48 protein-coding genes and 1 tRNA gene (2 of these 49 cut by a window edge) are annotated in these 57,671 nt (G+C 70.4%); 28 read left to right on the top strand and 21 right to left on the bottom strand.

The genetic code is table 11. From position 1 onward, the window contains the following. Positions 1–920: the 5' portion of a LacI family DNA-binding transcriptional regulator gene (locus OG214_RS27305; protein WP_363079512.1), read on the bottom strand. The gene continues 97 nt to the left of window position 1, outside the view; only the first 920 of its 1,017 coding nucleotides appear in the window; its start codon is at positions 918–920; its stop codon lies off the left edge, out of view. Between the two features lie 159 nt (positions 921–1,079). On the opposite strand from OG214_RS27305, the gene OG214_RS27300 reads away from it, so the two are divergent. The 7 genes from OG214_RS27300 to OG214_RS27270 all read left to right on the top strand — a co-directional run bounded on the left by OG214_RS27300 (position 1,080) and on the right by OG214_RS27270 (position 12,127). Further along, positions 1,080–2,423 (top strand): ABC transporter substrate-binding protein, encoded by a 1,344-nt coding sequence (locus OG214_RS27300; RefSeq protein ID WP_405986223.1) that lies wholly within the window; start codon positions 1,080–1,082, stop codon positions 2,421–2,423. Between the two features lie 8 nt (positions 2,424–2,431). Beyond that, positions 2,432–3,418: a carbohydrate ABC transporter permease gene (locus tag OG214_RS27295; RefSeq protein ID WP_405986222.1), complete on the top strand. Its 987-nt coding sequence runs from the start codon at positions 2,432–2,434 to the stop codon at positions 3,416–3,418. Between the two features lie 47 nt (positions 3,419–3,465). After that, complete coding sequence (locus OG214_RS27290) at positions 3,466–4,329, top strand: carbohydrate ABC transporter permease (RefSeq protein ID WP_405987631.1); 864 nt, start codon at positions 3,466–3,468, stop codon at positions 4,327–4,329. Between the two features lie 200 nt (positions 4,330–4,529). Continuing rightward, entirely contained in the window at positions 4,530–6,908 is a 2,379-nt protein-coding gene (locus OG214_RS27285) for a beta-glucosidase (RefSeq protein WP_405987630.1), read from the top strand. A 171-nt stretch (positions 6,909–7,079) separates the two neighbouring features. Continuing rightward, positions 7,080–8,222, top strand: a complete 1,143-nt coding sequence (locus tag OG214_RS27280) for an XdhC family protein (RefSeq protein ID WP_405986221.1) — start codon at positions 7,080–7,082, stop codon at positions 8,220–8,222. 139 nt (positions 8,223–8,361) lie between these two features. Beyond that, positions 8,362–11,145, top strand: coding sequence for a SpoIIE family protein phosphatase (locus OG214_RS27275; RefSeq protein ID WP_405986220.1), 2,784 nt, complete (start codon positions 8,362–8,364; stop codon positions 11,143–11,145). Positions 11,146–11,290: 145 nt separating this feature from the next. Next, positions 11,291–12,127 carry a nuclease-related domain-containing protein gene (locus OG214_RS27270; RefSeq protein WP_405986219.1) on the top strand — a complete coding sequence of 279 codons (837 nt, stop codon included), beginning with the start codon at positions 11,291–11,293 and terminating at the stop codon, positions 12,125–12,127. An 18-nt stretch (positions 12,128–12,145) separates the two neighbouring features. On the opposite strand, the gene OG214_RS27265 is transcribed toward OG214_RS27270, so the two are convergent. Both OG214_RS27265 and OG214_RS27260 read right to left on the bottom strand, forming a co-directional pair. Continuing rightward, positions 12,146–13,135: a phosphotransferase family protein gene (locus OG214_RS27265; protein ID WP_405986218.1), complete on the bottom strand. Its 990-nt coding sequence runs from the start codon at positions 13,133–13,135 to the stop codon at positions 12,146–12,148. A gap of 15 nt (positions 13,136–13,150) precedes the next feature. Next, a tRNA-Val gene (locus OG214_RS27260) sits at positions 13,151–13,222 on the bottom strand. A 213-nt stretch (positions 13,223–13,435) separates the two neighbouring features. Here OG214_RS27260 and OG214_RS27255 point away from each other — a divergent pair. The 4 genes from OG214_RS27255 to OG214_RS27240 all read left to right on the top strand — a co-directional run bounded on the left by OG214_RS27255 (position 13,436) and on the right by OG214_RS27240 (position 16,805). Next, positions 13,436–14,209 (top strand): DUF4097 family beta strand repeat-containing protein, encoded by a 774-nt coding sequence (locus OG214_RS27255; RefSeq protein WP_363079519.1) that lies wholly within the window; start codon positions 13,436–13,438, stop codon positions 14,207–14,209. A gap of 137 nt (positions 14,210–14,346) precedes the next feature. Then, positions 14,347–15,729 (top strand): hypothetical protein, encoded by a 1,383-nt coding sequence (locus tag OG214_RS27250; protein WP_405986217.1) that lies wholly within the window; start codon positions 14,347–14,349, stop codon positions 15,727–15,729. A gap of 65 nt (positions 15,730–15,794) precedes the next feature. Then, on the top strand, positions 15,795–16,469 hold the full coding sequence (locus OG214_RS27245) for a DUF4383 domain-containing protein (protein ID WP_363079521.1): 675 nt from the start codon (positions 15,795–15,797) through the stop codon (positions 16,467–16,469). A gap of 99 nt (positions 16,470–16,568) precedes the next feature. Continuing rightward, on the top strand, positions 16,569–16,805 hold the full coding sequence (locus tag OG214_RS27240) for a zinc ribbon domain-containing protein (RefSeq protein ID WP_363079522.1): 237 nt from the start codon (positions 16,569–16,571) through the stop codon (positions 16,803–16,805). A 55-nt stretch (positions 16,806–16,860) separates the two neighbouring features. Here the strand turns inward: OG214_RS27240 and OG214_RS27235 are convergent, their stop codons facing one another. The 3 genes from OG214_RS27235 to OG214_RS27225 form a co-directional block, all read right to left on the bottom strand. Next, a complete protein-coding gene (locus OG214_RS27235) occupies positions 16,861–17,670 on the bottom strand; it encodes an HAD family hydrolase (RefSeq protein WP_405987629.1) in 810 nt (269 codons plus the stop codon). 107 nt (positions 17,671–17,777) lie between these two features. After that, positions 17,778–20,297, bottom strand: coding sequence for a phosphoribosyltransferase (locus OG214_RS27230; protein WP_405987628.1), 2,520 nt, complete (start codon positions 20,295–20,297; stop codon positions 17,778–17,780). A 125-nt stretch (positions 20,298–20,422) separates the two neighbouring features. Next, on the bottom strand, positions 20,423–21,586 hold the full coding sequence (locus OG214_RS27225) for an HpcH/HpaI aldolase/citrate lyase family protein (RefSeq protein WP_363079523.1): 1,164 nt from the start codon (positions 21,584–21,586) through the stop codon (positions 20,423–20,425). Between the two features lie 196 nt (positions 21,587–21,782). On the opposite strand from OG214_RS27225, the gene OG214_RS27220 reads away from it, so the two are divergent. Then, positions 21,783–22,649, top strand: coding sequence for a TerD family protein (locus OG214_RS27220; protein WP_405986216.1), 867 nt, complete (start codon positions 21,783–21,785; stop codon positions 22,647–22,649). 40 nt (positions 22,650–22,689) lie between these two features. Here the strand turns inward: OG214_RS27220 and OG214_RS27215 are convergent, their stop codons facing one another. From OG214_RS27215 to OG214_RS27190, 6 genes are all read right to left on the bottom strand, one after another. Then, the gene (locus OG214_RS27215) at positions 22,690–23,427 is read right to left on the bottom strand and encodes a Tellurium resistance (protein ID WP_363079525.1); all 738 of its coding nucleotides are present in this window, start codon (positions 23,425–23,427) and stop codon (positions 22,690–22,692) included. 178 nt (positions 23,428–23,605) lie between these two features. Then, complete coding sequence (locus OG214_RS27210; RefSeq protein WP_363079526.1) at positions 23,606–24,745, bottom strand: DUF475 domain-containing protein; 1,140 nt, start codon at positions 24,743–24,745, stop codon at positions 23,606–23,608. A gap of 51 nt (positions 24,746–24,796) precedes the next feature. Further along, positions 24,797–25,372: a TerD family protein gene (locus OG214_RS27205; RefSeq protein ID WP_363079527.1), complete on the bottom strand. Its 576-nt coding sequence runs from the start codon at positions 25,370–25,372 to the stop codon at positions 24,797–24,799. A gap of 188 nt (positions 25,373–25,560) precedes the next feature. Further along, on the bottom strand, positions 25,561–26,136 hold the full coding sequence (locus OG214_RS27200) for a TerD family protein (protein ID WP_066944470.1): 576 nt from the start codon (positions 26,134–26,136) through the stop codon (positions 25,561–25,563). 262 nt (positions 26,137–26,398) lie between these two features. Further along, complete coding sequence (locus OG214_RS27195; protein WP_363079528.1) at positions 26,399–26,890, bottom strand: peroxiredoxin; 492 nt, start codon at positions 26,888–26,890, stop codon at positions 26,399–26,401. 247 nt (positions 26,891–27,137) lie between these two features. Next, positions 27,138–27,575, bottom strand: a complete 438-nt coding sequence (locus OG214_RS27190; protein WP_066944466.1) for a DUF3052 domain-containing protein — start codon at positions 27,573–27,575, stop codon at positions 27,138–27,140. Between the two features lie 528 nt (positions 27,576–28,103). On the opposite strand from OG214_RS27190, the gene aceE reads away from it, so the two are divergent. After that, positions 28,104–30,848, top strand: a complete 2,745-nt coding sequence (aceE, locus tag OG214_RS27185; RefSeq protein ID WP_363079529.1) for a pyruvate dehydrogenase (acetyl-transferring), homodimeric type — start codon at positions 28,104–28,106, stop codon at positions 30,846–30,848. A gap of 178 nt (positions 30,849–31,026) precedes the next feature. Here aceE and OG214_RS27180 read toward each other — a convergent pair whose 3' ends face one another. Further along, positions 31,027–31,380 carry a peptidase inhibitor family I36 protein gene (locus tag OG214_RS27180; protein ID WP_363085533.1) on the bottom strand — a complete coding sequence of 118 codons (354 nt, stop codon included), beginning with the start codon at positions 31,378–31,380 and terminating at the stop codon, positions 31,027–31,029. A gap of 193 nt (positions 31,381–31,573) precedes the next feature. Next, entirely contained in the window at positions 31,574–33,181 is a 1,608-nt protein-coding gene (locus tag OG214_RS27175) for an MFS transporter (protein ID WP_405986215.1), read from the bottom strand. A gap of 147 nt (positions 33,182–33,328) precedes the next feature. On the opposite strand from OG214_RS27175, the gene OG214_RS27170 reads away from it, so the two are divergent. The 3 genes from OG214_RS27170 to OG214_RS27160 all read left to right on the top strand — a co-directional run bounded on the left by OG214_RS27170 (position 33,329) and on the right by OG214_RS27160 (position 36,668). After that, complete coding sequence (locus OG214_RS27170; protein WP_405986214.1) at positions 33,329–34,060, top strand: TetR/AcrR family transcriptional regulator; 732 nt, start codon at positions 33,329–33,331, stop codon at positions 34,058–34,060. Positions 34,061–34,355: 295 nt separating this feature from the next. Then, complete coding sequence (locus OG214_RS27165; RefSeq protein WP_383033235.1) at positions 34,356–35,582, top strand: alpha/beta hydrolase; 1,227 nt, start codon at positions 34,356–34,358, stop codon at positions 35,580–35,582. Between the two features lie 189 nt (positions 35,583–35,771). Further along, positions 35,772–36,668 (top strand): DUF4429 domain-containing protein, encoded by an 897-nt coding sequence (locus OG214_RS27160; RefSeq protein WP_363085530.1) that lies wholly within the window; start codon positions 35,772–35,774, stop codon positions 36,666–36,668. 155 nt (positions 36,669–36,823) lie between these two features. Here the strand turns inward: OG214_RS27160 and OG214_RS27155 are convergent, their stop codons facing one another. Both OG214_RS27155 and OG214_RS27150 read right to left on the bottom strand, forming a co-directional pair. Continuing rightward, positions 36,824–37,840 carry an aldo/keto reductase gene (locus tag OG214_RS27155; RefSeq protein ID WP_405986213.1) on the bottom strand — a complete coding sequence of 339 codons (1,017 nt, stop codon included), beginning with the start codon at positions 37,838–37,840 and terminating at the stop codon, positions 36,824–36,826. A 6-nt stretch (positions 37,841–37,846) separates the two neighbouring features. Further along, positions 37,847–38,311, bottom strand: coding sequence for a MerR family transcriptional regulator (locus OG214_RS27150; RefSeq protein ID WP_405986212.1), 465 nt, complete (start codon positions 38,309–38,311; stop codon positions 37,847–37,849). An 87-nt stretch (positions 38,312–38,398) separates the two neighbouring features. Between OG214_RS27150 and OG214_RS27145 the strand changes: the two genes are divergently transcribed. Together OG214_RS27145 and OG214_RS27140 are read left to right on the top strand one after the other, a co-directional pair. Further along, positions 38,399–38,869: a GNAT family N-acetyltransferase gene (locus OG214_RS27145; RefSeq protein ID WP_405986211.1), complete on the top strand. Its 471-nt coding sequence runs from the start codon at positions 38,399–38,401 to the stop codon at positions 38,867–38,869. Positions 38,870–38,887: 18 nt separating this feature from the next. Further along, positions 38,888–39,706, top strand: a complete 819-nt coding sequence (locus OG214_RS27140) for a serine hydrolase domain-containing protein (RefSeq protein WP_405986210.1) — start codon at positions 38,888–38,890, stop codon at positions 39,704–39,706. 5 nt (positions 39,707–39,711) lie between these two features. Here the strand turns inward: OG214_RS27140 and OG214_RS27135 are convergent, their stop codons facing one another. Beyond that, positions 39,712–40,401, bottom strand: a complete 690-nt coding sequence (locus OG214_RS27135; RefSeq protein WP_363082102.1) for a pirin family protein — start codon at positions 40,399–40,401, stop codon at positions 39,712–39,714. A 141-nt stretch (positions 40,402–40,542) separates the two neighbouring features. On the opposite strand from OG214_RS27135, the gene OG214_RS27130 reads away from it, so the two are divergent. The 5 genes from OG214_RS27130 (at position 40,543) to fabF (ending at position 45,455) form a co-directional block, all read left to right on the top strand. Further along, positions 40,543–41,742 (top strand): helix-turn-helix domain-containing protein, encoded by a 1,200-nt coding sequence (locus tag OG214_RS27130; RefSeq protein WP_363082103.1) that lies wholly within the window; start codon positions 40,543–40,545, stop codon positions 41,740–41,742. An 89-nt stretch (positions 41,743–41,831) separates the two neighbouring features. Beyond that, positions 41,832–42,773: an ACP S-malonyltransferase gene (locus tag OG214_RS27125; RefSeq protein WP_363082104.1), complete on the top strand. Its 942-nt coding sequence runs from the start codon at positions 41,832–41,834 to the stop codon at positions 42,771–42,773. A 13-nt stretch (positions 42,774–42,786) separates the two neighbouring features. Then, positions 42,787–43,788: a ketoacyl-ACP synthase III gene (locus OG214_RS27120; protein ID WP_363082105.1), complete on the top strand. Its 1,002-nt coding sequence runs from the start codon at positions 42,787–42,789 to the stop codon at positions 43,786–43,788. A gap of 66 nt (positions 43,789–43,854) precedes the next feature. Continuing rightward, positions 43,855–44,106: an acyl carrier protein gene (locus OG214_RS27115; RefSeq protein ID WP_046502803.1), complete on the top strand. Its 252-nt coding sequence runs from the start codon at positions 43,855–43,857 to the stop codon at positions 44,104–44,106. An 86-nt stretch (positions 44,107–44,192) separates the two neighbouring features. Further along, positions 44,193–45,455: a beta-ketoacyl-ACP synthase II gene (gene fabF, locus OG214_RS27110; protein ID WP_363082106.1), complete on the top strand. Its 1,263-nt coding sequence runs from the start codon at positions 44,193–44,195 to the stop codon at positions 45,453–45,455. A 132-nt stretch (positions 45,456–45,587) separates the two neighbouring features. Here the strand turns inward: fabF and OG214_RS27105 are convergent, their stop codons facing one another. Both OG214_RS27105 and OG214_RS27100 read right to left on the bottom strand, forming a co-directional pair. Then, the gene (locus OG214_RS27105; protein WP_363082107.1) at positions 45,588–46,463 is read right to left on the bottom strand and encodes an NAD(P)-dependent oxidoreductase; all 876 of its coding nucleotides are present in this window, start codon (positions 46,461–46,463) and stop codon (positions 45,588–45,590) included. 33 nt (positions 46,464–46,496) lie between these two features. Beyond that, positions 46,497–46,991 (bottom strand): DUF3145 domain-containing protein, encoded by a 495-nt coding sequence (locus OG214_RS27100; RefSeq protein WP_363082108.1) that lies wholly within the window; start codon positions 46,989–46,991, stop codon positions 46,497–46,499. 280 nt (positions 46,992–47,271) lie between these two features. Here OG214_RS27100 and OG214_RS27095 point away from each other — a divergent pair, with 280 nt between their 5' ends. Both OG214_RS27095 and OG214_RS27090 read left to right on the top strand, forming a co-directional pair. Next, positions 47,272–48,210: an SGNH/GDSL hydrolase family protein gene (locus OG214_RS27095; RefSeq protein WP_363082109.1), complete on the top strand. Its 939-nt coding sequence runs from the start codon at positions 47,272–47,274 to the stop codon at positions 48,208–48,210. 77 nt (positions 48,211–48,287) lie between these two features. After that, positions 48,288–49,259 carry an aldose epimerase family protein gene (locus OG214_RS27090; RefSeq protein ID WP_405986209.1) on the top strand — a complete coding sequence of 324 codons (972 nt, stop codon included), beginning with the start codon at positions 48,288–48,290 and terminating at the stop codon, positions 49,257–49,259. Positions 49,260–49,380: 121 nt separating this feature from the next. On the opposite strand, the gene OG214_RS27085 is transcribed toward OG214_RS27090, so the two are convergent. Continuing rightward, entirely contained in the window at positions 49,381–51,924 is a 2,544-nt protein-coding gene (locus OG214_RS27085) for a beta-glucosidase (protein ID WP_405986208.1), read from the bottom strand. 99 nt (positions 51,925–52,023) lie between these two features. Here OG214_RS27085 and OG214_RS27080 point away from each other — a divergent pair, with 99 nt between their 5' ends. Both OG214_RS27080 and OG214_RS27075 read left to right on the top strand, forming a co-directional pair. After that, entirely contained in the window at positions 52,024–52,608 is a 585-nt protein-coding gene (locus tag OG214_RS27080; protein WP_382860412.1) for a TetR/AcrR family transcriptional regulator, read from the top strand. Positions 52,609–52,804: 196 nt separating this feature from the next. Continuing rightward, positions 52,805–54,184: a pyroglutamyl peptidase gene (locus tag OG214_RS27075; protein ID WP_405986207.1), complete on the top strand. Its 1,380-nt coding sequence runs from the start codon at positions 52,805–52,807 to the stop codon at positions 54,182–54,184. Between the two features lie 173 nt (positions 54,185–54,357). Here the strand turns inward: OG214_RS27075 and OG214_RS27070 are convergent, their stop codons facing one another. Beyond that, complete coding sequence (locus OG214_RS27070) at positions 54,358–55,170, bottom strand: EI24 domain-containing protein (RefSeq protein WP_405986206.1); 813 nt, start codon at positions 55,168–55,170, stop codon at positions 54,358–54,360. Between the two features lie 144 nt (positions 55,171–55,314). Here OG214_RS27070 and OG214_RS27065 point away from each other — a divergent pair, with 144 nt between their 5' ends. Next, on the top strand, positions 55,315–57,671 hold the 5' portion of the coding sequence (locus OG214_RS27065) for a M14 family zinc carboxypeptidase (protein WP_405986205.1). 244 nt of this gene lie beyond the right edge of the window; only the first 2,357 of its 2,601 coding nucleotides appear in the window; the start codon lies at positions 55,315–55,317; the stop codon falls past the right edge of the window.

Genomic DNA, 57,671 nt, shown 5'->3' with positions numbered 1-57,671 from the left:
ATCCGTGAGGCCTCCTCGGCCATCGCCACGAGCGGCTGGTGCACGGTGGTGAGCGCGGGGCTCGACCACTGGGCGAGCGGGATGTCGTCGTATCCGACCACCGACAGATCCGCCGGGACGCGCAGTCCCAGCACCCGCGCCGCCTCCAGCACCCCCAGCGCCTGGAGGTCGCTGCCCGCGAAGACCGCGGTCGGCCGGTCGGCGGTCCCGAGCAGGTCCATCGCGTGCGTACGTCCCGACTCGACATGGAAGTCGCCGAAGCGCACCAGGGCCGGATCGACATCGAGACCGGCCATGCTCATCGCCGAACGGAAGCCGTCCAGACGGGCGAGCGAGCACATCATGTCCTCGGGCCCGGTGATGACGGCGATCCTGCGATGGCCCAGTTCGGTGAGATGACGGGTGGCGGCGAGCCCGCCCGCCCAGTTGGCCGATCCCACGGAGGGCACATCGGGCTCCGGGTCACCGGCCGGGTCGATGATGACGAACGGGATGGCCCGGGACCAGAGCTTCTTCTTGAGGTCGTCAGGAAGCGTGGAGAAGACCAGGACCACCCCGAGCGGGCGCCGTCGCAGGACGCCCTCGACCCAGTCGGCGCCCGGGGAGTGGCGGGTGCCGGTCTCGGTGAGCACGACGCTCACCCCGGTCTCCTTGGCGACGTTCTGGACCCCTCTGATCAGCTCCATCGACCAGGTGCTGTCCAGCTCGTGGAAGACGATCTCGATGAGCGGCGCCTCGGGGACGCCGGGCGCGGAGCGCCGGTAGCCGTGCTCCTCCAGCAGCTCCTCGACCTTCACCCGGGTCGGAGCCGCGACATCGGGACGCCCGTTGAGGACCTTCGAAACTGTCGAAAGCGAAACCCCGGCTTGCGAAGCCACCTGGGCCAGGGTGACCCGGCCTGCACTCCTGTCATCACGCATGGACCGAAGGATAAGGCACCGGCGGGTACCGACGTCCGGTAACGGTTTGGTCGCGCCGTGACCGCACTGTTGACCGCCTCGGGGTGGGGTCCTACGGTCACTCGGCAGAATAGTTTCGGCAATGTGGCCGATACTTTCGAGAGATCGAGAGGTCTATCGATGAAGACAAGCGCAGGGACGTCACGCGTGAGATTCTCGAAAGCAGTCGCCGGTGGTGCGGCGCTCGTCCTGAGCCTGAGCCTGGCCGCCTGCGGCGGTAGCGGCGGCTCGGCGGGCGGCGCCGGGGAGTTCCACGTCCTGGTGTACGGGGACGCCGCGAACAAGGTGGAGAAGCAGATCGTCGCGGAGTTCAACAAGACATCCAAGGTGAAGGCGGTCCTGGACACCGTCCCCGGGGCCGACTACCAGCAGAAGCTCCAGACCATCATCAACACCCCGCAGGCCCCGGACGTCTTCTTCAACTGGGGCGGCGGCAGCATCCAGCCCTTCGTCAAGGCGGATCTCCTGCTGCCCGTCGACGATCTGATCGCCAAGAGTCCGGGCACGGGCCCCGAGGGTCTGGACGGGCTCAGGTCGAACTTCCTGCCGTCGGTGTACGACACCGCCAAGGTGGACGGCAAGGCGTACGGCATCCCCATGCGCGGCACCCAGCCCGTACTGCTCTTCCACAACCGCAAGGTGCTCGCGGACGCCGGTGTCGCACAGCCGCCGCAGACCTGGGACGAGCTGCTCGACGCGGTGAAGAAGCTGAAGGCCGCGGACGTCACACCGATCGCGCTCGGCGGCGGCGACCGGTGGCCCACGCTGATGTGGTTCGAGTATCTCTACGACCGTATCGCCGGTCCCGGACTGCTCCAGAAGGCCCTCTCCGGAGACAAGGCCGTCTGGGAGAGCGCCGACAGCAGGAAGGCGCTGAGCATGCTCAAGGAGCTGGTCGACACGGGCGCGTTCGGCACCAACTACGACTCGGTGAAGTTCACCGACGGCGGCTCGCCCGCGCTGCTGGCGAGCGGCAAGGCGGGCTTCGAGCTGATGGGTTCCTGGGAGTTCTCCACCCATCAGGACTCCAATCCCGACTTCGCGAAGAACGATCTGGGCTACAGCGCCTTCCCCTCCGTCGCGGGCGGCAAGGGTGACCCGGCCGCCGTCGTCGGCAACACCAACAACTTCTACTCGGTGCTGAAGCGGACCGAACACGCCGACGACATAGCCAAGTTCCTGAAGCTGATGTACTCCGACGACTTCGTCGAGGCGCAGTTGGCCATCGGCAACCTGCCCACCACCACGAACACCGCGAAGTTCCTGGACTCGGCGGAGAACTCGGCGTATCTGAAGTACCAGTTCGATCTGGTCGACAAGGCGCCCACGTTCCAGCTCTCGTGGGACCAGGCGTATCTCCAGACCAACGCCACGCCCCTGCTGCAAGCCGTCCAGCAGTTCTTCAACGGGCAGCTCGACGCCGACGGATTCATCAAGGCCATGCAGGCCCTGACCACCGTCTGACGTCCGAGATGACACCCCAGATGACCGCCGCTGTCACCGGACCCGGTTCCGGCCCCCGCCCCGGTTCCGGCCGCGCGGACAAGGAGAAGGACAGGGACAGCGACACGAAGACCTCACCCGGTCGCTCGGTCGCCCGTCCCGGTCTGGGCTGGACCCTGCCCGCCGTCCTGTTCTTCGGGCTGTTCGCGATCGTGCCGCTGGTGCTGGTCGCCGTACTCTCCTTCACGAGCTGGAGCGGGCTGGGTCCGCCGGAGTTCGCCGGTCTCGACAACTGGACCGCGCTGCTCGACGACCCGGTGATGATCAAGAGCCTCTGGCTGAGTGTGCTGCTCACCGGGCTCGGCGTACTGGTCCAGACCCCGCTGAGCATCCTGCTCGGAGTCTGGGCCGCCGGGCCGCAGCGCAACAGGGCCGTGCTGTCCGCGGTCTTCTTCGTACCGCTGCTGCTGTCCGCCACGGCGGTCTCCGTGCTCTGGCGGGCGCTGCTCGATCCCAACTTCGGGGTGCCGGCGCAGGCGCGCTGGCTCTTCGGGGACGGCAATCTCCTGGGCTCGCGCACCGGGGCCATCGGTGTGCTGGTACTGGTGAGCGCCTGGCAGTTCACTCCGCTGCACGCGCTGATCTACCAGGGCGCGACCCGGGCGATCCCCGAGGTGCTCTACCAGGCGGCGGCGATCGACGGGGCCGGGACCGTACGGCAGTTCTTCCACATCACGCTGCCGCAGCTGCGCAACTCCATCATCACGTCGGTGATCCTCATGGTGGTCGGCGGGCTCACCACCTTCGACACCGTGCTGATCCTGACCCAGGGCGGGCCGGGCACCGACACCGCCATCACCGCCTACTACATGTACCAGAAGGCCTTCAAGGGCTTCGACTTCGGAGCGGGCGCGGCCATCGCGCTGCTGCTCGTCGTCGTCGCCACGCTCATCTCGCTGGCCGTGGTGCGGATCTCGGGCTACGACAAGATGGCCGGCACGAAGGACGGTCTGTGATGAGCCGACAGTCCGGAACGAGCCGTACCACGACCACGCGGCCCGCCATGACCGCGCGGCGTAACGCCTCCGCGCGGCGTACCACCTCCGCGCGGCGCCACCGTCCCAACTACGCGGCGGGGCTGGGTGTGCTGCTGTGGCTGTGTCTGGTGGCACTGCCGCTGTATGTGATGCTCGGCGCGAGCGTGCAGTCCCGCGCGCAGTACGGCGCGGGCGGTCCGCTCTCCTTCCCCGAGTCCTTCTCCCTCACCAACTATGTGGAGGACTTCTCCAACGGCTTCGGGCGCTACTTCCTCAACACCATGGTCGTCACGGCGAGCGTCGTGGGGATCGTGCTGCTCCTCGTACCGCCGCTGGCCTTCGCGATCGTACGCAACCGGGGCCGGGCCACCTCGCGGGTCTTCCGGCTCTTCCTGCTGGGTCTCGCGATCCCGGCGCAGGCCGTGATCGTCCCCATGTTCTATGTCATCAGCAATGTGGGTCTGTACGACAACCTCATCGGTGTCATCCTGCCCACCGCCGCGTTCTCGCTGCCGGTCTGCGCGCTCATCCTCACCGGCACGATGCGCGACATCACCGACGATCTCTTCGAGGCCATGGCCCTCGACGGGGCGAGCACCCGGCGGGTCTTCTTCCAGCTCGTCGTCCCGCTGTCCAGGAGCGGCCTCGCGACCATCGTCGTGTTCTCCGCGCTCCAGGCCTGGAACGGCTTCCTCTTCCCGCTCGTACTGACCCAGTCGGAGGAGACCAAGGTGCTCACCCTCGGGCTCTACAACTTCCAGACCCAGTACGGCATCGACATCCCGAGCCTGCTCGCGGCCGTGGTCCTGTCCACGCTGCCTGTTCTGCTCGTCTACCTGTTCGCCCGTCGTGCCCTGGTACAGGGGCTGATGGGCGTGGGAGGAAAGTGACCGACCACACCGCGATCGGCCGCACAGCGGCCGGTCCCCACGCGACCGCCCCCACCGCAACCGACCCCGACACCGCCGGCCCCCACGCGGTCGCCCCCGACGCCGTGGACCCCCATGCCGCCGGCCCCGAGACGACCTCTTCCGCGGCCGCCGTCCTTGAGCGGCGCCGCGCGGAGCGGGTCGCGTATCTGATCTCCGCGATGACGACGGAGGAGAAACTCGCCCAGCTCTACGGCCTGTGGGCGGGGGCCTCCGCCGACGGCGCCGAGGTCGCCCCGCACCAGCACGACATGGACCGGCCGCCCTCGCTCGACGAACTCCTTCCGCACGGTCTCGGCCAGTTGACCAGACCCTTCGGCACGGTCCCCGTCGACCCCGCGCTGGGCGCGCTGTCGCTGATGCGCACCCAGGAACGGATCGTCGCCGCCAACCGCTTCTCCATCCCGGCGATGGCCCATGACGAGTGTCTGGCCGGCTTCGCGGCCTGGGGCGCCACCACCTATCCCGTCCCGCTCTCCTGGGGCGCGTCCTTCGACCCGGAACTGGTACGGGAGATGGCGGGCGCGATCGGCGGCGACATGCGGTCGGTCGGACTGCACCAGGGGCTGGCCCCCGTACTCGACGTGGTGCGCGACGCCCGCTGGGGCCGGGTCGAGGAGACCATCGGCGAGGACCCGTATCTGGTCGGTACGGTCGCCACCGCCTATATCCAGGGCCTGGAGTCCGCCGGGATCGTGGCGACCCTCAAACACTTCGCGGGCTACTCCGCCTCGCGAGGCGGACGCAATCTCGCCCCGGTGAGCATGGGCGCCAGGGAACGCGCCGATGTGATCCTGCCGCCGTTCGAGATGGCGGTACGGGAGAGCGGCGTACGGTCCGTCATGCACGCGTACACCGACACCGACGGGGTGCCGGGCGCGGCCGACGAGGAACTGCTGACCGGACTGCTCAGGGACACCTGGGGCTTCGAGGGCACGGTGGTGGCCGACTACTTCGGTATCGCCTTCCTCAAGACCCTGCACGGGGTGGCCGCCGACTGGGGCGGCGCCGCGGCGGCGGCCCTCACGGCGGGCGTGGACGTCGAACTGCCCACCGTGAAGACGTTCGGCCGGCCGCTGCGGGACGCGATCGCGGCCGGGGAGGTGCCGCGGGAGCTGATCGACCGCGCGCTGCGGCGCGTACTGACCCAGAAGGCGGAGCTGGGACTGCTGGACCCGGAGTGGAGCCCGGTGCCCCCGGCCCTGGTTGGCCGCGCGCCGTACGACGACACGGCTCCGCTGCGCGGCACGGTGGACCTCGACTCCCCGGCGCGGCGGGAGATCTCGCGCCGCCTCGCGGAGCGGTCGGTCATCCTGCTGCGCAACGACGGCACGCTTCCGCTGACGGCCGGGCCGGCCGCGGGACCGCCGGAGTCCGGTGCGGCGGGCTCCGGTTCGTCCGGCTCCGGTTCGTCCGGCTCCGGGGGCCTCCGTATCGCGCTGATCGGGCCTCAGGGCGAGAGTCCCACCGCCGTGCTGGGCTGCTACTCCTTCCCCGTCCATGTCGGCGCCCAGCACCCGGACACCCCCGTCGGTATCGAACTGCCCACCCTCCGGGAGGCCCTCGCCGCCGAGTTCCCCGGGAGCGAGATCGTCGCCGTGCCCGGCGCGGGTGTCGACTCGCCCGACACCTCCGGTTTCCCGGCGGCCGTACAGGCGGCCCGCGACGCGGACGTGGTCGTCGTGGCCCTCGGCGACCGGGCCGGACTCTTCGGGCGGGGTACGAGCGGGGAGGGCTGTGACGCCGAGAACCTCGGGCTGCCCGGCGTACAGGGGCAGCTCCTCGAAGCCCTGCTCGACGCGCTCGACGGCACCGGGACACCGCTGGTGGTGACCCTGCTGGCGGGACGGCCGTACGCCCTGGGCCGGGCGGCCGGCGAGGCCGCCGCCGTCGTGCAGGCCTTCTTCCCCGGACAGGAGGGCACATCCGCCGTCGCGGGGGTGCTCAGCGGACGGATCAGCCCGTCGGGGCGGCTCCCCGTGAGCGTTCCCCGGCTCCCGGGCGCCCAGCCGTCCACCTATCTGGCGGCGCCGCTGGCCCGGGTCAGCGAGGTCTCCAGCATCGATCCCACCCCGGCGTTCGCGTTCGGACATGGTCTGACGTACACGTCCTTCGACTGGTCCGGCCTGGTGGCGACCGGCTCGGCCGGTACGGACGGCTCCCTGGAGCTGTCCTTCACCGTCCGCAACACCGGCGGCCGGGCGGGCACCGAGGTGGTCCAGCTCTATCTGCGCGACCCCGTCGCCTCGGTCGTGCAGCCGGTCCAACGGCTGATCGGCTATGTCCGGGTTCCGCTGGAGCCTGACGAGCGGGCCTCGGTCGCGGTGACCGTACCGGCCGATCTCGCCTCCTTCACCGGCCGCGACGGGCGCCGGATCGTCGAACCGGGCGAGCTGGAGCTGCGGCTGGGGGCGTCCAGCGCCGATGTCCGGCTCACCGCCACCGCCAGGCTGACGGGTCCGGTACGGAGGGTCGACCACACCCGTGAGCTGCACGCGCGGTTCACCGTCACCCGGGGAGGTGCCACCGGACCGGCCTGACATCTCCTGCTGTGCGACGGCGGCTCCCTCCGTCCCTCCGCTCCTCTCCCCCGGCGTCTCTCCGGAGTATCTCTCCGGAGTGCGGAACGCCGACAGCGACCTAGGGTGGCGCTTAGGTCCTGTCCGGTCGCCGGCGCGGGCCGACGGCCGGGGTGGGCGAAGGGAGCGCACGTGCGGGACATCGCCGAATCGATCGCCGTCTGGCAGGCCGCCGGAGTCCGCTTCGCGGTGGCCACCGTCGTACAGACCTGGCGGTCGGCCCCGCGCCGGCCGGGCGCGGCCATGGCCGTCGCCGAGAACGGCGAGGTGTACGGGAGCGTGTCCGGCGGCTGTGTCGAGGGGGCGGTGTACGAGGTCGCGCTGGAGGTGCTCGACTCCGGCGAGGCGGCGCTCAGGACCTATGGCGTGAGCGACGACGAGGCGCTGGAGGCGGGGCTGACCTGCGGCGGGACCGTCGAGATCCTGGTACGGCCGGCCGATGACGCGCACTTCCCCGAGCTGCCGTACGTCCTCGGCCGCATCGCCGCGGAACGCCCGGTGGCGGTCGCCTCGATCCTGTCGGGCGACCTGCCACCGGGCGGCAATCTCGTCGTCGCGCCGGACACCCCCGACGGCTCTCCCGACGACTCTCCCGGCGGCTCTTCCGGCATCACGGTGAGGGGCACGCTCGGCGACGGAAGGCTGGACGGCGCGATCACCGAGCAGGCGCGCGGCATGCTCGCGCAGGGCCGTACCGGGGTCGTACGGGTCGGACGCCACGGCGAGCGGCGTATGGACCGGCTCGCCGTCTTCGTCCAGTCCTTCGCGCCGCCGCCCAGGATGCTGGTGTTCGGCGCGATCGACTTCGCGGGCGCGGTCGCCAGGATGGGAAAGTTCCTCGGATACCACGTCACGGTCTGCGACGCCCGGCCGGTCTTCGCCACCCGCAAACGGTTCCCGGACGTGGACGAGCTGGTCGTCCAGTGGCCGCACCGCTATCTCGAGGAGCACCCGGTGGACGGGTCCACGGTGATCTGTGTGCTCACCCACGACCCGAAGTTCGACATCCCGCTCCTGGCCCGCGCCCTGCGCACCCCGGCCCGCTACATCGGCGCGATGGGCAGCCGCCGCACCCACGAGGACCGGCTGGCCCGGCTGCGCGAGGACGGCGTCCCGGAGAGCGCCCTCGCCCGGCTCTCCGCCCCGATCGGCCTCGACCTGGGCGGCCGTACCCCGGAGGAGACGGCGGTGTCGATCATGGCCGAGATCATCGCCCTGCGCTGGGGCGGCACGGGCGAACGTCTGACACGTACGGAACTCCCGATCCACCACTGACCCGACCCGCCGCTGACTTGATCCACCGCCGAGCCGATCCACCACTGACCCGACCCGCCGCCGAGCCGGGGGCCGGGCGCGCCGGAGTGGGCCCCTTGCCCGCTCGCCTAGTGGAGACAGGCGGTGTAGATGTATGTACATGACCCGACATACGGGTCGATCCTGGGCTCGGGTCCTGACTGCCCGCTCCGACCGGCGCCCACGGAGTCGGCGGCCGGAGGACCCGCGCGGAACAGGCGGGTGGCGAGGAAAGTTCGAACGCCGGTCCCCGCGGACGCCGTCGGGGCGGCGTGGTCAGGCGTGGCTGAGCATGCGCACCGTCGCCGGGCAGGTGTTCATCCTGCAACTGGTGATCGTGCTGCTGCTCGTCGGCGCCTCCGTCGTCTCGCTCCTTCTGGTGTCCCGGCACGACACCACCGAAGAGGCGCGCAACCGTTGTCTCGCCGTCGCCACCTCGTTCGCGAACTCACCGGGAATCGCGCCCGCCCTGGACGCGCGCGATCCGACCGCGATCCTCCAGCCACGGGCCGAGGCGGTCCGCGAAGCCACCGACGTCGACTTCGTCGTCGTCATAAACACCAAGGGGATCCGGCTCACCCACCCGAATCCCGAGCGGATCGGCGAGCACTTCATCGGCACCATCGGGCCGTCCCTGAAGGGGCAGACGATCACCGAGACCGTCCCGGGGACCCTCGGCCCCTCGGTGCGGGCGGTGACCCCCGTCAAGGACTCCATCGGCAGAGTGGTCGGCCTGGTGTCGGCCGGGATCACCATCGAGAAGGTGAACAGCCTCGCCACCCGTGAGGTCCCGATCCTCCTGTCGGCCGCCGCCGCCTCGCTCGTCCTGGCCACGGGCGGAACGGCGCTGGTGAGCGGCCGGCTGCGGCGTCAGACCCATGGGCTGGACCCCATCGAGATGACGCGTATGTACGACCACCACGACGCGGTGCTGCACGTCGTGAAGGAGGGGGTGCTGATCGTCGACGGCGAGCGCCGGCTCGTACTCGCCAACGACGAGGCGATCCGGCTGCTCGGCCTGCCCCCGCAGCCGGAGGGCCGCGCCGTCACGGAGCTCGGTCTGGACCCGGTCATGGCCGGCATGCTGGCCTCCGGACGTGTCGCGAGCGACGAGGTGCTGGCCACCGGGGAACGGCTGCTCGTGGTGAACAACCGCCCCACCGACCGTAACGGCGGGCCGCCGGGATGTGTCGCGACGCTGCGCGACTCCACCGAACTGCGCGTGCTCACGGGCCGGGCGGAGGTGGCGCAGAAGCAGCTCAAGCTGCTGTACGACGCGAGCACGGAGATCGGCACCACGCTCGATGTGACCAGGACCGCCGAGGAACTCGCCCGGGTGGCGGTCCCGCGCTTCGCCGACTTCGCCACCGTGGATCTGGCGGAGGCCGTACTGCGCGGCGAGGAACCGGCGGGGCTGACCAGCGTCTCCGAGGTGCACCGTACGGCCGTCGTCGGTATCCGCGACGACCACCCCTTCTACGAACTGGGCAGGGACATCGCGTTCCGTTCGAGCACACCGCAGGCCTGGACCCTGGAGAGCGGACGGGGAACGGCGGTGCCCGACCTCCGGCTGGACACCGGATGGCGGGCCCAGGACCCGGAGGCGACCGGCCGGGTCCTCGCGTACGGCGTCCACTCCCTCGTCACCGCGCCGCTGCGGGCCCGGGGAGTGCTCCTGGGGATGGTCAATTTCTGGCGCGCCGAGAAGCCCGAGCCCTTCGAGGACGAGGATGTGTCGCTCGCGGAGGAACTGGCCAACCACGCGGCGGTCTGTATCGACAACGCGCGGCGCTACACCCGCGAGCACACCATGGCCGAGACGCTCCAGCGCAGTCTGCTCCCCCAGGTGCTGCCGGACCAGAACGCGCTCGATGTCGCCTACCGCTATCTGCCGGCGGAGGCGGGGGTCGGCGGCGACTGGTTCGATGTCATCCCGCTGCCCGGCGCGCGCGTGGCGCTGGTGGTGGGGGATGTCGTCGGCCATGGTCTGCTCGCGGCGGCGACGATGGGCCGGCTGCGTACGGCGGTCCACAACTTCTCCTCGCTCGATCTGCCGCCCGACGAGATCCTCTCCCTGCTGGACGATCTGGTCACCCGTATCGACCATGACGAGGGGATCGCGGGCGGCGGTGCGATGATCACGGGCGCGACCTGTCTCTACGCGATCTACGATCCGGTGACCCGGCTCTGTTCGATGGCGCGGGCGGGCCATCCGCCGCCCGCGCTGGTGCACACGGACGGGAGCGTGGAGTTCCTCGACCTGCCGGCCAGCACTCCGCTGGGCCTCGGCGGGCTGCCGTTCGAGACGGCGGAGCTGCGGCTGCCCGAGGCCAGCCATCTCGTGCTGTACACCGACGGGCTCATCGAGGACCGCAACCGGGAGATCGACGCCGGGCTCGATCTGCTGCGGGAGGCTCTGTCGCACCCGGACAGAGACCCGGAGGAGACCTGTTCCGCGGTGCTCGAAGCGCTGCTGCCGGACCGTCCGAGCGATGACATCGCGCTCATCGTGGCCCGTACGCGCGTGCTCCACCCCGACCGGATCGCCGAGTGGGAGGTGCCCGCGCACCCCTCGGAGGTCTCCCATGTACGGGCCGACGTGGCCCGGCAGCTCGTGGACTGGAGCCTGGAGGAGATGGCGTACACCACGGAGCTGATCCTCAGCGAACTGATCACCAACGCCATCCGCTACGCGCTCGGCCCGATCCGCGTCCGTCTGCTCCGCGACCGCACACTGATCTGCGAGGTCTCCGACTTCAGCAGCACCTCACCCCATCTGCGCTACGCGGCGGCCACGGACGAGGGAGGCCGGGGCCTGTTCCTGGTGGCCCAGTTCACCGAACGCTGGGGCACCCGCTACACGGCCGACGGCAAGGTCATCTGGGCAGAACAGTCACTGCCCTGACCCATCCGCCCGCGGATGCCGCACCGCGTCCCGCACCGACGGGGCGTGTGACCTCCAACAGCCCTTCCCCGACGCCTTCTTGTCGCTCGGCGCGGAAGCTGGTCCCATCACGGGGGGGATGTGACGTCGTCACCGGGGGGCGGGGATGGGCGAGTTGGTGGTCAGGCCGTGGAAGCGGTACGGGCACGACCGGCTCTATGTCGGGGTCGTCGGGGGTGAGAGCGTCGCGTGGTACGACCGCAGGGCCGGGCATCTCGAAGTGCTCGATGTCTCCTACCGGGATCAGGTCCTGGATGTGCTGGCCCCCTATCTCGCCGCCTCCGTCTCCCTCGCGTCCCACGCACCGGAGCCGCCCGCGCCGCCGTCCCCTCCCGCCCCGGCCGACGATCTGGCCCTGAACCGTCCGGGTACGCAGTTACTCGGACGGTTGGCGGACTCCCCGTCCTGGTTCGGCCGGCTGCTGTTGCGGCTGTCGGGCCAGGAGGACGTGAGTGCCCCCTGGCGGAAGGGGCTCGCCGGGGAGCGGATCGTCGGTGCCGAGCTGGACCGGCTCAAGGCCCGGGGGTGGCTGGCACTGCACTCCGTCCCGCTGCCGAGTGGCGCGGACATCGATCACCTCCTGATCGGGCCCGGGGGCGTCTACTGCCTCAACACCAAGCACTTCCGGGACGCCCGGGTCTGGGTGGGCGACGACGTGGTCAAGGTCAACGGCGGTCCCGGGCACCCTTACGTACGCAACAGCCGGCATGAGGGCCGCAGGGCGTCCAGGGTGCTGACCAGGGCATGCGGCTTCCCGGTCGCGGTGAGTCCGGTGCTGGTGTTCGTCGCTCCGGCCAAGGTCGAGGTCGTCTCCTCGTTACAGGACGTGGAGGCGATCCAGCACCGCGAGATCACGGCCTTCCGACGCCGCAAGGGCGCCCTCGGACCGGCCGAGATCGCATCCGTCCACGCCGTCGCGCGCAGCCGCGGAACCTGGCTCTAGCTCTGGCGCCGGCTGGCTCTAGCTCTGGCCCTTGGTCCGTCCACGGATGGACAGCCAGCGCAGGGAGGCCCGGCCCAGTTCCGTCATCATGCGCACCAGCCGCGGATCCGCGGTCGAATCCACCGAGCAGGCGATGGACAGCAGGAACCCCGCCTGCGCCGAGATGAGAACGTCGACCGCCTCGGGATCGACGCCGGTCAGCAGCGGATGCCGTACGGCGTAGGGCTCCGGGTCGATCCCGCTCAGCGCCACGCTGCTGAGAAGCATCACCAGGTCGGCGTAGGCGGGCCCGATCCAGGCGTGCGGCCAGTCCACGACGACGACACGGTCCGCCGTGAGCAGGACGTTGAACGGATACAGGTCCCCGTGCGTCAGCGTCTCCCCGGTGGTCGCCTCGGCAAGACGCGTCTCCAGGGCCAGATGCAGATCCAGCTCCTCGGCTGCCGCGGGCGCGACCTCGGGCAGCCTCGCCAGCGCCCGGGGATCGTCCGCCAGCCGGGCCCAGCCGCCCAACCGCGGCGCCGCGAGGGTCGGTTCGAGCGAGGGCGCGGGCGTGAGCCGTTCCGCCAGGCCGGTGAGGGCGTCGAGCACCCGTTCCAGTTCGGTCTCGCGCCATGGCTGCGCGGGCAGCGCGCCGTCGATGTCCTCGAAGACCAGCGCCACCCACTCACCGTCGTCGAAGGACCCCAGCAGCCGGGACGCGGGCACTCCGGAGGGCAGTCCGCCCGCCACCCCGATCTCCCGGCGGTGGAAGGCCCCCACCCCCGGTGCGGCCACCGCGTCGACGGCCTTGGCGAAGGCCCTGCGGCCGTCGGACAGCTCCAGCCGGACCGCGAGACCGTCGGAGAAACCGCCCTGCTGGCTGTGGGCCGCGGTCACCGTGCCCTGGAGTACGTCCTCGATCCTGGCCGACACGGACCGGGGCAGACCGCTCCAGGGGATACGCCTGCTGCCCGTGTGCGACGGGAAGGACTCAGGCGTATCCGCTGCGACTGCCACATCTGCCATTTCTGGTCAGCACGGTGGGCGCGGACGGTTTCGAACCGCCGACATCTACTTTGTAAGAGTAGCGCTCTACCCCTGAGCTACGCACCCGTGGATGAGGGAACAGCGTACATGGCGGAGGGGGCACGGCCGCAAACGGGCCAGGAGCGCTACAGGGCGCCGGAAGCGGTACGGGGGGTATCCCCACCACCGAGACGGTGGGCGGCCGGATCGGTCCGCGCGTCGTTCGTCCCTACGGTGAGGGCACAGCCAAGACGCGCACTGGACGCGTACTGGACACGCACTCCCTGGGGGACGATCACCGTGGCCGCACGCCGTAACCGCACCCGTACGCTTCTCGCCCCCGGCGGGGCCCTTCTCGCCGTGCTCGCCGTCGCCGGATGCGGTGGTACGGACGCGTCGGACGCCCCCGCCGAGACGAAGTCCTTCGCGCTGAGCGGGAAGACGCTGACGATCGAGGCCGGGGACTCCGGTGTCGAGCTGGTCTCCGCCGATGTGAAGAGGGTCGAGGTGACCCGGCGGGTCGCCGGCTGGGTGTTCGCCGGGAGCGGGCCCGACGCGAGCTGGAAGATGACCGACGACAGGCTCTCGCTCCAGGTGAGATGCCGGGCGATCGCCAGCGACTGCGAGGCGCTGCACGAGGTGAGGGTGCCGCGCGGGGTGGCGGTGACGGTGAACGGGGACAACGGGGAGATCGTCGCCACCGGCTTCGACACCGGACTGAAGCTGACGTCGGACAACGGATCGGTGACCGTCCGGGACTCCAGCGGGCCCGTCGATCTGGAGAGCGACAACGGGAAGATCACGGCGGAGGGCCTCTCCGCCAGGACCGTCGCCGCGAAGTCCGACAACGGATCCGTGCGCCTCGGGCTGAGCGCCGTACCCGACACCGTGGACACCGTCAGCGACAACGGCCGGATCGTGATCGATCTGCCCAGGTCGAGGACGGCGTACGCGGTGACGGCGACGAGCGACAACAGCGATGTCGACGTGGACGTACGGACCGACAGGAACAGCGCCCATGTGGTGAAGGCCCGCAGCGACAACGGGAAGATCACCGTGCGGACCGCGGACTGAGGCACCGACCCGGACCGGAGCCCGGACCCGCCGACCCCGAAACGCGCGCGGGAAGCGCGAACTAACAGGCCCGTGTGTTCGTCCTTACCTGGTGGGAGAATGGACCAGGCAGGGCGGATTCGGCACGGGAGAGGGATGTGACGGCGACACACGCACAGCCGCACGCAAGAGCCCAAGCTAAGGCGAGTGCCGTCCGTGATGTCCTCACGCTGATGCTGCTGCCGGTGCCGTTGATCGCCGCCGCGCTGCCGGTCACCTTCGCCGGCGGCGGTACGCGGCGCTGGTTCGGCGGTCGCGGCGAGAGCCAGCGCGCCGACGCCCAGGCCGCGAAGGACGCAGCCGCGGCCTCCTTCTACGAGCTGGACACGGCCCAGCGCGATCTGCGGATCTCGATAGAGACGATCACGGCGGTGGACAGTTCGCCGGGAGCCCGTAAGGCCGTCGCGGACTTCGCGGCGCTGGGGGAGCGTATCGACGAGGTGAGCCACACCTATATCACCGCCGTCGACGCGCACGACCTGGACCGCGACGATCTGGAGCCCTCCGTCGCGTCCAGGGCCCGGGGCGAGCTGACCAAGGCCAAGGAGGACCTGGACCGGGTCAAGGGCGAGCTGGACCGCTTCGAGCGGGGGCTCGGACCGCTGCTCGACAAGGCCGAGACCCAGCTCGCGCGGCTGGCGCCCGCCGTGGAGCGGGCGCGGCAGGCGCTTCTCGCCGCGAGCAACGCTCTCGACGCGGTACGCGCCTCCGGACTGCGCGCGGACGATCTCGCCGCCCGGCTCGCCGCGCTCGGCCCCGAGCTGACCAAGCTCAACCAGGGGGCGGGACAGCACGGTGTGGCGGAGACGCTCCAGCGCGCCGACCGGGTGCTGCGCGACGCCGAGGCCGTACGGGTCGAGGCGGAGCGGCTGCCCGAGCGCGCCCAGGAGATAGACCGCCGGCTGGTCTCGCTGCGCACCCGCGCCCAGGCCCTGACGACCCGCGCCGGCTCCGTGGAGCCCGTCCTCAGCGAGCTGCGCCGCCGTTTCACCGCCGCGTGCTGGCAGGACCTCCAGCATGTGCCCGACCATGCCGCGACCAGCGTCCACCAGGCCGAGGAGAAGCTGAAGGAAGCGGTCAAGGCGCGCGAGGAGCAGCGGTGGGCGGACGCGACCTCGCTGCTCAGTACGGCACGGGCCCTGCTGAACGGCACGGACGAGGCGGTCTCCGCCGCCGGTGACCGGCTGCGGCGGCTGAACGCCGTGTCGAAGGACCCCCAGCAGGAGATCGACCGTACGCGCTTCGCGATCCGGGACGCCCAGCGCCTGGCCATGACCGGACGCCATACGCCCGAGCCCCGGCACGCCCGTCCGCTGGACGACTCGGTGGCCCGACTGGAGCGCGCGGTGGAGGCGCTGGAGGGGCGCCATCCCGACTACTGGCACTTCCTGACCGAGACCGAGGCCGTACGGAACACCGTGGCGCGGGTGGTCTCGGACATCCGCGAGCAGCGCGGCGCGGCGGCCGGGCACGGCGCCTGATTTGTCCCCTGCCCGGGGTGGGCGGATGCTGGTGGGTACTACGCGAACGCCAAAGGAGGCCACTGATGGCCACCCAAGCGCTCCGCCGCCCCCCTCGGCGGCGTGTCAGGCTCGATGAACAGCTCCCCGTCGACCACCGGCTGAACCAGATCTACCGGATCGGCGCCGGAGTGATGGGTCTGATCCTGATCGTCTTCGGCATTCTCGGACTGATCAACAAGATCGGCTTCTTCGACACCGGCGGCGACAGGGTCGCGGGTCTGAACACCAATGGCGCGCTGAGCGTGCTGTCCATCTGTGTCGGGCTGCTGCTCCTGGCCGGAATGGTGGTCGGCGGGAATCTCGCCTCGACCCTGAACATGGTCCTCGGGGTCCTCTTCATCGCCAGCGGCTTCGTCAATCTCGCGCTGCTGGACACCAGTTACAACTTCCTCGCCTTCCATATGCCGAACGTGCTGTTCAGCTTTGTGGTGGGGCTGTTGCTGATGTTCTTCGGCATGTACGGAAGAGTCAGCGGCAGCCTGCCGCACGACAATCCCTACTGGCGGGCCCGACATCCCGAGCAGGCGGAGCACGAGCGGCGCCTGCGCGCCAAGATCGAACACGTACGGAGCCATGGCCATGGCTACGGGCATCTGCACGGTCACGACTATCAGTACGAGCATGAGCAGGCACCCGAGCCGTACCGGGGCCCGGAGTCGTACCAGGGCGGCGACCAGGGCTCAGGGCCCGGTCGCTGAGCCGCCACGAGCCGCCACGCCACGAGCCGCCACCCCGAACAACAGCTCCACCGCCGGCGGACCTCGCCGTCCGCCGCCCCCGCCGGATAGCCTGAGGCCATGCCTCGCTACGAGTACCGCTGCCGCTCCTGTGGTGACACCTTCGAGCTCTCCCGCCCGATGTCCGAGTCCGCCGCCCCGGCGGCATGCCCCTCGGGCCACGACGACACCGTGAAGCTCCTCTCCACCGTCGCGGTCGGCGGAACCGCCAGGGCCGGATCCGCCGGCTCCCCCGGTCCGGCCCCCGCGACCGGCGGTGGCGGCGGAGGATGCTGCGGCGGTGGCTGCTGCGGTTGAGCGGTTGACCGTACGTGCGGGGCGTGGAGCGTAGGCGTACGGCGCGGCGCGACGGTCAGGCCGCGTCCCGCGAACTGTCCTCCGCACCGTCCCGCGCGCCGTCCCGCGCCAGGCCCCTGGCCTCGCCGCTCCGGGCCACCGCGGCACCGAAGCGGCGCAGGATCTCCTCGCCCGCCGCGACGCCCGTCTCCTCCAGTACGTCCACGTGCGGAGCGCTCCAGCCCGTGTCGGCCAGTTCGCCGTGCCCCGGGCGCCAGGCCCGGTCCGCGGCCAGCAGCAGATCGGCGTCGAGCAGTGAGTCCCCGGCGGCGAGGGTGAGTCCGGCTCCCGTCCTGCGGGCGACCTCGCGCATCGCGGCGCTCTTGGTGAGCGGCCGCGGTACGGCGTAGATCTTGCGGCCCTGAAGAGAGACCGTCCAGCCGCGCCCCTCCGCCCACTCGGACAGTTCCTTCACCCAACCCTGGGGCAGCAGAGCGCGGTCGACGACCAGATAGGCGAAGAGGTCTTCCGCGATCCGCTCCTTGAGGAGCCACGCCGGGTCGGCGGCGGCGAGCAGATGGGCCCGGACCTCGGCGAGGGGGGCGCACTCGCCGGCGAGCCGGCCGGCCACCCGGTCCTGCCAGTCCGGGTCGGACACACCGTCGACCAGGAGACGCCCGCCGTTGGCGCAGATCGCGAACCGCGGCGCGGGACCCGGCAGACGGACACGCCCGTACTGCTCCGGGGTGCGGGTGGTGGTCGGCACGAAGAGGGCCGTACGGGCGAGCCGTTCGAGCAGCCCGGCCGCCGTCTCCGTCATGTACGACAGCGGCTTGCTCCCGTACACCTCGACACAGAGCAGCCGTGGTGCCTCGGCGTCCGGCATCGGGAGCTGGAGCGCGGCGGCCGAGTAGATGAGCGTACGGTCCAGATCGCTCGCGACCAGGACCGGGGCTTCGTCCGGCGTACGGGCGCCCACGACCGGATGAGCGTTCACGGCGCGGTCACCGCCTTGCCGTCCGCTCCGGTCGCGCCACGGGTGTACTTCGGGTGGATCAGCCCGACGCAGGTGTACGGAAGACCGTCGACCTCCTCCACCGGCACGCCCCGCTGCCGCGCCAGCAGCCGGACATGGTCGAGGTCCTGGCCCGCGCCGCGCTGGGCGAGGATCTTCCAGGGCACCCGGCGCAGCAGGACCCGGGTCGTCTCGCCGACGCCCGGCTTGACGAGGTTCACATCGTGGATGCCGTACTCCTCGCTGATCCGCTCGACCGCCGCCCAGCCCTCCCAGGTGGGCGCCCGGTCCGCCGCGAGCAGTTCCTTGACCTCCGCGTCCACGGCGTCCACGACCTCCCCGAAGTGGGCCGCGACGGTGTCCAGGAAGTGGATCGAGACATCGGCGCCGGCGAGTTCGCGGTAGTGCTTGGCGCCGTGGAAGTCGTACGGTCCGACCAGGTCGGCCCGCAGGACGGTACGGGAGATCAGCCCGGAGACCGTCGAGTTGAGGCAGGCGGAGGGGATGAGGAAGTCCTCGCGGGTGCCGTAGGTCCGTACACAGCCGCCCGGGTCGGCGAGGACGGCGATCTCGGGGCTGAAGCCGGTGAACCGGGGGTGGGAGCGCTCGAACTCGGCCAGGGCGTCGGCCAGTTCGCGGGTGATCGCGCCCTTGCCCGTCCAGCCGTCGACGAAGACGACATCGGCGGGGTCGTGGTGGGTGGCGAGCCAGCGCAGGGCGTTGGTGTCGATGCCCCGGCCGCGCACGATGGAGACGGCGTAGTGCGGCAGATCCAGGCCGTGCCGCCGCTGGGCCCAGCGGCGCATCAGTACGCCGACGGGGGTGCCGGCGCGGGCCAGGGAGACCAGGACGGGACGGGACGTCCGCTCGGCGAGCACGGTCTCGGTGACGGTGCCGACGGCGTGCGCGATCCGGGCCGCCGAGGACTCCAGGGCGGAGAGGAACAGCTCCTGGTACTCGGCGCTCGGCTGGTACTCGACCGGGAGGGACTCGGCGTAGTGCGCGCCACCGCTCTGGATCGCCTCCTCGCGCTCCTCCGTCGGGGCCTCCAGCTCCACGTCGGAGAGGTCCTGGAGGAGCCAGCCCACGTCCTCGGGCGCGTAGGAGGAGAAGGCGGGCCCGCGAAGGGGTTCGGGCAGCATGGGGGATTCCTGCCGTTCGGCGTCGTGCGAAGAGGAGGCGTACGGAGAGGGGGCGTGCGGAGAAGCGTCGCGGGCCGAGGCGTCGCGGGCGGAGGCGTCGCTGGCGGGTCCCGGGAGGTACGCGGGCACGACCGCCAGGACCACGCGCGGTATGTGGACGGCCAGTTGAGCCAGCAGTCCGTCCGGGCCGTGCAACTCCGGTGAGTCCGCGAGGGAGTCGACCACCGCGACCACGGCGTCGAAGCCACCGCCAGCGACGTTGTAGGCGTACCGGTCGCCGGTGCCGTCGCCGTCCGGGAAGGCGGCGGTGTCGTGGGCGGGGAAGACGAGACGGCTGCGTATGGCGTATCCGGGGTCGTCCACGGCCAGCACCGGGGACCGGGTGGTGGTGGAGTACCGCACCTCCGCGTCGCAGACGCGCTCCAGCGCCTCGGCCAGCCGCAGCGGGGCGTACATCAGCTCCTCGAAGCCGAGGACGAGGACCCGCCCGGCGCCCGCGAGCCGGTCGGCCAGGGCGGCGGCCAGGGCGGGCAGCGCGGACTCCAGCCGGGCCCGGTGGGCCGGGGTGAAGCCATGACGTCCGCCGTCCGGTACCCCGGCCGGCCAGTCCAGCTCCACCCGTACCGCCCCGGCCGCCGGCGCGCTCGCCGCCGGCGCCGCGCTCTCGTGTTCCGCGACCAGCGCGCGGCCCTTCTCCAGCACACCGTCCGGCAGGAGCACCGTCCCCGAGGCGAGCGTGATCAGATCCACGCGCGCGCCGATCCGTTCGGCGAAGTCCGCCAGCCGGCCCTGGTCGGCCGCCGAGCGCATGTCGACCAGGGCGACGATCACATACCAGCCGCGCGGATAGCGCTCATGGAGCGCGAGGATGGTGTTGAGGACGGTGTTCCCCGTGGAGAACTCGTCGTCGACGAGGACCAGCGGGCCGTCCGAGGCGAGCAGCGCGGGGTCCTCGGGCAGCAGCAGATGCGAGGTGGCGTGCGAGTGCGACTCCTCGAAACCGCCCGCCCGCGCCACTCCCGGCACCGGCCGGCGCGTGGAGTGGAGATACGGCGCGTGCCGCACGCCGTCCGCGACCGCGTGGCCGAGGCCGGTCGCGGTCTCCGCGTAGCCGAGGACGACCGCGCGCGCCACCTCCGCGCCGAGCAGTTCCCGTACCCGCTCGCCCAGTTCGACGCCTGTCCCGTATACGACACGCGGCCGTTGCGGTACATGTTTGCCCAGCACATTCGAGACAAGGAGATGGGCCCGCTTGGGGTTGCGGCGCAGAGCCAGTCCCAGCAGATCCCTCAGTTCCTCGCCGCCCGCGAGCTGGACTCCGAGCCGCTCGGCGACCCAGGTGCCCGACCAGACCATCCCGGTGTTCTCTTCCTTCCCCGCGGACGTCCCCACCGGATCCTTCCCCGGGGACATCACCACCGGACCCACGGACTCCACCACGGCCGTCTCCAGGGCCGTCTCCACGGACCGTTCCAGCCCGCTCATTCGCCCAGACCGGCGGTGAGCAGCTCCACGAACCCGACGTCCTCGCGCGCGACCCCGAAGACCTCGGCCCGCTGAAGCGTGCGCTCGGCCCAGGCGCGGTGGGGCTTCACCTCGTTCATCTTGTTCGTGTACGCCGAGCGCAGCACCCCGCCCCCGTCCCGTTCCGGCCGCAGGATGTCCCGTGCGTCGCTGAACTCCTCATGGCTGACCACCGACAGCGCGTGGACGGGCGGCACATGGGAGGGGTGGATACAGGTCTTGCCCAGCAGCCCGTTGGCCCGGTCGAGTTCGATCTCGCGCAGCAGCCCGTCGATGTCGTGCTCGATCAGGGCCGTACGCAGCTCCTCCGCGCGGCCTTCGAGGAAGGGGCTGCGCCGCAGCTGGGGCTTGAACATACGTTCCTGCAGTCGGAAGTACTCCCACACCGGGCCGGTGATCGTGAAGCCCGAGCCGTCCGCGCGGCCCAGCACATTGACCACGTCCGCGATGACACCCGCCACGATACGCACGTCGTACGCGGTCATATCGGGCGATCTGCGCAGCCCGTACGCGGAACAGAAGTCGGTGACACCGAGTCGCAGCGCGAGCACACGGTCGCGGTACTTGTCGACGGCGTTGGCGATCCCGGTGAGGGTCTTGGTCCTGGTCTCCAGATGCAGCAGCTCGGGCGATTCCAGCACCGGCATCGCGTAGAGCTGATGGCCGGTGGCACTCTCCGCCTCCGCGAGCGCCTCCAGAAAGGGCGTCCCGCGCTCCTCGGTGAACTTCGGCAGTACAAATCCGGACAGCAGCCGGATCGAGGAGCCCATCCGCCGGGCAAGATCGGAAATCTGTCCCGGTTCGCGGACCCGGATGAAGAGCAGCGGTGTGGCGACGCCCCGCCCGTCGAGATCGGCGAACTGCCGGACCAGATTGGCCTCGGCCGACTCGACCTCGGAGTCATGGATGGAATCCTCCAGGCAGAGCACCATGGAGACGACTCCGCGCCCGGTCTGCTTCACCACGTCGTCGGCGAGCCGCGGCCGGGTGGCCGGGCAGTAGAGCGTGGCCCCGAGAGCTGCAGCCAGGAGAGGGGCCGGAGACCCCGCGGTGAACTCGCACGGCTCCTGATGGAACAGACCCTCCCGGGCAGCGGGCGGGATATGCCCGAAATGACGCATGTGAATCCCCCGTACTGCCGATGTGGCCGGTTGGGCATGTGGCCGGTAATAGTACGTACGGACTGGTGTCAAGAGTTCCCACGGCTCATGAAATCCAGGTAACTCGTCCGCTTCGCGCCCATGTCCTTGGTGTAGTGGATGGATCGGGCCGCCCCCGCGTTGTCCGTACGGGTGACGGGAAGGCAGGATGACTGGCATGACGCACGCGATGCTGAAGGGCTCGAACGTCCCCCTCGACGCCATGGCCGTACGAGCCGTGCTGCGGTGGTCCCCGGGTGCCGGGGTCCCGGATGTGGATGCCTCCGCCCTGCTGCTCGGGCCCGGCGGCCGGGTGCGTTCCGACGAGGACTTCGTCTTCTACAACCAGCCCCGGCATCCGTCGGGGGTGGTCCGGCGGCTGCCCAAGAAGCAGGTCGGCGAGGCGCTGACCGATACCGTCGAGGCCGATCTCGCGGCTCTCGACGCCTCCGTCGACCAGGTGGTGCTCGCGGCCTCCTCCGACGGCGCGAGCTTCCAGCATGTCAGTGATCTGCGGATCCTGCTCTACGACGCGGCCTCGGCCGACGGCGAGCCGCTGGCGGTCTTCGACGTACGGCCGGAGACCGGCGAGGAGACCGCGATCATCTGCGGTGAGCTGTACCGGCGCGGGGAAGGCTGGAAATTCCGCGCGGTGGGCCAGGGGTATCCGACCGGTCTGGTCGGTCTGGCCACCGCGTTCGGCATCTCGGTGGACGAGACGGAGGAGTCCACGGACGAGCGGTCGCCCGCCCGCGCCCCCTCTCCCGATCCCGGCGCCACGCTGGTCGCCGAGCCGCCTGTACAGATCCCGCCGCAGGTGCCGCCGCCCCCGGCCCAGCCGCCCACCCAGCCGATGGCGCCCGCGTACGGCTACCCGCAGCCCGCACTGCCCTCGGCACCGCCCACCTACGGCTATCCGCAGCCGGTGGCGGCGCCCCGGCCGCAGCCCGCCTACGGCTATCCGGGGCCCGCCGCCGCGGCGGCTCCCGCGCCCGATCCGAACTTCCGGCTGCCCCCGATGGGACCGCAGTTCATCCGCCAGTGACGCCGGGGCCTCGTCCGCCAGTAGCACCGGGGCCGCCGGGTCAGGTCTTCGTCTTGTAGCCGCGCCCCCACTGGAGGCCCCAGCCGTACAGCCGGTCCAGCTCCGCCTGGAAGCCGTAGACGAACTTCACCTCGCGGCGCACGATCAGCTCCCCCTTGACGTTCTCCACCGAGAACACCGCGCAGGAGCGGGCCTGCGGCGCGTCCTCGTCGAGTGCGATCTCGATCCGGGGACCGCTGCTCGGGTAGAGGGTCACATGGGCGTGCGTACGGTCGAAGGCCGGCGTCTGGTCGTAGATGTAGACGAAGACCAGCAGCCGCTTGATCTCCTCCCAGTGATCGAGATTGACATAGATCGTCTCGCCGGAGCCGGAGCCGAACCTGTCGTCGCCGCTGAGCTTGACGTACGGCGCGTCGTTGAGATCCCCGAGGAAGTCGCCCAGTGGCTGCACCACACCCTTGCTGCCATTGGTCAGCTCGTACATACAGCCCAGATCGAGGTCCACATTGACCATGCCCTGGGTATGGGCCTGCACCACATCGGGCTTGAAGAGCTTGAACGGGTGCCGCAGCAGCGAACTGCCCTGCCGGGACCGGTCCTCGATGTCGGACGTACGCATCCGCCAGGAGAGATTGACCCGCAGATTGCCCGTGGCCGCGCCCTGCTTGGAGAGCGAGACCGAAGGACGTCGCCTGGTCAGCTCGATGGAGTTGGACCCGGCGCTCCCCGAATCGAAATTCGACGCCCTTCCCTGCCACAGATTGTCCCAGAAGGCCATGCCCGCCCACCCCTGTCGTCAACTCGCCACCAGCACACGGAACAACGGGGCGGCCGTCAGGCTTCCGCCTCACGGCCGCCCCGTCCAGAGCGTTCCCGAAATCCCCTCCGGGTCACACCTCGGAGGACCGGCTCACCAGAGGGCTCACCGGCGCACGGCTCAGCCGTACGACGCCACCTCAGACGCTCAGCGCCGCCTTGTCGTCGTCGGGGTCCTTGTCGCCGCCCGCCGCTTCCAGCGCTCGGTTCCTGCGCACCGATGACCAGAAAGAGGCCGCAATCAGGACAACACCGATCAGACCGGTGATGACTTCATTGATCGAGTGCTCAATGGTGACCAGCAGGATCACGGCCAGCGCACCGATCGCGTAGTGCGCGCCGTGCTCCAGATACACATAGTCGTCCAGGGTGCCCTGGCGGACGAGGTAGACAGTGAGGGACCGGACGTACATCGCGCCGATACCGAGGCCCAGCGCCATCCAGAAGATGTGGTTGGTGATGGCGAAGGCGCCGATGACCCCGTCGAAGGAGAAGGACGCGTCCAGCACTTCCAGATAGAGGAAGAGGAAGAACGCCGCCTTGCCGGCCAGCCCGACCGCCGAGACGCTCTTGCCCTCGGCCTTGGCCTTCTCCTCCTCCTCTTGTTCGTGCTCCTCCTGCTCCTCCAGCCGGTTCTCGAAGTAGCCCGAGAGACCGCCGACGACGAGATAGGTGATCAGTCCCGCGACACCGGCGAGCAGCACGGTGGAGGACTTGTCCTGATACCCGGTGCTGGTGTGGGCGTGGGTGGCGAAGGTCAGAGCCGTGGCCAGAAGCACGATCAGCGCGATGCAGACCGACAGCATGTCGACCTTGCCGAGCTTGGCCAGCGGACGCTCCAGCCAGCCCAGCCACTTGATGTCCCGCTCCTCGAAGATGAAGTCGAGGAAGATCATCAACAGGAACATACCGCCGAAGGCGGCGATGGCCGGATGGGCGTCGGTGACAAGGGACTTGTACCGGTCCGGATCGTCGAGCGCGAGCTGTACGGCGTCGATCGGCCCGACCTTGGCGCTGATGGCCACGATCACGACGGGGAACACCAGTCGCATACCGAACACCGCGATGAGGATGCCGACCGTAAGGAAGATCTTCTGCCAGAAGGCATTCATCTTCTTCAGGACTCCGGCGTTGACAACCGCGTTGTCGAACGACAGCGAGATCTCAAGGATCGACAGGATCAGTACGATCCCGAACGCCTCCCACCCCCACTGCCAGGCCGCGAAGGCGAGGCCGACCGCCGTGATGGCGAACGACCAGCCGAAGGTTTTCAGGATCACTGGCTACCTCATCTGGTGATTAACGGGTTTTCCCCCGTGCAGACTACTGCTTTACGAAACGTTGACCCCGAAGTCTAGAGCGATGCCCCTCAGCCCCGACGCGTACCCCTGTCCCACGGCCCGGAACTTCCACTCGCCGCCATAGCGGTACAGCTCGCCGAAGATCATCGCCGTTTCCGTGGAGGCGTCCTCACTCAGGTCGTACCGCGCCAGTTCCTGACCGTCGGCCTGATTGGCCACCCGGATGAAGGCATTGCTGACCTGCCCGAATGTCTGGCCGCGATTGTCGGCCTCATGGATCGAGACCGGAAAGACGATCTTGTCGCAGCTGGCCGGCACCTTGGAGAGGTCGACAATCAGGGACTCGTCGTCGCCGTCGCCCTCACCCGTCAGATTGTCACCGGTGTGCTCGACGGATCCGTCGGGGCTCGTCAGATTGTTGTAGAAGATGAACCACTCGTCGCCGAGCACCCGCCCCGACTGGCACAGCAGGGCGCTGGCGTCGAGGTCGAAGGGCGCTCCGGTGGTGGATCGCGCATCCCAGCCGAGCCCGACCAGCACCTGGGTGAGATTGGGTGCGGCCTTGGAGAGGGAGACATTGCCTCCCTTGGCGAGTGTGACGCCCATGATGGTGAGTCCTCCCCGAGGTGATGTGGTGCGGTGCAGCGAGGTCAAGACGCGCCTGACGTCCTGCCCCTTCAAACCTTGTTCATGCCGCTCCCGTCGTACCGATGCGCGTACGAATCCGGAGCGAATCCGAGACGCGTACGGCGCCGCACGGAAAGTGCGGCGCCGGACACGGAAAGACGAGCGGTTCAGACGTTGACGCCGAAGTCCTGCGCGATACCGCGCAGCCCCGAGGCGTACCCCTGGCCGATGGCGCGGAACTTCCACTCCGCGCCGTTGCGGTACAGCTCGCCGAAGACCATCGCGGTCTCCGTCGAGGCGTCCTCGCTCAGGTCGTACCGCGCCAGCTCGTTGTTGTCGGCCTGGTTGACGACGCGGATGAACGCGTTGCGCACCTGGCCGAAGGACTGCTGGCGGCTCTCCGCCTCGTAGATCGAGACGGGGAACACGATCTTGTCGACATCGGCGGGGACCGCGGCCAGATTGACCTTGATCGCCTCGTCGTCGCCCTCGCCCTCACCGGTGAGGTTGTCGCCGGTGTGCTCGACGGAGCCGTCGGGGCTCTTGAGGTTGTTGAAGAAGACGAAGTTGCCGTCGACGGCGACCTTGCCCTCGGCGTTGGTCAGCAGGGCGCTGGCGTCGAGGTCGAAGTCACTGCCGGTGGTCGTACGGACGTCCCAGCCCAGACCCACGGTGACCGCGGTCAGGTTGGGCGCGGCCTTGGTCAGCGAGACGTTTCCGCCCTTGCTGAGGCTGACTCCCACGAGTCCTCCTTTTGGTTTCTCGGGGCCGGCGACCGTGGACCGGCGGTGCCGCCGCCGGCCGGCGGCTCACGCCGCGGTCGCACGCCCCTGAAGCGTTGGCATCGGATCAACGACTGGATCCTAGTGACCGGTTCCCCACCACTGTGCGATTTCGCCGGGCCGGACCCGGATTCCGGCCTGGCCGGCCCGCCCGGTACAGCGCGTGTCCGGTGGCCGCCCGTACCGGTTTCCCGGCGGCCGGCCGTACCGGTTCGGAGAGCGCTCAGAGAGCGGCGAGCGCCTTGATGTAGTCGCCGAGATCCCTGGCGTCCGGCAGACCGTTGAGGACACTCCAGCGCACGACGCCCTCCTTGTCCAGGATGAACGTCCCGCGCAGCGCGCATCCCTTCTCCTCGTCGAAGACGCCGTACGCGCGCGAGACCTCGCCGTGCGGCCAGAAGTCCGACAGCAGCGGGTACTCCAGACCCTCCTGTTCGGCGAAGACGCGCAGGGTGTGGATGGAGTCGTTCGATACGGCGAGGAGCTGGGTGTCCTCGTTGACGAAGGAGGGCAGCTCGTCCCGGAGCGCGCACAGCTCGCCCGTGCAGACCCCGGTGAAGGCGAAGGGATAGAAGAGCAGCACCACGTTCTTGCCGCCGTCGGCCGGACCGCCCTCCCCGCCCCCGGCCGCGCGGAAGTCCGACAGGCGCACGGTCCGCCCGTGGTTGTCCTTGAGTTCGAAGTCCGGGGCGGGAGCGCCGACCTCGATCGCCATGGGAGTACGTCCTTTCACGTGGCTGAGCCTGTGCCGTCCGTAGGCGACCAGCCTAGGCCGTGGTCCCGCGGAAGGGGCCGGATCATCCCAGGTGCTCCGAAATCGGTCCCCGTTCCCCATGGAGCGCACGGCGGCGGCCTCGCGTGGCCCGGACGCGCGAGGCCCCCGCCGACTGAGGTCGGCGGGGGCCGTCAAGGCTGCTTGGCAGGTGCTGCCGCGTCTCGCGCCCGCACAGGGGCGCCCGGGGTCAGCGCTTCGACTTCGCCGCCTTGGGAGTGACGAGCCGGCTGCCGGTCCAGTCCTTGCCGGCGTTGATGCTCTTGGTCTGGGACAGGCCCGCGGTCTGGGCGGCCTCGTTGATGTCGCTCGGTTCGACGTAGCCATCACGGCCGGTCTTGGGCGTCAGCAGCCAGACCGCTCCGCCCTCCTCGATCAGACCGATGGCGTCCACCAGCGCGTCCGTAAGGTCGCCGTCCTCGTCACGGAACCACAGCAGGACGGCGTCGGCCACGTCCTCGTAGTCCTCGTCGACGAGCTCCTGGCCAATAACAGCCTCGATGGACTCGCGGAGCTCCTGCTCGACGTCGTCGTCGTAGCCGATCTCCTGGACCACCTGTCCGGGTTCGAACCCCAGCCGTGCGGCAAGGTTGGTCCGTTCCTCCGCGTGGTCCGCGGTCGCGCTCACGGATTGCCTCCTGATCATGTTTCGGAAAATGCTTCAGACCCGCGCGTACGCGGGGCATTGGCCGTAGTCCACACGGGCGGGGCGGATCGCGCAAGTACCCGGCCGCCGAGACCGCCGAAACGGTGACGTTCCCGGCCTCTTCGCCGCATCTCCTGTCACTTCGCCACCGTCTCCTGTAACGCGGGCCATACGTTTCCTCCTCCTTCGCCATGTTATGCCGGTTCGGTACGCCAATCAGGTCCGAACGGCCGAACGAAACACATAGACGGGTTGGGCGTAAGGTTGCGATTTGACCGAGGCGGAATCCGGGAACGGGGCGGAATTCTCCGGATACACCTGGTTACCCCGCGGTAGAGATGACGTTTCCTCCACAGCGGTACACGATGGAGGCGGCGTGCGTGCCCACTCCCGGGGGGCTCCGGTGAGACACCCCCGGATCCCCGGGCTCGCGTGGCACCAGTATTCCGACGGCGTGCACCGCATCGACCGTGTGCAGGGCACGACACGACCGAACAGCGAAGGACAAGCGTGGCTTCCGGATCCGATCGCACCCCGATCATCATTGGCGGCCTGCCCAGCCAGGTCCCGGACTTCGATCCCGAAGAGACCCAGGAGTGGCTCGACTCGCTCGACGCCGCTGTCGACGAGCGGGGCCGTGAGCGCGCCCGCTATCTGATGCTCCGGCTGATCGAGCGCGCCCGTGAGAAGCGCGTGGCCGTGCCCGAGATGCGCAGCACGGACTACGTCAACACGATCGCCACCAAGGACGAGCCGTTCTTCCCCGGCAACGAGGAGATCGAGCGCAAGATCCTCAACGCGACCCGCTGGAACGCCGCCGTGATGGTCTCGCGCGCACAGCGTCCGGGGATCGGCGTCGGCGGGCACATCGCCACCTTCGCCTCCTCCGCCTCGCTCTACGACGTGGGCTTCAACCACTTCTTCCGGGGCAAGGACCGTGGCGACGGCGGCGACCAGATCTTCTTCCAGGGCCATGCCTCTCCCGGCATCTACGCCCGTGCCTTTCTGCTGGACCGGCTGAGCGAGACACAGCTCGACGCGTTCCGCCAGGAGAAGTCGAAGGCGCCGTACGGACTGTCCAGCTATCCGCATCCGCGGCTGATGCCGGACTTCTGGGAGTTCCCGACCGTCTCGATGGGCCTCGGCCCGCTCGGCGCGATCTACCAGGCCAGGATGAACCGCTATATGGAGGCGCGCGGCATCGCCGACACCTCCGCCTCGCATGTCTGGGCGTATCTCGGCGACGGCGAGATGGACGAGCCCGAGTCGCTGGGCCAGCTCTCCATCGCCGCCCGTGAGGGCCTGGACAATCTGACCTTCGTCGTGAACTGCAACCTCCAGCGGCTCGACGGCCCGGTACGCGGCAACGGCAAGATCATCCAGGAGCTGGAGTCCCAGTTCCGCGGCGCGGGCTGGAATGTCATCAAGCTGGTCTGGGACCGCTCCTGGGACCCGCTGCTGGCGCAGGACAGGGACGGCGTCCTGGTCAACCGGCTGAACACCACACCGGACGGGCAGTTCCAGACGTACGCCACCGAGACCGGCTCGTACATCCGTGAACACTTCTTCGGGGACGACCAGCGGCTGCGCGCCATGGTCGAGCACATGTCGGACGACCAGATCCTGCATCTCGGCCGCGGCGGTCACGACCACAGGAAGGTCTACGCGGCGTACGCGGCGGCCAAGGCCCACCAGGGCCAGCCGACGGTGATCCTGGCGCAGACGGTCAAGGGCTGGACCCTCGGGCCGAACTTCGAGGGCCGCAACGCGACCCACCAGATGAAGAAGCTGACGGTCTCCGACCTCAAGGGCTTCCGCGACCGGCTGCACCTCCCGATCACGGACAGGGAGCTGGAGGACGGCCTGCCGCCGTACTACCACCCCGGCCGGGACTCCGAGGAGATCCAGTACATGCACGACCGGCGCAAGTCGCTGGGCGGGTACGTACCGACCCGGGTCGTACGGGCGAAGCCGCTGAACCTGCCCGAGGACAAGACCTACGCGGCGGTCAGGAAGGGCTCGGGGCAGCAGTCGATCGCCACCACCATGGCGTTCGTCCGGCTGCTCAAGGACCTGATGCGGGACAAGGAGATCGGCAAGCGCTTCGTGCTGATCGCCCCCGACGAGTACCGCACGTTCGGTATGGACTCGTTCTTCCCGAGCGCCAAGATCTACAACCCGCTGGGCCAGCAGTACGAGGCCGTGGACCGCGAGCTGCTCCTCGCGTACAAGGAGTCGCCGACCGGGCAGATGCTGCACGACGGCATCTCCGAGGCGGGCTGTACGGCCTCGCTGATCGCGGCGGGCTCGGCGTACGCCACCCATGGCGAGCCGCTGATCCCGGTCTATGTCTTCTACTCGATGTTCGGTTTCCAGCGGACCGGCGACCAGTTCTGGCAGATGTCGGACCAGCTCGCCCGGGGCTTCGTCCTGGGCGCGACCGCGGGACGTACGACGCTGACCGGCGAGGGTCTCCAGCACGCGGACGGCCATTCGCATCTGCTGGCCTCGACCAACCCGGCCTGTGTCGCCTACGACCCGGCGTACGGCTTCGAGATCGCGCATATCGTCAAGGACGGTCTGCGCCGGATGTACGGACAGGCCGCCCCCGGGGAGAGCCAGGACGTCTTCTACTACCTCACCGTCTACAACGAGCCGATCCAGCACCCCGCCGAACCGGCCGATGTCGACGTGGAAGGCATCCTCAAGGGGATCCATCTCTTCAGGCGTGGCGAGCAGGGCGCGATCCCGGCGCAGATCCTGGCGTCCGGGGTGGCCGTGCCATGGGCGCTGGAGGCTCAGCGGCTGCTCGCCGAGGAATGGAACGTCAGGGCCGACGTCTGGTCCGCGACCTCCTGGAACGAGCTGCGCCGTGAGGCCGTCGAGGTGGAGCGGCACAATCTGCTCCACCCGGAGGAGGAGCAGCTCGTCCCGTATGTGACCCGGAAGCTGTCCGGCGCGGAGGGGCCGTTCGTGGCGGTCTCCGACTGGATGCGTTCCGTGCCCGACCAGATCGCGCGCTGGGTTCCCGGCGCGTACCAGTCGCTGGGCGCGGACGGTTTCGGCTTCGCGGACACCCGCGGCGCGGCCCGTCGCTTCTTCCACATCGACGCGCAGTCGGTCGTCCTCGGGGTGCTGACCGAGCTGGCGAAGGAGGGCAAGGTCGACCGTTCGGTGCTGAAGCAGGCGGTGGACCGCTACCGGCTGCTGGACGCGTCGGCCGCCGACCCGGGCACGGCGGGCGGAGACGCCTGACAGCTGTTCACGGACGAGCGCCCGAGGGCGGTGGGACCGGTCGGTCCCGCCGCCCTCGGCCCGTTTCACGGCCGCGGCTCCGGCGGGCGGTCTTCAACGGCTGACGACCGGCGTGCGGTGTGCGGTCTCCGGCGCCCAACCGTCGGCGTCCGACGGTCAGCGTCCGGCGTCGCGGCGGTCAGCGTTCCCACAGCTTGAACGCCCGTACCCGGTGCGGCGAGCCCGGTACCCAGGTGCCCTTGCCCGGATAGGTCTCAAACTCCCCCGTCTCCTCGCACTCCGCGGACTGATAGGTGGTCACATTCCGGCCGGTGCGGTTGGCCAGCGACTCGGCCGTCGTACCCCGCGCGAGCGGCACACAGCTCCCGGTCTCCGTACCGGACAGTTCACGCGTCTGCCGCGCGCCCTGGAAGTCCGTCTTCTCCCAGAGACACAACTCACCCGTGGCGCACGCGCCGAGCCGTGGCGGCGGGGCCGCCCCGGCGACGGCCGACGGTGTGATGAGCATGGCGCCGAGCAGAGTGCTGAGCATGAGCATGATCTTGCGCATTCGGATCGGTCCCCGTGTGTGTGACGAAATCGGTCAACACCACTCTGACCTGCGGCGCTTGGCCTCGGGAAGGGGGTACGGCACCCTCCACCCGGATAGGCGACAGCCCTGCCGGAACCTTCCGGCAGGGCTGTCTCAGGCGCTGAGTTGACGTCGTGTCACCAGGTGGCTGACGTCAGATGTGCACCCCTCCGCCCGCCGCGTCCGCGTTGTCTCCACGCTTCGTCAGCAGCGCGACGAAGATCGCCACGGTCGCGACACCGGCCGCGACCAGACAGGCCAGCCCCATGCCGGACATGAAGGTGTCGTGGGCGACGCCCGTGATCTTCTCGGCGATCTCGGCCGGGGTGCCGGGTGCCACCGGGGGCACACCGACCTGGACCGCCTCGGCCGCCGCTTCCGCCTGCGCGGAGGTCAGCGGCGGCAGACCGGCGCCGGTCCAGTTGCCCGGCAGGTCGTTGGAGACCTTCGAGGCCATGACGGCACCGAGAACGGCCGTACCGAGGCTGCCGCCGATCTGCATGGCGGACTGCTGGAGCCCGCCCGCCACTCCGGACAGCTCCATCGGTGCGTTGCCCACGATGACCTCGGTCGCGCCCACCATGACGGGGGCCAGACCGAGACCGAGCAGCGCGAACCAGACCGACATGGCGAGGCTGCCGGTGCCGGTGTCCAGGGTGGACATACCGAACATGGCGGCCGCCGTGAGCGCCATACCGCCGGCCAGCGGGATACGCGGGCCGACCTTGGTGATCAGCAGACCCGCCAGCGGCGAGCCGACGATCATCATGCCGGTGAGCGGCAGCAGATGGAGACCGCTGTCGACGGCGCTCATGCCGTGCACGTTCTGGAGATAGAAGGTGACGAAGAAGAGGCCGCCCAGGAAGGCGACGGCCATCAGGACCATCAGGACCACACCGGCGGAGAGCGGTACGGACTTGAAGAGCCCCAGCGGTACGAGCGGCTCCTTGACCTTGCTCTCCCAGAAGCCGAAGAGGACGAAGCAGGCCACCGAGACACCCATGAAGAGCCAGGTCGTGGCGGAGCCCCAGCCCCAGACGGGCGCCTTGATGATCGCCCAGACCAGACAGAACATCGCGGAGGAGAGCAGCAGGATGCCGAGGATGTCGAAGGACTTCGGGGCGTTCTCCGCCCGGTGGTCGCGGAGGATCACCGTGCCGATCACCAGGGCGATCACACCCACCGGCACATTGATGAAGAAGACGGACTGCCAGCTCACATGCTCGACCAGCACACCGCCGAGGATCGGGCCGCCCGCGGTGGAGGCACCGATGACCATGCCCCAGATACCGATGGCCATATTGAGCTTCTCGGCGGGGAACGTGGCGCGCAGCAGACCGAGCGCGGCCGGCATCAGCAGCGCGCCGAAGAGGCCCTGGAGCACGCGGAAGACGATGACGAGAGCGATGCTGTCGGAGAGGCCGATGGCTCCGGAGGCCGCGGCGAACCCGGTGACACCTATGAGGAAGGTCTGCCGGTGGCCGAAGCGGTCACCGAGCTTGCCGGCGGTGATCAGCGCCACCGCGAGGGCCAGGAAGTAGCCGTTGGTGATCCACTGCACATCGGCGAAAGTGGCGCCGAGGTCCTTCTGGATGGCAGGGTTCGCGATCGCGACAATGGTGCCGTCGAGGGCCACCATCATGACGCCGATCGCCACGGAGAAGAGGGTCAGCCAGGGATGGCCACGCAGTCCCTTGGTTGGCGCGGGTGCCGGGTATTCCGGGCTCTGCGGCGCCTTGTCGACGGTGGTCCGACTAGTCATACCGGGTATGATAATGTCAGCCGCTGACAGTTGACAAACCATTTCACAAGTTGGTAACTGTCACGTAGCTCACACTTCGCTGAGCAGGTCAAATGTCGACCGATCCGGTCGAATGAAGAACGAAAGCGGTGGAATGGGGACCCTTCGGTGACCCTCGGGCAGGACACAGCCGCCGGGCAGGACCGGACAGCCGCGGCTGAACAGCCGAGCGGACTGCGCGCCCGCAAGAAGCAGCGCACCCGCGACGCCCTGCTGCGCGAGGCACTCGAACGGTTTACCGCCCAGGGGTACGAGCAGACCACGATCGACGAGATCACGGACGCCGTCGAGGTCTCGCAGCGCACCTTCTTCCGCTACTACGCCAGCAAGGAGGAAGTCGCCTTCGCCGTCGTGGAGATGGTGGAGAGCAAGTTCGTCGAGGCGCTGCGTGTCCGGCCCGCCTCGGAGGGGCCGATGGAGGCGATGCGCAACGCCGTCACCTCCGCCTGGACCTCGGTCGGCGAGACGATCCAGTCGGTCATACCGGTCGAGCTGTATATGCGGACGTACCGGATGATCGAGTCGACCCCGGCCCTGCTCGCCATTCATCTGCGCCGCTCCGCCGGTCTGGAGGAGGGGCTGTCCCAACTGCTCGCCGACCGCGAGGGGCTGGACGTGGACACCGATCCCCGGCCCCGGGTGGCCGTCGCCGCGTTCACCGGCGTGATGCGGGTGACGGGGCAGCTCTGGGGCAAGGGGCAGGACTCCAGCCTGGAGACGCTGCGCGAGCTGTCCGAGAGGTATCTCGACCATCTCGGTCCCGCGCTCGCCGAGGACTGGCGGACGGCCGGACCGTGCGCCGGGCCGGCGTCCTGCCCGGTCCGCCGTACGCGCGGCTGATCCCCCGTTCTTCGTATACGGGCTCGCCTTCTCCGTATGCGCGTTCTTCGTATGCGCGTTCTCCGTATCCGCGCTCGTCCTATACGGCGAGCCGCTCCCGTCCCAGCCCTCCCGCTCCGCCGGTCTCCGCCGTTCCTCCGTACACCCGTCTGGCCGGTCGCACACCCACACGCGCCGGAGCATGCACGCCGCCTGAACGGCCGGTGAGGTTACCTTCGGTTCAACCCTCCCCGGCCCGTGATCCGAATCACCCCTGTCGCGAGGACTCCCGCGCCCGTCCTAGTCTGGTTGAACAGTGACCTCTTTCGACTCCTCCCCCACTCTCAACGCCTGGCGCGCCCTGCTCGCCCTCGCCGTCGTGTTCGTGATGCTGTCGACCACCGGCTGGACCGCCGTCCAGCGTCAACGCGGCCCCGGTGAGCCCCTGAAAGCCGCGCTCGACGCGTGGGAGCGGGGCCGGATAGGCGTTCGGCAGCTGCCGAACCCCGCTTCGCCCCCGAGGCGCATCGCCGCGTTCTTCGACTCCCTCACCCCGGAGGAGCAGGAACGGCTCGCCGCCGCCTATCCGCTGGTCGTCGGCAATCTCAACGGCGCGCCCGTCGAACTGCGCTACCGCGCCAACCGGCTTGCCCTGATGCGGGCGCGCGTGGTGGAGGAGCGCCGTATGCACGACACCAGACTGTCCGACGACGGCCGCCGGCAGGCGGGCCGCCGTATGCACCGCTACGAGTCGATGCTCGGCGGGGACCGGCAGATCCTCGCGTTCGACCCGTCGGGGAAGGGCCGGGCCGCAGAGGTGCTCGGCGATCTCGAACGCGCCCAGCGTGTCTCGGTCGTGGTGCCCGGCGTCGACACGAATGTGCTGACGTTCGAGCGCACGGACCGCTGGTACACGGCGCCGGTGGGCATGGCCGAGTCGCTGTACTCCGCCGAGCGGTCCGCCGATCCCGGTACGCGTACGGCCGTCATCGCCTGGGCCGACTACACCTCGCCCGCCGGGCTCGGCATGGACGCGGCGATCGGCAAGCTCGCCGAGGAGGGCGCTGTACGGCTCACCGCGCTGACCCGCGCGCTGCCCGGGACGGCCCGGGTGTCGCTCTTCTGCCACAGCTACGGCTCCGTGGTGTGCGGAGTGGCCGCGCGCGGTCTGCCCGCCCGGGTCATCGATGTGGCGGTCGCGGGCAGCCCCGGCATGCGCGTGCGGAACGCGCGACAGCTCCGTACGGACGCCCGTGTGTGGGCCATGCGGGACCGTGACGACTGGATCGAGGACGTGCCGTACATGGCGGTCGGCGGACTCGGCCATGGCGCGGACCCGATGGAGCGGGCCTTCGGGGCCCGGGTGCTCTCGGCGGCCGGCGCCGCCGGGCACAGCGGCTACTTCGAACCGGGTACCGAGAGCCTCGACAACTTCGCGGACATCGGGGTCGGTTCGTACACCGCGGTGAGCTGCGCGGACGGCGACGGCGGCTGCGTGAACGGAATCCCGGACGACGGCGGAAGCGGAACGGACCAGGTCTGAGGTACGGGCCGCCGTACCGGCCGCGAGGCGCGGCGCGCACGCGCCGCGCACATGGCCCGCGCACCGGCCGCGCACCGGCGGGGCAGGGCGTACGTACCGTGCGCGGAGCGTCCGAAGAGGGCCCACGCGCGTAGAATTGGTGCGCTGGGGCAGGCGACTCACGGGCGCACGCCGCCTACGATGAAGCACATGGGTGATGTGCTCGCGGGGATTCATGCCACCTGGGAGTTCGAAAGCGACTCCGTGCTCATCCGCTTCGAACGGGGGATCAGAACGCCGAAGCTGTTCCAGGCGCTCGGCGAACGCCGGATTCCCCATGAGGCGTTGTCATCGGTGACGCTCACTCCCGGGAAGCGGGGGACGGTGGTGCTGCACGCCGTGCCGAGAGCCGGGGCCGACCCCCTCGTGGAGGCGGCGGCCGGACAGCTCAGAGAGAGCGGCGATCCCTACCGGCTGGTGCTGCCCGCCGAGCGCGACACCCTCGCGGAGTACTACGCCGACGAACTGCGGGCCGCGCTGGCCCGGTCCACCCGGGACGCGCGGGAGCCCGCCGAGCGCTATCTGGTGACCGCGCCCGCCGCTCCCCTGCACTTCAAGGCCTTCGACGGCAAGGCCTTCTTCGACGGGGACCGGGTGTCCTTCCGCTGGTTCTGGACGGGCGCCTCCACCACCAAGTGGAAGGCGGGCGACCAGAATCTCCCGGTCGGGGAACTGCACGGGGTCGAGTGGCGCTCCCCCGAGCTGTTCGACGGCTATCTGCGGCTGCTGCGCCGTGACGCGGCGGCCGGTACGGGTACGGGACCGGCGCAACCTGCCCAGGCGGACCACGATCCGGCGGCGGTCGTCTTCGGGCTGGGCTACGGCCCGGTGCACGAGTCGCTCCCCTTCGCCGCGGCGGTCCTGGCGGCGGTCCAGGAAGCGGCGTCGAGCCGTGCCCCGGTGACGGTCCCCGCGGTGGCGTCGATACGCCGCGATCCGGCGGATGTCGCCGACCGTATCCGCCATCTCGGCGAGCTGCACCAGGCGGGACTGGTGACGGACGAGGAGTTCTCCGCGAAGAAGGCGGAGCTCCTGGCGGAACTGTGACCGGCACGCGCGGCTTCGAGCGGCAGTGTCGGACCCTGCCGCGACGGACCCTGCCGCGCGGCGGCGCGCGTGAGGCGAAGCCCGCCGCGCGGCAGCGGGGCTGCCGGCGGCGGGCTTGTCATGAACCGCACCCCGGTCGGGCGCGGGCGTGTCCCTTACTCGCGGCCCGCCGAGGAGAACGCCGGGTCGGCGTACCGGCCGCCGGCCACCTGGCCCGCGATCGGCTCCAGCAGTTGCAGCTCGCTCTCGGTGAGGATGAGATGTGTGGCGGCGGTGTTCTCCTCGACGCGGGTGCGCTTGCGGGTGCCGGGGATCGGGACGACGGGCAGCCCGTGGATCGCCGCGCGCTGCTGCACCCAGGCGAGCGCGACCTGCCCGAGCGTGGCGTTCCGTCCCTCGGCGATCTTGCGCACCGGGTCGAGCAGCGCGGCGTTCGCCGCGGCGTTCTCGCCGGTGAAGCGGGGCTGCTGGCGGCGGAAGTCGTCGTCGCCCAGCTCCCGGTCGGCGTGGACGAACGCACCGGTCAGAAAGCCGCGGCCGAGCGGGGAGTACGGCACGAGCGTCACCCCGAGTTCGACCGCGGCCGGTACGACCTTCGCCTCGATGTCCCGGCTGAAGAGCGACCACTCGGACTGCACGGCCGCGATCGGGTGCACGGCCTGGGCCGCGCGCAGCTCACCGCTGGTGACCTCGCTGAGCCCCAGGTGCTTGACCTTGCCCTCGCTCACCAGCTCGGCCATCACTCCGACCGTCTCCTCGATGGGGACGTTCACATCGCGCCGGTGCATGTAGTAGAGATCGATCTCGTCCACGCCGAGGCGTTCGAGGCTTCCCTCGACGCACTGGCGGATATACGGCGGATCGTTGCGGATGACACGCTTCGTACGGTCGGCCGGGTCGATGCCGAGGCCGAACTTCGTCGCCACGACGATCTCGTCGCGGTGCGCCCGGACGAACGGCGCGATGAACCTCTCGTTCTCCCCGGCCGCGTAGGCGTCCGCCGTGTCGTACAGAGTCACACCCAGTTCCAGGGCGCGCTCCAGGGTGGCACGCGCCTCGTCCAGGTCCGTCGGCCCGTACGCGAAGCTCATGCCCATGCAGCCGAGCCCCTGGGACCCGATCTCCGGACCACCGGTCCCGAGCCGTACCTTTTCGATCTTGCTCTCGCTCATCGGGGTTCAGGCCCTCTCCGACACCCAGCGGGCGTCCGCGTAAAAGCTGATCTTGTGATCGAGAACGGCCACCGTGTCCTGAAGCTCCGCGATCCGGTTCTGCACATCGCGCCGGGTCCGCTCCAGCAGTTCCTGCCGCTCCTCCAAGGTCTCCTCGCCCACCCGGATCAGCTCGGCGTACCGGACCATGTCCGCGACGGGCATCCCGGTCAGTCTCAGCTTCCCGACGAAGGCCAGCCAGTCGAGATCCTGGTTGCTGAACCGCCGCTGCCCGGTGTGCGACCGGTCGACATGCGGCATCAGACCGATCCGCTCGTACCAGCGCAGGGTGTGCGCGGTCAGTCCGGTGAAGACGACGACCTCGCTGATCGTGTAGCGGTCCTCACCGTCGGGACGCGGATGTCTGCGGGGCGGCGCCGCGCACACGTCCACGCCGTCGGTCGATACCGGACTGCTCTGGGTCAGCGTCATAGCTTCAACGCTAGATCCTTGGAGTGCACTCGAAGCAAGCGGAAAATGACAAGAGTTTCCCGGGCTCCGTGGCCGAGACTCGGCCCCATGAACGACGCACGCCGGGCAGTGCCCGAGGACGCCGAGGAACTGGTCCGGCTCCGCCAGGTCATGTTCGACTCCCTTCGCCCGACCGGTCCCGACACCGGCTGGCAGCCGGCCGCGGCCGGGACGCTGCGCGCGAGGCTCGCGGATCCCGACGGCACCCTGGCCGTCTTCGTCGTGGACCGTCCCGGCCGGCCGGGACGCCTGGCGGCCTGCGCGGCCGGGACGGTCGAGTACCGGCTGGGCGGGCCCGGCAACCCCTCGGGCGTCAGTGGCCATGTCTTCAATGTCGTCACCGACCCGGAGCTGCGCCGGCGCGGCCACTCCCGGGCGTGCGTGGAGGCGCTGCTCGACTGGTACCGGGCCCGCGGCGTACGGAAGATCGATCTGCACGCGTCCCGTGAGGGCGAGCCGCTGTACGCCTCCCTGGGGTTCGTCCGTACCCCCGATCCCTCCATGAGGCTCATTTTCTGAGTCCTCTACGCTCTAGCCATGCAGAGCCTGGCGCTGATCGAGAACTGGCCGGTGACGACCGCGGCGACCGCCGTCGTACGGGCGGACGGCACCGTCCTCGGGTCGCACGGACCGATATCGCACCGCTTTCCGCTCGCCTCCGTGACCAAGCCGCTCGCGGCGTACGCGGTCCTGGTGGCGTACGAGGAGGGCGCGGTCGAGCTGGACGAACCGGCCGGACCCGACGGCTCCACGGTGCGCCATCTTCTCGCGCACACCAGCGGTCTCGCCTTCGACCAGCACCGTGTGACCAGCGCGCCGGGCACCCGCCGGCTCTACTCCAACGCGGGCTTCGAGGTGCTCGGCGAGCATGTCGCCAAGGCGACCGGCATACCCTTCGCCGCCTATCTGCGCGAGGCGGTGCTCGAACCGCTCGGTATGGCCTCGACCTCCTTCGAGGGGTCACCGGCCAGGGACGCCGTCTCCACGGTCGACGATCTGGCGCGGTTCGCCGCGGAGGTCCAGACGCCCCGGCTGCTCGATCCGCGCACGGTGCTGGAGGCGATGACCGTCGTCCACCCGGGGCTGTCCGGTGTCCTGCCGGGCTACGGCCATCAGAAGAACAACGACTGGGGTCTCGGCTTCGAGATCCGGGACGCCAAGTCCCCGCACTGGACGGGCGCTTCGTCGTCGCCGCGTACGTTCGGGCACTTCGGCCAGTCCGGTACGTTCCTGTGGATCGACCCGGACGCGGGCGCGGCCTGTGTGGCGCTCACCGACCGGCCCTTCGGGCCCTGGGCGGTCGAGGCCTGGCCGCCCTTCACCGACGCGGTTCTGGCGGAACTGCGCGCGGCCTGATCCGCTCAGCCCGACATCTCCCAGAGCAGCACCTCCGCCGCCGGGCCCGCGGTCAGTTCCAGTCCCTCGGCGTCCGTGACGCGCGCGGAGTCGCCGGGGCCCAGCCCCGCCGCCCCCGTCCCGTCGCGACCGCCGGCGCCACCGCCGGCCAGCCGTACCCCGCCGCGCACCACATGGACATAGACGAAGCGCGCGTCCGGCACGGCGGAGCGCTCGCCGTCCTGAAGACGCCGTACATGCAGCATCGCCCCGGCCTGCGGAACGGCGTACGGCGTGGAGTCCGCGATGCCCCGGACGATCTCGTACGCGGGCTCACCGCCCGGCTCCAGCGGCGCGAGCCACATCTGTACGAAGACCAGCGGGCGCTCACCGTCGTTGCGCTCCACATGCCGTACCCCGCCGCCCGAGCTGAGCCGCTGCACGTCCCCCGCCCCGACGACCGTGTCGTGCCCGGCCGAGTCCCGGTGCGTCAGCTCGCCCTCCACGACCCAGGTGACGATCTCCGTATGGCTGTGCGGATGTTCACCGAATCCGGCGCCCGGCGCGAGCCGCTCCTCGTTGCAGGCGAGCACCGCGCCGAAGCGGAGATTGTCCGGATCGTAGAAGCGCCCGAAGGAGAAGGCGTGCAGGGACTCGATGCCCGCGCCGGGGTCACCGCCGATATGACGCTGCGCTGCGTGCCTCACGAGAATCACAGCTCAACGGTAGGGGGTTTCCGGTGGATCGGACCGGTCCGGGACCGGCCAGGAACAGGTCCGGGCGCCGTCCCTCGGCCGGCGGGCCGGGTGCGGTCCCCGGGGCACCCTCCGACCCCGGGCCGCCGGGCCGCCGCGCTGATGAGGCACTCTTGTCCCGTGCCTGAACCCTCGAACGAACCCCATCCGCATCCCGCGACACTGCGCAGGCTGGAGCAGTCCTCGGGACGGCTCGCCGCGAACGCCATCGCCCGTATGGACGAGACGCTGCCGTGGTACCGCGCGATGCCGCCGGAGAACCGTTCCTGGATCGGGCTGGTCGCCCAGGCCGGTATCGCCGCGTTCACCGAGTGGTTCCGGCACCCGGAGACCCCTCAGGCCATCTCCACCGATGTCTTCGGCACCGCCCCCCGCGAGCTGACCCGGGCGATCACCCTGCGCCAGACCGTCGAGATGGTACGGACCACGATCGAGGTCATGGAGACGGCGATCGAGGAGGTCGCGGCGCCCGGCGACGAGTCCGCGCTGCGCGAGGCGCTCCTCGTCTACGCCCGCGAGATCGCCTTCGCCACCGCCCAGGTGTACGCCCAGGCCGCGGAGGCACGCGGGGCGTGGGACGCCCGGCTGGAGTCGCTCGTGGTGAACGCCGTGCTCTCCGGCGAGGCCGACGAGGGCGCCGTCTCCCGGGCCGCCGCCCTCGGCTGGAACTCGCCCGAACATGTCTGTGTGCTGCTCGGCACCGCCCCCGACGGGGACAGCGAGCTGACCGTCGAGGCGATCAGACGGGCCGCCCGGCACGCCAAGCTCCAGGTGCTCACCGGGGTGCTGGGCGACCGGCTCGTGGTGATCGCGGGCGGCAGCGACAATCCGCTCCAGGTCGCCAAGGCGCTGATCGGTCCGTATGCCGCGGGCCCGGTCGTCGCGGGTCCCGTGGTGCCCGATCTGCTGGCCGCCACCAAGTCGGCGCAGGCCGCGGCGGCCGGGCTCAAGGCGTGCTTCGCCTGGCAGGACGCGCCGCGTCCGGTGCTCGCCGACGATCTTCTGCCCGAGCGTGCCATCGCCTCGGATCCCGCCGCACGGGACCAGTTGGTGGAGGAGATCTACAGACCGCTGGAAGAAGCGGGGTCGGCGCTGCTGGAGACTCTGAGTGTCTATCTGGAGCAGGCGAGCAGTCTCGAAGGCGCCGCCCGGATGCTCTTCGTACACCCCAACACCGTGCGCTACCGGCTCCGACGTGTGACTGACGTCACCGGATGGTCACCATCCGATGTCAGATCGGCGTTCACGCTGCGGATCGCACTCATCCTGGGGCGTCTGGCCGACGGGGACCCCCAGACCTAGACTTTTGTCGTACTCCAACAATTCCCCTGACGGTTCTTCGTCCTTGTCCTCACGGGCGATATGCCCCGTCCACAAGAGAGAGTGTGAGAGTGCTCGTACTCGTCGCTCCCGGCCAAGGCGCTCAGACGCCCGGCTTCCTGACTCCCTGGCTCGAACTGCCCGGTGCCGAAGACCGGCTGCGGGTGTGGTCGGCCGCCATCGACCTGGATCTGGTCCACTACGGCACGGACGCCGACGCGGACGAGATCCGTGACACCGCCGTCGCCCAGCCGCTGCTGGTCGCGGCCGCGCTGCTGTCGGCCCGTCAGCTCTTCCCCGAAACCGTGGACATGGCACGCGAGGTCGACGCCACGGCCGGCCACAGCGTCGGTGAACTGGCCGCCACGGCGCTGGCGGGCGTGCTCTCCGACGAAGCGGCCCTGGAACTCGTACGGGCCCGTGGTCTGGCCATGGCCGAGGCCGCGGGCATCACCGCGACCGGGATGTCGGCGCTCCTCGGCGGCGACCCCGACACCACCATCGCCCATCTGGAGAAGCTCGGTCTGACGCCGGCGAACGTGAACGGCGCGGGCCAGATCGTGGCCGCGGGCACGCTCGAACAACTCGCCGCGCTGGAGGCCGACAAGCCCGAGGGCGTACGCCGTGTGGTGGCGCTCAAGGTCGCCGGGGCGTTCCACACGCACCATATGGCGCCCGCGGTCGAGAAGCTCGAAGTGGCCACCGGATCGCTCGTCGTCGCCGATCCGGCCGTGCCGTACATCTCGAACCGCGACGGACAGGCCGTCTCCACCGGAGCCGAAATCGTGACGCGCCTGGTCGGTCAGGTCGCCAATCCGGTCCGCTGGGACCTGTGCATGGAGACTTTCCAGGAGCGCGGTGTCACCGCACTCATCGAGCTGTGCCCCGGTGGCACCCTGACGGGTCTCGCCAAGCGGGCCCTGCCCGGAGTCAAGACCCTCGCGCTGAAGACCCCCGACGACCTCGACGCGGCCCGCACGCTGATCGCCGAGCACTCCTCCACGGCTGAATAGGAGCCAGAGAGCAATGTCGAAGATCAAGCCCAGCAAGGGCGCCCCGTACGCGCGCATCATGGGCGTGGGAGGCTACCGCCCGACCCGGATCGTGCCCAACGAGGTGATCCTCGAGACGATCGACTCGTCCGACGAGTGGATCCGCTCCCGCTCCGGAATCGCCACCCGCCACTGGGCCTCGCCCGAGGAGACCGTCGCCGCGATGTCCGTCGAGGCGTCCGGCAAGGCGATCGCGGACGCCGGGATCACCCCCCAGCAGATCGACGCCGTGGTGGTCTCCACCGTCTCGCACTTCAAGCAGACCCCCGCCGTCGCGACCGAGATCGCGGACAAGATCGGCGCGGGCAAGCCGGCCGCGTTCGACATCTCCGCCGGCTGCGCGGGCTTCGGTTACGGACTGACCCTGGCCAAGGGCATGGTCGTCGAGGGCTCGGCCGAGCACGTCCTGGTGATCGGGGTGGAGCGGCTCTCCGATCTGACCGATCTGGAGGACCGCGCGACGGCGTTCCTGTTCGGCGACGGCGCGGGCGCCGTCGTGGTCGGCCCCGCCAAGGAGCCCATGATCGGACCGACGATCTGGGGCTCGGAGGGCGACAAGTCCGACACCATCAAGCAGACCGTGCCGTGGGACGATTACCGCCACGGCACGGTGGAGAAGTTCCCGGCCATCACGCAGGAGGGCCAGGCCGTCTTCCGCTGGGCCGTCTTCGAGATGGCGAAGGTCGCCCAGCAGGCGCTGGACGCGGCCGGAATCAGCTCGGAAGACCTGGATGTCTTCATTCCGCACCAGGCCAATATGCGGATCATCGACTCGATGGTGAAGACTCTGAAGCTGCCGGACAGCGTCACGGTCGCGCGTGACGTCGAGACCACCGGCAACACCTCGGCCGCCTCGATCCCGCTCGCGATGGAGCGGCTTCTGGCGACCGGGCAGGCGAAGAGCGGCGACACCGCGCTCGTCATTGGCTTCGGGGCGGGTCTCGTCTATGCCGCGACGGTCGTTACCCTCCCCTAGGCACACCGGATCTTTCCGGAGCGTGTTCCGATATATCCCTCTGCGTACAATCGAAGGAGCGCCCACATGGCCGCCACCCTGGAAGAGATCGTCGACGGTCTCGCCGAGATCGTGAACGAGATCGCCGGTATCCCGGTCGAGGACGTCCAGTTGGACAAGTCCTTCACCGACGACCTGGACGTCGACTCGCTGTCCATGGTCGAGGTCGTCGTCGCCGCCGAAGAGCGCTTCGACGTCAAGATCCCGGACGACGACGTCAAGAACCTGAAGACCGTCGGTGACGCCGCCGACTACATCGCCAAGCACCAGGCCGCCTGACCCGCCTGACCCGGATCGCGGCATACGCCACCCGGTGGTGGCGCCGTAAAAATTCAGCACCCTCTACACGTGGAGAAAGAATTCCAGTGAGCTCGACCAATCGCACCGTGGTCGTCACCGGTATCGGCGCAACCACACCACTGGGTGGCGACAGCGCCTCGACCTGGGAAGGTCTGCTCGCGGGCCGCTCCGGAGTCCGCCCTCTCGAGGGCGAGCGCTATGCCGGCCTGCCGGTCCGTATCGCCGCCGTGGCGGCCGTCGACCCGGGCGATGTACTGCCCCGTCCGCTCGCCCGCAGACTGGACCGCTCGGCGCAGTTCGCGCTGATCGCGGCCAGGGAGGCCTGGGCGGACGCGGGTTACACCGCCAAGGCCGGCGAGGACCCCGCCGTGGACCCCGACCGCCTCGGCACCGTGATCGCCTCCGGCATCGGTGGCGTCACCACCCTGCTCGACCAGTACGACGTGCTGAAGGAGCGCGGCGAGCGCCGTGTCTCCCCGCACACCGTGCCGATGCTGATGCCGAACAGCCCCTCCGCCAACGTGAGTCTGGAGGTGGGCGCCCGCGCGGGCGTGCACACCCCGGTCTCCGCCTGCGCGTCGGGCGCCGAAGCCATCGGTTACGCCGTGGAGATGATCCGTACGGGCCGCGCCGATGTCGTCGTCGCCGGTGGTACGGAGGCGGCCATCCACCCGCTGCCCATCGCCGCGTTCGCCAACATGATGGCGATGTCGAAGAACAACGACGAACCCACCAAGGCCTCCCGCCCCTACGACACGGCCCGTGACGGCTTCGTCCTCGGCGAGGGCGCGGGCGTCATCGTCCTGGAGTCGGCGGAGCACGCCGCGGCACGCGGCGCGCGGGCCTACTGCGAGGTGCTCGGCCAGGGGCTGTCCTCCGACGCCCATCACATCGCCCAGCCCGAGCCCACCGGCCGCGGTATCGCGAAGGCCATGGAGAATCTGCTGGACAACACGGACCTCAAGCCGTCCGAGGTCATGCATCTCAACGCGCACGCGACCTCCACCCCGCAGGGCGATGTCGCCGAGGTCAAGGCACTGCGCCGGGTCCTGGGCGAGGATCTGGACCATGTCGCCGTCTCCGCCACGAAGTCGATGACGGGCCATCTGCTGGGCGGCGCGGGCGGTATCGAGACCGTGGCCACGGTTCTCGCGCTGTACCACCGCACGGCGCCGCCGACGATCAATGTGGACGACCTCGACGAAGAGGTGGACGCGGACATCGTGCGCGACGCGCCCCGCGCGCTCCCGAGCGGCACGATCGCGGCGATCAACAACTCGTTCGGCTTCGGCGGCCACAACGTGGTGCTGGCGCTCCGTACGGTCTGAAAGCGCTGATCACACGGGCGCGTGCGAGAACGCACGCGCCCGTCGCGCCACGCGCGCGCCCTCGGCCGGACGGATCCCGGACGGCCCCGGACGGATCTCGGACGCCCCCGGTCAGGTCTCCGACGGCCCCGGTCAGGCGTCGAAGCTGGCGAAGTACGTCGCCGCCATGTCCTTCTCGCCGTGGCCCTGCGCCGCCGCCCTGCGGAAACGTTCCGCGGCCGCCTCCGCGAGATCCAGACGTACACCGTGGGCCTCGCCCGCCTCGACGATCAGACGGGCGTCCTTGCCCGCCGTGGTGACCGTGAAGCTCGGGCTGTAGTCGCCCTTCAGGATCGTGTCGGACTTGGCGTGCAGATAGCCGCAGTCCAGCCCACCGCCGGAGACGGCCTCCAGGAAGTACCGCGGGTCCACATCCAGCCCCTTGGCCAGGGCGAGCGCCTCGGCCGTGCCCGCGGTGAGGGCCAGTACCCAGCTGTTGCAGACCAGCTTGAGCCGACTGGCGGCGCCGGTGCCGCCGTCCTCGGACAGCCAGACCGTACGGCTGCCGATGGCGTCGAGCACGGAGGCGAGCGGGGCGCGGGCCTTCTCGGGGCCCGCTGCCAGGATCAGCAACTGGCCGCTCTCGGCGGGCGCCCTGGTCCCCAGCACGGGGGCGTCCACGAAGACCAGACCCTGCTGACGGGCCAGATCCGCCATCGGGGCGACCGCCTCGGCACCGACGGTCGTGGACTGGAGCCAGATGGCGCCGGGGCGCAGACCGGGGCCCGCGGCCGTCATGGCCTCCAGGGCGGCGGGTCCGTCGTAGACCATGGTGATGACGACATCCGCGCCGGTCACGGCCTCGGCGGGGGTCGCGGCGACCCGCGCGCCGTCGGCGACGAGGGCTTCGGCCTTGGCGGGAGTGCGGTTCCAGACACGGACGTCATGTCCGGTGCGGCAGAGGTTACGGGCCATCGCGGCACCCATGATGCCCGTACCGATGACAGCTACTGCGAGTTGATCAGCCATGGGACCACCGTAGGACGCGGCGGTCCCGCCCGCTCACACCACCTGGTGCAACCAGCGGACCGGGGCGCCCTCACCCGCGTACCGGAACGGCTCCAGCTCGTCGTCCCACGGCTTGCCGAGCAGCTTGGCGACCTCCGCCTCCAACTGGGTCTCGCCCTGCTGGGAGCGTGCCAGCGCGGCGCGCAGCCGGTCCTCGGGGACCATGATGTCGCCGTGCAGACCGGTGACGGCGTGGAAGATGCCCAGGTCGGGAGTGGCGCTGTAGCGCTCGCCCTCGGCGGTGGGACAGGGCTCCGCGGTCACCTCGAAGCGGAGCATCTGCCAGCCGCGCAGCGCGGAGGCGATCTTGGACGCGGTGCCGGCCAGGCCCTTCCAGGAGACTTCCGCTCTCCAGGTGCCCGGCGAGGCGGGCTGGCGGATCCAGTCGAGCTGGACCCGCAGACCGAGTACTCCCGCCACCGCCCATTCGACGTGGGGGCACATCGCGCGCGGTGCGGAGTGAATGTACAGAACTCCACGTGTCGTCACCGGGACCTCCAGTGTGGGACGAGGTTCGCCTTTCCCAGCGGCCTCAGTAAACAGCATCGGGAGTGAAACTCCGCAAAAGGGACAGCATGTGACGTGATGTAATTTACCGGAGCCGAGAGATCAGGGCGCCTCTGGTTCGACGTGGGAAAAGCTACCGTGCGGCGGGGTGCCCGGGGTGACGTACGGTCGGTCCTGGTGCCGATATGCGCGAAGCTTTCACTCGGCAGGACGCCGCCGGATGCCAGACTTCGTCAGAGGAGCCAACGGGGAGGGGCCGTACATGCGCAAGAGCCTTCGGAGTGGCGGTCGGGGGCGTACGGGCCCGCGGCGCCCACGCGCCGGGCTCGCCGCCGTCACGGCCGCCGTGCTCGCCGGGACCGGGGTGCTGGCCGGCTGCGACTCCCTGGGCGGCTCCTCCCCCGACGCCGCGTCGAGAAGCGCCAGTCCGTCCCCGCGCCCCACCCCCGTCTGGGACCGCGCGCCCGCCTCGGTGGCCGCGGTCGGTGACTCGATCACCCGTGGCTTCGACGCCTGTGTGGTGCTGGCGGACTGCCCGGAGGTGTCCTGGTCGACGGGTACGGACATGGAGGTGCGCAGTCTCTCGCTGCGGCTCCTGGGGGCGCCCGCGGTGAAGCAGCGGAGCTGGAACCACGCGGTGACCGGTGCCCGGATGGCCGATCTGCCCGGCCAGATGGCCCAGGCGGCGCAGCACGGACCCGAGCTGGTCACGGTGATGGTGGGCGCCAATGACGCGTGCCGGGACTCGCCGAAGCAGATGACGCCGGTCGAGGACTTCCGTACCTCGTTCGAGGCGTCGATGCGCCAGTTGCGTGCCGGGGCGCCCAAGGCGCAGGTGTATGTGTCGAGCGTGCCGGATCTCAAGCGGCTCTGGTCCACCGGCCGGGGCAATCCGCTGGGCCGGCAGATCTGGAAGCTGGGGATCTGCGCGTCGATGCTCGGGGACTCGCAGGACATGAGCGAGCAGGCGCAGCTCCGCCGGGACATGGTGTACGACCGGGTGGTGGCCTACAACAAGGTGCTCCAGGAGGTCTGCGCGAAGGATCTGCGCTGCCGGTACGACGGCGGGGCGGTCTTCGACTACCGCTTCACCGGGGAGCAGCTCAGCCACTGGGACTGGTTCCATCCCAGCAAGAACGGACAGAGCCGGCTCGCGGAGATCGCGTACCGCAACATCACCGCGGCGGATCCGCCCGCGTAGGTCCTGTCCGGCCGGGCCGCGCGGAGGGCCGTGGCAGGCCGCGCCGCCCCGGCGTAGGGTGCTTGATCGTGACTGTCATGAACACGGAGCGCATCGGCGCGGCCCCCGAGGGTACGCCCGTTCATCGCTGGACCCTCGAACGGGCCGGAACCCGGCTGCGTCTGCTGACGTACGGCGGCGTCGTGCAGTCGGTCGAGATTCCCGACCGGGACGGGACCGTCGCCAATGTGGCACTCGGCTTCGCCGATGTCTCGGGCTATCTGGGCTCGCGCGGGCCGTATTTCGGGGCGCTGGTCGGGCGGTACGCGAACCGCGTCGCGGGCGCGGCCTTCACCCTGGACGGACGGACCCACCGGCTGGTGGCCAATGACGGGCCGAACTGTCTGCACGGCGGTGAGCGCGGCTTCGACCGGCGGGTCTGGGAGGCCGAGCGGGCCGGTGACCACGGGGTGCGGCTGTTCCGGATCAGCCCGGACGGCGAGGAGGGGTTCCCGGGCCGGCTGGATGTCTCCGCGACGTACTCGCTGGACGCGGACGGCGCGCTGCGGATCGACTACCGCGCGGTGACGGACGCCCCGACACCGGTGAATCTGACCAACCACACCTACTGGAATCTGGGCGGCGCGGGCAGTGGCAGCGCCGCCGGCCACGAACTGCGGATCGCCGCGGGCCGGATCACCCCCGTGGACGCCGCCGCCCTGCCGACCGGGGAGCTGGCGCCGGTCGACGGCACGCGCTTCGACTTCCGCAAGCCGCGCCCGGTGGGCTCCGGTTACGACCACAACTTCGTCCTCGACGGTGACGACCCGGCGGCGGAGCTGTACGACCCGGTCTCGGGCCGGGTGCTGACCATCACCACGACGGAGCCCGGACTCCAGCTCTACACCGGGGACCACTTCGACGGTGAGCCCTACCGTCCCGGTGACGGGGTGGCGCTGGAGACCCAGCACTTCCCGGACTCCCCGAACCGTCCCGGGTTCCCGGACACCGTGCTGCGGCCGGGCGAGGTGTTCCGCTCGACCACGGTCTACCGGTTCGCGGTCCGGTAGACGGGCCGGACCCGTCCGGTGAACAGCTCGGACCCGTCCGGACAGCCCGGACCCGTCCGGTGGAAACGGTCCGCCTCCGGGGCGGCGCGGTGTCAGGCCACGCGCGCCCCGGAGGCCGTCCTCACTCCCCGGAGTGCGCCTCCACGGTGGCGGTCAGCCTGCGGTCCGCGACCGAGCGGCCCGCCTGGACCTCGTAGTCACCGGGGACGAACGACCAGGCGCCCGTCTCCTCGTCCCAGATCTCGAAGGCCCTGCGCCGCAGCGGGATCCGCACCTCCACGGTCTCGCCGGGGCCCGCCTCGACGGTGGCGAAGCCCGCCAGCCAGCGCGCGGGGCGCTCCACGCCGTCGGCGGCGAAGGTGCCGGCCACGGGCGCCAGATAGATCTGGACGACCTCACGGCCCGCGCGCACACCGGTGTTGCGCAGCCGCACCCGGGCGTCGCCGGTGGTGGCGGCGATCGTCTCGTACTCCCAGTCGGTGTAGCCGAGCCCGTGGCCGAAGGGGTACGCGGGAGCCGTCCCCGCGCGCTCCCAGGCCCGGTAGCCGATGAACAGGCCCTCGGTGTAGTGGAGTTCACCGCCGTCGGGCGTCGTCGCCGAGACCGGGGCGTCGGCCAGGACGGCCGGCCAGGTGGTCGGCAGCCGGCCGCCCGGTTCCTCGGCGCCGAGCAGGACATCGGCGAGGGCGGCGCCGCCCTCCTGCCCGGGGAACCAGCTCAGCAGGATCGCGGCCACGGAGTCGCGCCAGGGCAGCTCCACCGGGGAGCCGGTGTTGACGACCACCACGGTGTTCGGATTGACCGCCGCGACGGCCCGTACGAGATCGTCCTGGCGGCCGGGGAGCTTCAGGTCCTTCCGGTCGAAGCCCTCGGACTCGACGCGCTCGGTGGTGGCGACCACGACGACGGCGGTGTCCGCGCCGCGTGCGGCCTCAACCGCCTCGGCGATCAGCTCGTCGGGGTCATGGCGCGGGCCGAGGTGGAGCAGAGAGAAGGCGACGGCCTTGATCGGGGCGTCCGGGATCTTGTGGACGGTGTGGAGGAGGGAGATCTCGACGCGCTCGCCCTCGGTCAGCTCGGCGTGCGCGCGCTCCACCGGGCCGCCGAAGAACTCCTCGAACGGATCGGAGGCCGGTTTCGGCTCCTCCGCGCCGTCGAAGAGGACCTCGCCGCCGACGGTGAGGACGAAGCCGCCGAGACCGCGGGTGCCGAAGGAGTGCTGCCCGCTCTCGCGAGGGGTGAAGGAGCCGGTCAGCTCGACGGTGTGCAGCTCGTCGTGGGTGACACCGTCGGGCAGGTCGCTGCCCGCCCACTGCACCCGGCCGCCCGGTACGGTGGCGGTCCCCAGGATCCGTCCGTCCGCCGCGCGGCAGAGAGCGGTCAGCTCGAATCCCCGCTCGGCGGCGGCGAGTTCATCACTGGGGTCGGCGCCGATCGAGTAGGTCAGGGCGCCTGCGGGAAGGGCCGCGGTGAGACCGTCGAGCGGTGGGACGACATGGTCGGGGAAGACCACGGCGGAGCCGCCGCCGAGGATACGGGCGTCACGGGCCGCCGCGCCGATGAGCGCGACCGTACCGGTCCCCGCCGGGTCGAGGGTCAGGTCGAGGGGCAGCGCGGGCCGGCCGTCCCGTACCTCGTTGCGTACGAGGACGAACGAGCGGCGGGCGATCTCACGGGCCAGCGCGTCGCCGTCCACCGGCGCGGGGAGTTCGCCGACGGCCGGCGGGGCGCCGTCGAGGACGCCGACACGGGCGGCGAGCAGCAGCACGCGCCGTACGGCCTCGTCGACGGCGGACTCCTCCGCCTCACCCGCGCGTACGGCCGCGACGAGCGCCTCGCCGTAGACCGTCCTCGGTCCCGGCATCGCGACGTCGAGACCGCCGAGGAGCGTGCCCACGGTGGAGCGCGCGGCCAGCCAGTCGGAGACGATGAAGCCGTCGAAGCCCCACTCGCCGCGCAGGACCTCGTTCTGGAGATAGCGGTGTTCGGTCATGGTCGAGCCGTTGACCTGGTTGTACGCGGCCATGATGCCCCAGGGGTGGGCATTGGCCACGATGGCCTCGAACGGGGCGAGATACAGCTCGCGCAGCGGGCGCGGGGCGACGATGTTGTCGACGGTGAAGCGGTCGGTCTCGGCGTCATTGGCCACGAAGTGCTTGACGGTGGTGCCGACCCCGCCGTCCTGGACGCCCCTGACATATCCGGTGCCGATCTCGCCGGTGAGATACGGGTCCTCGCTGTACGCCTCGAAATGGCGCCCGCCGAGCGGCGAGCGGTGCAGATTGACGGTGGGCGCCAGCAGCACATGGACCCCCTTGCGGCGGGCCTCCTGCGCGAGCAGCCTGCCGGCCCGGCGGGCCAGCTCCGGGTCCCAGGAGGCGGCGAGCGCGGTCGGCGACGGCAGGGCGACGGACGGGTCGTCGGCGGTCCAGCGGACGCCCCGGACCCCGATGGGGCCGTCGGACATCACCAGGGAGGCCAGCCCGATCTCGGGGAGCGCGGGCAGGGACCACATGTCCTGCCCTGCCAGCAGCCGGGCCTTGGCGGCCAGATCCAGTTTGCCGAGCGCCGCCTCGACAGCGGCGTTGCGGGCCTGATCGGCCCGGGTGTTGGATGCGCCTGCCACGGCCGTACCTCCTCGTCGAGTACCGGTGAATGGTGACATGGTGGCCCCATTATCTGTAGATGAGTAGATTACGTTATCCATTCGTTATGTGTGGGGGACCGCGGGTGACGGTGGACGGAGCGGAAAGGAATCCGGCTGATGGCGAGAGCCAGAAGCGAGGAGCGGCGGGCGGAGATCCTCCGCGCCACCCTCGAAGTGATCGCCGAGCGCGGCTACCGGGGCATCACCCTGGGCGCGGTGGCCGAGCGGGTCGGTCTCACCCAGCAGGGACTGCTCCACTACTTCCGCACCAAGGAGGCGCTGCTCGTCGCCGTCCTGGAGGAGCGCGACCAGTGGGACACGGGCGGCGGGGGCGGCGGCCGGCAGGGCTGGCGGCTGGAGCTGCTGACCTCGCTGGTCGAGTACAACGCGATGCGTCCGGGGATCGTGCAGACCTTCTCGGCGCTGCTCGGTGAGAGCGTCACGGAGGATCATCCGGCCAGGGAGTTCTTCACCCACCGCTACGAGCAGGTCCGGGGCGAGATGGCGGACGTGCTGCGCGACGAGTTCGGCGACCGGCTGCCGGGCGGGCTCACCCCGGAGCGGGCCGCGCCGCTGCTGACCGCCGTGATGGACGGACTCCAGTACCAGTGGCTGCTGGACCCGGAGTCGGTGGACATGCCGGCGGCGTTCCGCGACTTCCTGGCGCTGCTGCGCTCGGGAGGCCCGGGGCCGCGCGACTGACCGGCCGGGTGCGTACGGCCGGCGGCCGGGGGCAGGCGACCGAGCGGCCCGGTGCGCGCGACCGGCCGGCGGGCGCGCGCAACTGGCCGGCCGGCGGGCGGAGTTGCGGCCGGTCAGGCGCCATGGTCAGAAGACCGGTGCGGAGGCGATACTTCCGCCACCCGACGGAAGGACTCCCGTGAGACTCATGAGGCACATGAGCCGGACAGGTGTACGCATATGGACACGCGGACGGATCCGCCCGGAGCTGACCGGACTCGTACTGCTCACCGCCACCGCTCTCGCCCTGGCCGCGCCGCCGCCGCTCGCCACCGCCCGGCCGGTCCCGGCCGCCGGGACCGCCACGGCCCCCAGCGCCGCGGCCCCCACCGTCGAGGAGCAGCGTCTCGACCGGGCCGTGCCGCAGGAGATCCTGCGGCGCAGCGGTTTCGACGGGGTGGCGCCGGAGTTCGTACGGTCACTGCGCCACGCGGACTCCTACGCCGAGGCGGAGCGGACCGTCGCACGGCAGGGGGCGCGGCTGTGGCAGCGGGCGGTGGACCGGGCGCAGGGACGCGGTCCCGCCGGCGGTGATCTGAGCCGGGACGACGACCGGCCGCTGTACTGGGCGCGGCTCGCGATGACCCGTGAACTGCGCCAGTGGGAGCCGGGGTTCCAGCTCTCCGAGAGCGCGCGCACGGCCCTGCTCGGCACGCTGGAGCGCTCCTCGCGCGGCCAGGACTCGCTGACTTTCCCCGGCGGGAAGGCGGACGGGGCCAAGGGCAGGGGCGGGAGCGAGGACAAGGACAAGGACGAGAACAAGGGCAAGGGCCGGCAGGGCGTCAAGCGGATCGTGATGACCGGGTTCGACCCGTTCACCCTGGACAGCGACATCCGGATCAGCAATCCGTCGGGGGCGACGGCGCTCGCCCTGGACGGCACCGTCATCAGGACCGCCGACGGGCCGGCCCGTATCGAGACCGCCGTCTTCCCGGTCCGCTGGGCGGACTTCGCCGACGGCACGGTGGAGCGGGCCCTGCGCGGCCCGCTGTCCAAGGCCGATCTGTTCACGACGGTGAGCCAGGGCCGGGTGGGCCGGATCGATGTCGAGCGGTTCAACGGCGCCTGGCGCGGCGGGTTCGGGGACAACGACAATGTCTCCGAGACCGGGCTCGTGCCGGTGAGCGACCCGGCCTCGCAGCCGCAGTGGACGGTGACCAGCCTCCCGTACGCCGCGATCACGGCGGCGGCGACCGGACGGTTCCCGGTGTACGACAACACCTCGGTGACCGAGGTCCCGGCGGGCGCGACGGCTCCGGTGGTACGGCCCGCCGGACCGACGCCCGGTTCCGCGGCCCGCGCGGGCGGCGGCGGGGACTATCTCTCCAACGAGATCGCCTACCGGGCGACGCTGCTGCGCGACCGGCTCGGCCTGGACATCCCGGGCGGCCATGTGCACACGCCGGTCCTCCAGTTCGGGGCCGGGAACACCAATCCCGCGACCGGGACGGTGACCGATCCCGAGTTCGTCCAGAACCGGCTGGACATCATCGCCCAGATCAGGGCGATCATCACGGTGGCCGCCGAGTCCTCCTGACCCGCTCTTGGCCGACTCCTGACCGGCGCCTGACCGGCTCCGACCGCAGGCCGGGCGGTCCAGGACAGACCTGGCCCGCCCGGCCCGCGCGGAGGCCTCATGGCCTCCCAGGCCGGCCTCCCACACCCGCGGAGTCCAGCCGGACAGGACCGCGAAGTCCGGCCGGAGAGGGACTACTTGTCGAGGGTGAGCGGTGCGCCCGTCCGGGGCGCACCCTCGCCGCCCGCTCCGCCGTCCGGCACATCCTCCCGCGCCGGCGCCAGCTCACGGGCCATCAGCGTGGCCCCGGCCACCGCGCCCGGCATCAGGAACACCGCCACGACCGGTACGAGAAAGGCGAGCGTCAGCGGCACACCGAAGCCGAGGGCCAGCATCCGGCGGCCCCGGAGCAGGGTCAGACGCTCCTTCAGCTCGATACCGCGCCGCTGGAGCGCCACCGCCGTCAGCTCCTCCGTCAGAAAGAAGCCGGACACACAGAAGCCGAGCACGGGGATCACGGTCTGGCCGACGACCGGGATGAAGCCGAGCGCGAAGAGCAGGACGCCGTAGAGCGTCACCCGTACCAGGATCCGCAGGCTGTCCCGGGCGGAGATCAGCAGCTCGCGCCAGAGGGGCAGGCCCGACTCGGGGACCTCGCCGCCCTCGGCGCGGTCGACCGCCTCCGAGAGCGACTCGTAGAAGGGCTGGCCGATCAGCAGGGTCACCGCCGTGAAGGTGATGACCGCGAGAAAGAGACCGAGCGCGAAGACGAGCGCGGTCAGAAAGCCGCGGAAGAGACCGGGCCAGGGTGAGGACCAGTCGTCGGCGAAGGGGGTCGCCCAGGCCGTGAGATCGTCGGCGCCGTAGAAGAGCGCGACGAGCGCGCCCGCGTAGAGCACCAGCGTGACCAGACCGGGCAGCAGCCCGAACCCGAACCACCGGCCATGGCCCACGACCCAGCGCTGGCCCTTCATCAAGTAGCCGAAGCCGGCCCCGAGATCATGCATGAGGTTCAGCCTACCCACGACATGGACACCCTCTTGTCGTTCGGTCGCTCACCCTGTAAACCCTGCTTACCGATCACTGTCGATCGATTGTTAATACCACCGATCACTTCTGATCATTTCCGAAAGCTCGGAGGGTACAGACGCATGGGGATACCCAGACCTGTCCTGCTGACCACCGCCGTTACGGCCGGTGCTCTGCTGCTCGCCCCGCTCCCCGCCACCGCCGCTCCCGGGCGTGATACCCAAGGGTCGCACCCCGTGAGGGAGAGCGGCGGCCCGGCCTCCGTGGCCGCCATCGAGACCGCCACCGCCACCGGGAAGTCCTCCGCCGCCGCGCTCACCGCGCTCACCGCCCTCGGCACACCCGGTCCCGCGCTGCGCAAGGACGGCGGCTACCCGCGCCGTACGGTCCTCGACACCACGCCCGAGAACCCGGCCGACAAAGCGATCAAGCTCGGTCTGGCCCCGTACCACTCCCTGGCTCCCCGGCTCAACGCCCTCCAGAAGCAGGGCGACCGGGTCAGCGTCGAGGTCACGGGCCGCTCCGCCGGCGGACACGAGCTGTATCTCGTCACCGTCACCGCGCCCGAGAGCGCGCACGAGGCGCGCGAGCAGGAGCGGATGCGCGAGCTGATCGAGGACTCCCCCGCGTCCGCCGCCAAGGACCGCCGGATCAAGTCCGCCTACAAGACGCCGGTGTTCATCAACAACAACATCCACGGCAACGAGTGGGAGGGCACCGACGCCGCCCTGAAGCTCATCGAGGAGCTGGCGAAGGCGAAGGACGGCAGGACCCGCGATCTGCTCGCCAAGAACCGGATCTATCTCAATGTGACCGCCAACCCGGACGGCCGGATCGCCGGTACCCGCGCCAACGGCAACAACTTCGATCTGAACCGGGACTTCATCACCGGCTCGCAGCCCGAGACGCGCGCCATGCGGCAGATCGCCATCGACAAGCAGCCCGCCGTGATGCTCGATCTGCACGGCTATGTCAACGGCACCCTGATCGAGCCGACGACCCCGCCGCACGGCGAGAACTACGAGTACGACCTCTTCCTGAAGAACACCTACGCCAACGCCCTCGGTATGGAGAAGGCGGTGAACGATCTGGGCTACACCTCCGCGAAGGACGGTGTCGAGCCGCCCGTCATCCCCTTCCGCGACCAGCAGGAGGGCTGGGACGACTGGCCGCCGATCTTCACCCCGCAGTACATGGCGTTCCAGGGCGCGGTGGCCTCGCACACCGTCGAGATCCCGATGCGGGTCAACAACGCCTCGTACGACTCCCTGCCCGTCGAGGAGCTGCGCCGGCGGTCCGCGATCAACACGGACATCGCGGGCGCGGCGATGCGCGCGACCCTCGACTACGCGTACCGCAACCGCACTTCGGTGATCGCGGACCAGATCGAGACATTCCGGCGGGGCGCGGCGGGCGAGGCCCAGCGGCCGGTCTCCGAGCAGACCGTGCCCGGTGTGCCGGGCATCGGCCCGGAGGACGTGTACACGACGGAGTTCCCCCGGGCGTATGTGATCCCGGCGGGCGAGGGCCAGCGCTCCGCGACCGCGGCGGCCCGGCTGGTGGACCATCTCATCGCCAACGACGTACGGATCGAGCGGGCGTCGGCCGGCTTCCGGCTGGCGGGACGCTCGTATCCGGCGGGCTCGTATGTCGTCGACATGCACCAGTCCAAGCGCGGGATCGCCAATGTGATCCTGTCCGAGGGACGGGACATCAGCGCCGACGTCTCCACCATGTACGACATCTCGGGGTGGAGCCTCGGGCTGCTGTGGGGCGCGAGCGTGGACAAGGTGCAGAACGTCAGCGGCGGACTGCGGCTGCACAGCCGTACGGTCCACGCCGCCGCGCCCACCGGCTCGGTCGCGGGCGGCAGCCGGGGCCACGGTGATCTGCGGCTGCGCCTGGACGACCCCAAGGAGCTGACCGCTCTCAACTCCCTGCTGGCGCAGGGAGTGAACGTACGGCGGGCGGCGGACGGTTCCGCGATCGTGCCCTCCTCGGCGCGTCGTCAGGCCGTCGTCCTGGCCGACCGGTACGGCGTGGTCTTCGCCGCCACCAAGGAGAAGGGGTCCGGTTCGCCGCACCGTACGCGGGTCGCCGCCGCCGTGACGCCCGGTGAGCTGTTCGGTCTGCGCGAGATGGGCTTCGAGGTGGTCCCGGTCTCGACCGCGGTCCTGAACGCGGGCTTCGACTGGTCCGCCGCCGATGTGCTCTACGTCTCCTCGGGTCTTTCGTACACCGGTCTCGACGCGGCCGCGCGCGAGGCTCTGAACGGATTCCTGGCCGGGGGCGGGGGAGTCGTCGGACTCGGTTCCGCGGGTGCCTCCTTCAACACGGCGGCGGGTCTGCTGGCCGCCAGGGCCGTGGCGGGCAACGGTGACGCCAACGGTGTGGTGCGGGTGGCCAACGCGGGCGGTCCGATCACCGGCGGCGCCCTCGCGCACACCTTTGTCTACTCGCCGCGGTGGTTCACCGACCT

The sequence above is a fragment of the Streptomyces sp. NBC_00872 genome, assembly GCF_045161915.1.
Classification (GTDB): Bacteria; Actinomycetota; Actinomycetes; order Streptomycetales; family Streptomycetaceae; genus Streptomyces.
The sequence above is the reverse complement of the archived record's forward strand: the minus strand, read 5'-3'. Positions and strand labels throughout refer to the sequence as shown.

What these genes read in the sequence shown, in the direction of transcription:
- OG214_RS27300 (WP_405986223.1), top strand. Translation starts at nt 1,080, where the DNA reads ATGAAGACAAGCGCAGGGACGTCACGCGTGAGATTCTCGAAAGCAGTC.
- OG214_RS27295 (WP_405986222.1), top strand. Translation starts at nt 2,432, where the DNA reads ATGACACCCCAGATGACCGCCGCTGTCACCGGACCCGGTTCCGGCCCC.
- OG214_RS27290 (WP_405987631.1), top strand. Translation starts at nt 3,466, where the DNA reads ATGACCGCGCGGCGTAACGCCTCCGCGCGGCGTACCACCTCCGCGCGG.
- OG214_RS27285 (WP_405987630.1), top strand. Translation starts at nt 4,530, where the DNA reads ATGACGACGGAGGAGAAACTCGCCCAGCTCTACGGCCTGTGGGCGGGG.
- OG214_RS27275 (WP_405986220.1), top strand. Translation starts at nt 8,362, where the DNA reads ATGACCCGACATACGGGTCGATCCTGGGCTCGGGTCCTGACTGCCCGC.
- OG214_RS27270 (WP_405986219.1), top strand. Translation starts at nt 11,291, where the DNA reads ATGGGCGAGTTGGTGGTCAGGCCGTGGAAGCGGTACGGGCACGACCGG.
- OG214_RS27265 (WP_405986218.1), bottom strand. Translation starts at nt 13,135, where the DNA reads ATGGCAGATGTGGCAGTCGCAGCGGATACGCCTGAGTCCTTCCCGTCG.
- OG214_RS27245 (WP_363079521.1), top strand. Translation starts at nt 15,795, where the DNA reads ATGGCCACCCAAGCGCTCCGCCGCCCCCCTCGGCGGCGTGTCAGGCTC.
- OG214_RS27240 (WP_363079522.1), top strand. Translation starts at nt 16,569, where the DNA reads ATGCCTCGCTACGAGTACCGCTGCCGCTCCTGTGGTGACACCTTCGAG.
- OG214_RS27235 (WP_405987629.1), bottom strand. Translation starts at nt 17,670, where the DNA reads ATGCCGGACGCCGAGGCACCACGGCTGCTCTGTGTCGAGGTGTACGGG.
- OG214_RS27230 (WP_405987628.1), bottom strand. Translation starts at nt 20,297, where the DNA reads ATGGTCTGGTCGGGCACCTGGGTCGCCGAGCGGCTCGGAGTCCAGCTC.
- OG214_RS27225 (WP_363079523.1), bottom strand. Translation starts at nt 21,586, where the DNA reads ATGCGTCATTTCGGGCATATCCCGCCCGCTGCCCGGGAGGGTCTGTTC.
- OG214_RS27220 (WP_405986216.1), top strand. Translation starts at nt 21,783, where the DNA reads ATGACGCACGCGATGCTGAAGGGCTCGAACGTCCCCCTCGACGCCATG.
- OG214_RS27215 (WP_363079525.1), bottom strand. Translation starts at nt 23,427, where the DNA reads ATGGCCTTCTGGGACAATCTGTGGCAGGGAAGGGCGTCGAATTTCGAT.
- OG214_RS27205 (WP_363079527.1), bottom strand. Translation starts at nt 25,372, where the DNA reads ATGGGCGTCACACTCGCCAAGGGAGGCAATGTCTCCCTCTCCAAGGCC.
- OG214_RS27195 (WP_363079528.1), bottom strand. Translation starts at nt 26,890, where the DNA reads ATGGCGATCGAGGTCGGCGCTCCCGCCCCGGACTTCGAACTCAAGGAC.
- OG214_RS27180 (WP_363085533.1), bottom strand. Translation starts at nt 31,380, where the DNA reads ATGCTCAGCACTCTGCTCGGCGCCATGCTCATCACACCGTCGGCCGTC.
- OG214_RS27175 (WP_405986215.1), bottom strand. Translation starts at nt 33,181, where the DNA reads ATGACTAGTCGGACCACCGTCGACAAGGCGCCGCAGAGCCCGGAATAC.
- OG214_RS27160 (WP_363085530.1), top strand. Translation starts at nt 35,772, where the DNA reads ATGGGTGATGTGCTCGCGGGGATTCATGCCACCTGGGAGTTCGAAAGC.
- OG214_RS27155 (WP_405986213.1), bottom strand. Translation starts at nt 37,840, where the DNA reads ATGAGCGAGAGCAAGATCGAAAAGGTACGGCTCGGGACCGGTGGTCCG.
- OG214_RS27150 (WP_405986212.1), bottom strand. Translation starts at nt 38,311, where the DNA reads ATGACGCTGACCCAGAGCAGTCCGGTATCGACCGACGGCGTGGACGTG.
- OG214_RS27145 (WP_405986211.1), top strand. Translation starts at nt 38,399, where the DNA reads ATGAACGACGCACGCCGGGCAGTGCCCGAGGACGCCGAGGAACTGGTC.
- OG214_RS27140 (WP_405986210.1), top strand. Translation starts at nt 38,888, where the DNA reads ATGCAGAGCCTGGCGCTGATCGAGAACTGGCCGGTGACGACCGCGGCG.
- OG214_RS27130 (WP_363082103.1), top strand. Translation starts at nt 40,543, where the DNA reads ATGAGGCACTCTTGTCCCGTGCCTGAACCCTCGAACGAACCCCATCCG.
- OG214_RS27120 (WP_363082105.1), top strand. Translation starts at nt 42,787, where the DNA reads ATGTCGAAGATCAAGCCCAGCAAGGGCGCCCCGTACGCGCGCATCATG.
- OG214_RS27115 (WP_046502803.1), top strand. Translation starts at nt 43,855, where the DNA reads ATGGCCGCCACCCTGGAAGAGATCGTCGACGGTCTCGCCGAGATCGTG.
- OG214_RS27105 (WP_363082107.1), bottom strand. Translation starts at nt 46,463, where the DNA reads ATGGCTGATCAACTCGCAGTAGCTGTCATCGGTACGGGCATCATGGGT.
- OG214_RS27095 (WP_363082109.1), top strand. Translation starts at nt 47,272, where the DNA reads ATGCGCAAGAGCCTTCGGAGTGGCGGTCGGGGGCGTACGGGCCCGCGG.
- OG214_RS27090 (WP_405986209.1), top strand. Translation starts at nt 48,288, where the DNA reads ATGAACACGGAGCGCATCGGCGCGGCCCCCGAGGGTACGCCCGTTCAT.
- OG214_RS27085 (WP_405986208.1), bottom strand. Translation starts at nt 51,924, where the DNA reads ATGTCACCATTCACCGGTACTCGACGAGGAGGTACGGCCGTGGCAGGC.
- OG214_RS27080 (WP_382860412.1), top strand. Translation starts at nt 52,024, where the DNA reads ATGGCGAGAGCCAGAAGCGAGGAGCGGCGGGCGGAGATCCTCCGCGCC.
- OG214_RS27075 (WP_405986207.1), top strand. Translation starts at nt 52,805, where the DNA reads ATGAGCCGGACAGGTGTACGCATATGGACACGCGGACGGATCCGCCCG.
- OG214_RS27070 (WP_405986206.1), bottom strand. Translation starts at nt 55,170, where the DNA reads ATGCATGATCTCGGGGCCGGCTTCGGCTACTTGATGAAGGGCCAGCGC.